The 56,119-nt window shown below is 61.0% G+C and carries 56 protein-coding genes and 1 tRNA gene (2 of these 57 running past the window's edge); 41 read left to right on the top strand and 16 right to left on the bottom strand.

Annotated features, from left to right (window positions below):
• A protein-coding gene (gene coxB / locus GRI38_RS02290; protein WP_160681368.1) for a cytochrome c oxidase subunit II crosses the window boundary here: on the bottom strand, positions 1-625 show its 5' portion. The gene continues 455 nt to the left of window position 1, outside the view; the window shows 625 of its 1,080 coding nt (coding positions 1-625); its start codon is at positions 623-625; its stop codon lies off the left edge, out of view.
• A 237-nt stretch (positions 626-862) separates the two neighbouring features.
• Between coxB and pyrE the strand changes: the two genes are divergently transcribed.
• From pyrE to GRI38_RS02235, 11 genes are read left to right on the top strand one after another with little or no spacing between them, the layout of a single operon-like run.
• On the top strand, positions 863-1,441 hold the full coding sequence (gene pyrE / locus GRI38_RS02285; RefSeq protein ID WP_160681367.1) for an orotate phosphoribosyltransferase: 579 nt from the start codon (positions 863-865) through the stop codon (positions 1,439-1,441).
• Positions 1,438-2,514: a serine hydrolase gene (locus GRI38_RS02280; protein WP_160681366.1), complete on the top strand. Its 1,077-nt coding sequence runs from the start codon at positions 1,438-1,440 to the stop codon at positions 2,512-2,514. The genes pyrE and GRI38_RS02280 overlap by 4 nt, the downstream gene beginning before the upstream one ends.
• Entirely contained in the window at positions 2,511-3,251 is a 741-nt protein-coding gene (locus tag GRI38_RS02275) for a pyridoxine 5'-phosphate synthase (RefSeq protein ID WP_160681365.1), read from the top strand. Before GRI38_RS02280 ends, GRI38_RS02275 begins: the two co-directional genes overlap by 4 nt.
• Positions 3,251-3,520, top strand: coding sequence for a pyridoxal phosphate biosynthetic protein (locus tag GRI38_RS02270; RefSeq protein WP_160681364.1), 270 nt, complete (start codon positions 3,251-3,253; stop codon positions 3,518-3,520). Before GRI38_RS02275 ends, GRI38_RS02270 begins: the two co-directional genes overlap by 1 nt.
• The gene (acpS, locus tag GRI38_RS02265) at positions 3,517-3,921 is read left to right on the top strand and encodes a holo-ACP synthase (RefSeq protein ID WP_160681363.1); all 405 of its coding nucleotides are present in this window, start codon (positions 3,517-3,519) and stop codon (positions 3,919-3,921) included. Before GRI38_RS02270 ends, acpS begins: the two co-directional genes overlap by 4 nt.
• 6 nt (positions 3,922-3,927) lie before the next feature.
• Positions 3,928-4,860 carry a signal peptidase I gene (lepB, locus tag GRI38_RS02260; protein ID WP_160681362.1) on the top strand — a complete coding sequence of 311 codons (933 nt, stop codon included), beginning with the start codon at positions 3,928-3,930 and terminating at the stop codon, positions 4,858-4,860.
• Entirely contained in the window at positions 4,861-5,961 is a 1,101-nt protein-coding gene (locus GRI38_RS02255; protein WP_160681361.1) for an AI-2E family transporter, read from the top strand.
• 17 nt (positions 5,962-5,978) lie between these two features.
• Positions 5,979-7,163, top strand: coding sequence for a DUF3089 domain-containing protein (locus GRI38_RS02250; protein ID WP_160681360.1), 1,185 nt, complete (start codon positions 5,979-5,981; stop codon positions 7,161-7,163).
• Positions 7,160-7,654 carry a Holliday junction resolvase RuvX gene (gene ruvX, locus GRI38_RS02245; RefSeq protein WP_237487313.1) on the top strand — a complete coding sequence of 165 codons (495 nt, stop codon included), beginning with the start codon at positions 7,160-7,162 and terminating at the stop codon, positions 7,652-7,654. Before GRI38_RS02250 ends, ruvX begins: the two co-directional genes overlap by 4 nt.
• 41 nt (positions 7,655-7,695) lie before the next feature.
• Positions 7,696-8,103 (top strand): PaaI family thioesterase, encoded by a 408-nt coding sequence (locus GRI38_RS02240; protein WP_160682421.1) that lies wholly within the window; start codon positions 7,696-7,698, stop codon positions 8,101-8,103.
• Positions 8,090-8,503, top strand: a complete 414-nt coding sequence (locus tag GRI38_RS02235) for a PaaI family thioesterase (RefSeq protein WP_160681358.1) — start codon at positions 8,090-8,092, stop codon at positions 8,501-8,503. Before GRI38_RS02240 ends, GRI38_RS02235 begins: the two co-directional genes overlap by 14 nt.
• Positions 8,504-8,521: 18 nt before the next feature.
• Here GRI38_RS02235 and GRI38_RS02230 read toward each other — a convergent pair whose 3' ends face one another.
• Positions 8,522-10,780, bottom strand: coding sequence for a transglycosylase domain-containing protein (locus GRI38_RS02230; RefSeq protein WP_160681357.1), 2,259 nt, complete (start codon positions 10,778-10,780; stop codon positions 8,522-8,524).
• A gap of 94 nt (positions 10,781-10,874) precedes the next feature.
• The gene (locus GRI38_RS02225) at positions 10,875-11,867 is read right to left on the bottom strand and encodes an AAA family ATPase (RefSeq protein WP_160681356.1); all 993 of its coding nucleotides are present in this window, start codon (positions 11,865-11,867) and stop codon (positions 10,875-10,877) included.
• Positions 11,868-12,004: 137 nt separating this feature from the next.
• Between GRI38_RS02225 and GRI38_RS02220 the strand changes: the two genes are divergently transcribed.
• The gene (locus tag GRI38_RS02220) at positions 12,005-12,850 is read left to right on the top strand and encodes an oxygenase MpaB family protein (RefSeq protein ID WP_160681355.1); all 846 of its coding nucleotides are present in this window, start codon (positions 12,005-12,007) and stop codon (positions 12,848-12,850) included.
• Here GRI38_RS02220 and GRI38_RS02215 read toward each other — a convergent pair.
• On the bottom strand, positions 12,847-13,539 hold the full coding sequence (locus GRI38_RS02215; protein ID WP_160681354.1) for a winged helix-turn-helix transcriptional regulator: 693 nt from the start codon (positions 13,537-13,539) through the stop codon (positions 12,847-12,849). The genes GRI38_RS02220 and GRI38_RS02215 overlap by 4 nt on opposite strands.
• Before the next feature lie 66 nt (positions 13,540-13,605).
• On the opposite strand from GRI38_RS02215, the gene GRI38_RS02210 reads away from it, so the two are divergent.
• From GRI38_RS02210 to GRI38_RS02200, 3 genes are read left to right on the top strand one after another with little or no spacing between them, the layout of a single operon-like run.
• Positions 13,606-13,965 carry a DUF1428 domain-containing protein gene (locus GRI38_RS02210; protein ID WP_160681353.1) on the top strand — a complete coding sequence of 120 codons (360 nt, stop codon included), beginning with the start codon at positions 13,606-13,608 and terminating at the stop codon, positions 13,963-13,965.
• Positions 13,965-14,762, top strand: coding sequence for a VOC family protein (locus GRI38_RS02205; protein WP_160681352.1), 798 nt, complete (start codon positions 13,965-13,967; stop codon positions 14,760-14,762). The genes GRI38_RS02210 and GRI38_RS02205 overlap by 1 nt, the downstream gene beginning before the upstream one ends.
• A 1-nt stretch (position 14,763) precedes the next feature.
• Positions 14,764-15,210: an SRPBCC domain-containing protein gene (locus tag GRI38_RS02200; protein ID WP_160681351.1), complete on the top strand. Its 447-nt coding sequence runs from the start codon at positions 14,764-14,766 to the stop codon at positions 15,208-15,210.
• Here the strand turns inward: GRI38_RS02200 and GRI38_RS02195 are convergent.
• Entirely contained in the window at positions 15,207-15,800 is a 594-nt protein-coding gene (locus GRI38_RS02195; protein WP_160681350.1) for a J domain-containing protein, read from the bottom strand. The genes GRI38_RS02200 and GRI38_RS02195 overlap by 4 nt on opposite strands.
• 63 nt (positions 15,801-15,863) lie before the next feature.
• On the opposite strand from GRI38_RS02195, the gene GRI38_RS02190 reads away from it, so the two are divergent.
• The 5 genes from GRI38_RS02190 to GRI38_RS02170 are packed head-to-tail and all read left to right on the top strand — an operon-like array spanning position 15,864 to position 19,557.
• On the top strand, positions 15,864-16,166 hold the full coding sequence (locus GRI38_RS02190) for a BolA family protein (RefSeq protein WP_160681349.1): 303 nt from the start codon (positions 15,864-15,866) through the stop codon (positions 16,164-16,166).
• A complete protein-coding gene (locus tag GRI38_RS02185) occupies positions 16,163-16,879 on the top strand; it encodes a glutathione S-transferase (protein WP_160681348.1) in 717 nt (238 codons plus the stop codon). The genes GRI38_RS02190 and GRI38_RS02185 overlap by 4 nt, the downstream gene beginning before the upstream one ends.
• Positions 16,876-17,772 carry a pirin family protein gene (locus GRI38_RS02180; protein WP_160681347.1) on the top strand — a complete coding sequence of 299 codons (897 nt, stop codon included), beginning with the start codon at positions 16,876-16,878 and terminating at the stop codon, positions 17,770-17,772. The genes GRI38_RS02185 and GRI38_RS02180 overlap by 4 nt, the downstream gene beginning before the upstream one ends.
• A 46-nt stretch (positions 17,773-17,818) precedes the next feature.
• Entirely contained in the window at positions 17,819-18,646 is an 828-nt protein-coding gene (locus tag GRI38_RS02175; RefSeq protein ID WP_202389823.1) for an SDR family NAD(P)-dependent oxidoreductase, read from the top strand.
• Positions 18,643-19,557, top strand: a complete 915-nt coding sequence (locus GRI38_RS02170) for an alpha/beta fold hydrolase (RefSeq protein ID WP_160681346.1) — start codon at positions 18,643-18,645, stop codon at positions 19,555-19,557. Before GRI38_RS02175 ends, GRI38_RS02170 begins: the two co-directional genes overlap by 4 nt.
• Here the strand turns inward: GRI38_RS02170 and GRI38_RS02165 are convergent.
• Entirely contained in the window at positions 19,554-20,693 is a 1,140-nt protein-coding gene (locus GRI38_RS02165; RefSeq protein ID WP_237487312.1) for a DUF2332 domain-containing protein, read from the bottom strand. The genes GRI38_RS02170 and GRI38_RS02165 overlap by 4 nt on opposite strands.
• A gap of 45 nt (positions 20,694-20,738) precedes the next feature.
• On the opposite strand from GRI38_RS02165, the gene hisG reads away from it, so the two are divergent.
• From hisG to GRI38_RS02140, 5 genes are all read left to right on the top strand, one after another.
• On the top strand, positions 20,739-21,398 hold the full coding sequence (gene hisG, locus GRI38_RS02160; protein WP_160681345.1) for an ATP phosphoribosyltransferase: 660 nt from the start codon (positions 20,739-20,741) through the stop codon (positions 21,396-21,398).
• Entirely contained in the window at positions 21,398-22,687 is a 1,290-nt protein-coding gene (gene hisD, locus GRI38_RS02155; RefSeq protein WP_160681344.1) for a histidinol dehydrogenase, read from the top strand. The genes hisG and hisD overlap by 1 nt, the downstream gene beginning before the upstream one ends.
• A 7-nt stretch (positions 22,688-22,694) precedes the next feature.
• Positions 22,695-23,156, top strand: coding sequence for a transcription antitermination factor NusB (gene nusB, locus GRI38_RS02150; protein ID WP_160681343.1), 462 nt, complete (start codon positions 22,695-22,697; stop codon positions 23,154-23,156).
• Positions 23,157-23,232: 76 nt separating this feature from the next.
• A complete protein-coding gene (locus GRI38_RS02145) occupies positions 23,233-24,324 on the top strand; it encodes a hypothetical protein (RefSeq protein WP_160681342.1) in 1,092 nt (363 codons plus the stop codon).
• An 11-nt stretch (positions 24,325-24,335) separates the two neighbouring features.
• Entirely contained in the window at positions 24,336-24,902 is a 567-nt protein-coding gene (locus GRI38_RS02140; protein ID WP_160681341.1) for a fasciclin domain-containing protein, read from the top strand.
• A gap of 13 nt (positions 24,903-24,915) precedes the next feature.
• Here the strand turns inward: GRI38_RS02140 and GRI38_RS02135 are convergent, their stop codons facing one another.
• From GRI38_RS02135 to GRI38_RS02125, 3 genes are all read right to left on the bottom strand, one after another.
• A complete protein-coding gene (locus GRI38_RS02135; protein ID WP_160681340.1) occupies positions 24,916-26,157 on the bottom strand; it encodes an APC family permease in 1,242 nt (413 codons plus the stop codon).
• A gap of 113 nt (positions 26,158-26,270) precedes the next feature.
• Complete coding sequence (locus GRI38_RS02130; protein ID WP_160681339.1) at positions 26,271-26,930, bottom strand: potassium channel family protein; 660 nt, start codon at positions 26,928-26,930, stop codon at positions 26,271-26,273.
• Positions 26,920-28,248 (bottom strand): TrkH family potassium uptake protein, encoded by a 1,329-nt coding sequence (locus GRI38_RS02125; RefSeq protein ID WP_160681338.1) that lies wholly within the window; start codon positions 28,246-28,248, stop codon positions 26,920-26,922. The genes GRI38_RS02130 and GRI38_RS02125 overlap by 11 nt, the downstream gene beginning before the upstream one ends.
• A 76-nt stretch (positions 28,249-28,324) precedes the next feature.
• Between GRI38_RS02125 and GRI38_RS02120 the strand changes: the two genes are divergently transcribed.
• Positions 28,325-28,834: a hypothetical protein gene (locus GRI38_RS02120; protein ID WP_160681337.1), complete on the top strand. Its 510-nt coding sequence runs from the start codon at positions 28,325-28,327 to the stop codon at positions 28,832-28,834.
• Positions 28,835-29,456: 622 nt separating this feature from the next.
• Here GRI38_RS02120 and GRI38_RS02115 read toward each other — a convergent pair.
• Positions 29,457-30,242: an alpha/beta fold hydrolase gene (locus GRI38_RS02115; protein WP_237487411.1), complete on the bottom strand. Its 786-nt coding sequence runs from the start codon at positions 30,240-30,242 to the stop codon at positions 29,457-29,459.
• Between the two features lie 895 nt (positions 30,243-31,137).
• Here GRI38_RS02115 and GRI38_RS02110 point away from each other — a divergent pair.
• The 3 genes from GRI38_RS02110 to GRI38_RS02100 all read left to right on the top strand — a co-directional run bounded on the left by GRI38_RS02110 (position 31,138) and on the right by GRI38_RS02100 (position 35,014).
• The gene (locus tag GRI38_RS02110; RefSeq protein ID WP_272916418.1) at positions 31,138-31,602 is read left to right on the top strand and encodes a YybH family protein; all 465 of its coding nucleotides are present in this window, start codon (positions 31,138-31,140) and stop codon (positions 31,600-31,602) included.
• A gap of 175 nt (positions 31,603-31,777) precedes the next feature.
• Positions 31,778-32,665: a thiamine-phosphate kinase gene (thiL, locus tag GRI38_RS02105; protein ID WP_160681334.1), complete on the top strand. Its 888-nt coding sequence runs from the start codon at positions 31,778-31,780 to the stop codon at positions 32,663-32,665.
• Between the two features lie 165 nt (positions 32,666-32,830).
• A complete protein-coding gene (locus tag GRI38_RS02100) occupies positions 32,831-35,014 on the top strand; it encodes a sodium-translocating pyrophosphatase (RefSeq protein ID WP_202389822.1) in 2,184 nt (727 codons plus the stop codon).
• A gap of 74 nt (positions 35,015-35,088) precedes the next feature.
• Here the strand turns inward: GRI38_RS02100 and uvrC are convergent, their stop codons facing one another.
• Positions 35,089-37,017 carry an excinuclease ABC subunit UvrC gene (gene uvrC, locus GRI38_RS02095; protein ID WP_160682418.1) on the bottom strand — a complete coding sequence of 643 codons (1,929 nt, stop codon included), beginning with the start codon at positions 37,015-37,017 and terminating at the stop codon, positions 35,089-35,091.
• A gap of 282 nt (positions 37,018-37,299) precedes the next feature.
• On the opposite strand from uvrC, the gene GRI38_RS02090 reads away from it, so the two are divergent.
• A complete protein-coding gene (locus GRI38_RS02090) occupies positions 37,300-38,280 on the top strand; it encodes a division plane positioning ATPase MipZ (RefSeq protein ID WP_160681332.1) in 981 nt (326 codons plus the stop codon).
• Here GRI38_RS02090 and GRI38_RS02085 read toward each other — a convergent pair whose 3' ends face one another.
• Positions 38,281-40,695 carry a TonB-dependent receptor gene (locus GRI38_RS02085; RefSeq protein WP_160681331.1) on the bottom strand — a complete coding sequence of 805 codons (2,415 nt, stop codon included), beginning with the start codon at positions 40,693-40,695 and terminating at the stop codon, positions 38,281-38,283. It abuts the gene before it with no gap.
• A 161-nt stretch (positions 40,696-40,856) separates the two neighbouring features.
• Between GRI38_RS02085 and infA the strand changes: the two genes are divergently transcribed.
• From infA to GRI38_RS02060, 5 genes are all read left to right on the top strand, one after another.
• Complete coding sequence (gene infA, locus GRI38_RS02080; RefSeq protein WP_047806247.1) at positions 40,857-41,102, top strand: translation initiation factor IF-1; 246 nt, start codon at positions 40,857-40,859, stop codon at positions 41,100-41,102.
• Between the two features lie 5 nt (positions 41,103-41,107).
• Complete coding sequence (locus GRI38_RS02075; protein ID WP_160681330.1) at positions 41,108-41,683, top strand: Maf family nucleotide pyrophosphatase; 576 nt, start codon at positions 41,108-41,110, stop codon at positions 41,681-41,683.
• A 598-nt stretch (positions 41,684-42,281) separates the two neighbouring features.
• The gene (locus tag GRI38_RS02070; protein WP_160681329.1) at positions 42,282-42,650 is read left to right on the top strand and encodes a hypothetical protein; all 369 of its coding nucleotides are present in this window, start codon (positions 42,282-42,284) and stop codon (positions 42,648-42,650) included.
• Entirely contained in the window at positions 42,647-42,811 is a 165-nt protein-coding gene (locus GRI38_RS02065; RefSeq protein ID WP_160681328.1) for a DNA gyrase inhibitor YacG, read from the top strand. The genes GRI38_RS02070 and GRI38_RS02065 overlap by 4 nt, the downstream gene beginning before the upstream one ends.
• 81 nt (positions 42,812-42,892) lie before the next feature.
• Positions 42,893-42,967 (top strand) — tRNA-Phe (locus GRI38_RS02060).
• Positions 42,968-42,971: 4 nt separating this feature from the next.
• On the opposite strand, the gene GRI38_RS02055 is transcribed toward GRI38_RS02060, so the two are convergent.
• Positions 42,972-43,892 carry a phosphoenolpyruvate carboxykinase (ATP) gene (locus GRI38_RS02055; RefSeq protein ID WP_160681327.1) on the bottom strand — a complete coding sequence of 307 codons (921 nt, stop codon included), beginning with the start codon at positions 43,890-43,892 and terminating at the stop codon, positions 42,972-42,974.
• Between the two features lie 157 nt (positions 43,893-44,049).
• On the opposite strand from GRI38_RS02055, the gene purC reads away from it, so the two are divergent.
• The 4 genes from purC (at position 44,050) to purQ (ending at position 48,794) form a co-directional block, all read left to right on the top strand.
• Complete coding sequence (purC, locus tag GRI38_RS02050) at positions 44,050-44,859, top strand: phosphoribosylaminoimidazolesuccinocarboxamide synthase (RefSeq protein ID WP_160681326.1); 810 nt, start codon at positions 44,050-44,052, stop codon at positions 44,857-44,859.
• Between the two features lie 143 nt (positions 44,860-45,002).
• A complete protein-coding gene (locus tag GRI38_RS02045; RefSeq protein WP_337191226.1) occupies positions 45,003-47,798 on the top strand; it encodes a M16 family metallopeptidase in 2,796 nt (931 codons plus the stop codon).
• Positions 47,799-47,883: 85 nt separating this feature from the next.
• Positions 47,884-48,120 (top strand): phosphoribosylformylglycinamidine synthase subunit PurS, encoded by a 237-nt coding sequence (gene purS, locus GRI38_RS14020; protein WP_160681324.1) that lies wholly within the window; start codon positions 47,884-47,886, stop codon positions 48,118-48,120.
• A 2-nt stretch (positions 48,121-48,122) separates the two neighbouring features.
• Positions 48,123-48,794 carry a phosphoribosylformylglycinamidine synthase subunit PurQ gene (gene purQ, locus GRI38_RS02035; protein WP_202389883.1) on the top strand — a complete coding sequence of 224 codons (672 nt, stop codon included), beginning with the start codon at positions 48,123-48,125 and terminating at the stop codon, positions 48,792-48,794.
• A gap of 27 nt (positions 48,795-48,821) precedes the next feature.
• Here purQ and GRI38_RS02030 read toward each other — a convergent pair whose 3' ends face one another.
• Positions 48,822-51,113, bottom strand: a complete 2,292-nt coding sequence (locus GRI38_RS02030) for a putative bifunctional diguanylate cyclase/phosphodiesterase (RefSeq protein ID WP_237487311.1) — start codon at positions 51,111-51,113, stop codon at positions 48,822-48,824.
• Between the two features lie 179 nt (positions 51,114-51,292).
• The gene (glmS, locus tag GRI38_RS02025; RefSeq protein ID WP_160681322.1) at positions 51,293-53,128 is read right to left on the bottom strand and encodes a glutamine--fructose-6-phosphate transaminase (isomerizing); all 1,836 of its coding nucleotides are present in this window, start codon (positions 53,126-53,128) and stop codon (positions 51,293-51,295) included.
• A gap of 175 nt (positions 53,129-53,303) precedes the next feature.
• Between glmS and GRI38_RS02020 the strand changes: the two genes are divergently transcribed.
• The gene (locus GRI38_RS02020; protein ID WP_160681321.1) at positions 53,304-54,320 is read left to right on the top strand and encodes a phosphatase PAP2 family protein; all 1,017 of its coding nucleotides are present in this window, start codon (positions 53,304-53,306) and stop codon (positions 54,318-54,320) included.
• 95 nt (positions 54,321-54,415) lie between these two features.
• Complete coding sequence (locus GRI38_RS02015) at positions 54,416-55,945, top strand: TadA family conjugal transfer-associated ATPase (protein WP_160681320.1); 1,530 nt, start codon at positions 54,416-54,418, stop codon at positions 55,943-55,945.
• 1 nt (position 55,946) lies between these two features.
• Here the strand turns inward: GRI38_RS02015 and GRI38_RS02010 are convergent, their stop codons facing one another.
• Positions 55,947-56,119, bottom strand: partial view of a hypothetical protein gene (locus tag GRI38_RS02010; protein ID WP_160681319.1) — the 3' portion only. 109 nt of this gene lie beyond the right edge of the window; the window shows 173 of its 282 coding nt (coding positions 110-282); its start codon lies beyond the right edge, outside the window; it ends in the stop codon at positions 55,947-55,949.

Raw genomic sequence — 56,119 nt, 5'->3', positions numbered from 1 at the left:
TCATGTTCGAAATGATTTCGAACTCGCCGTGATCGGGGAAGCTGTAGGTCCAGTACCACTGATAACCCGTCGCCTTGACCGTAATCGCGTCTTCGGGCGGCGTCTCGTACTGGCTTGCGAGCAGACGGATCGACGGCACTGCAATCACTAGCAGGATAAGCGCCGGGACGACCGTCCAGACAACCTCGATCAGCGTATTATGCGTCGTGCGCGAAGGGGTCGGATTGGACTTCTTGTTGTAGCGCACGATGACCCAAAGAAGCAGGGCCAGCACGAACAGACTGATAATAGTTATAATCGGCAGCAAAATCGCGTTGTGCATCCACAAAGCGTACTCGCCGTCTTCAGAATATTGCTCCTGAAAGCCGAAAGCACCCGCTTCGGGCTGACCCTTGATCCATTCCGGACCGAGCGGCGTATAGCCGCTGGCATCGCTGCCTTCGGCGGCGTCGCCGCGCTCTCCTGCACCGACGAGCGGCGAGGTGTCATTGGTCGGGGTTTGGGCCTCCGGTGCCAGCGGCTGCGTCTGCTGCGGCTCGATATCGGCCTGCGCCGACGCCGCGTAGGGGGCGGTGGCCAGCAGGGTCGCTGCCATCATGCTCGCGAGAATCTTACCCGATTTCATGTACCCGAAACTTCCCATCTGATCGTGCAACGGGTGCGAAAGACCCGTAAAATTCGAACATCTGCGGCACGAGGCCGCAATCTGTTCGTAGCTTATATCTGGATTTACCGCGCGGCCTATACCGTCGCTTGCCCCGCGCCTCAAGCGGTTCTAGGAGAAAAATCCGCAACCGGGGTTGCAAGGGTTTCAATTGGATACCGAATTATCCGACCGGGCACAGGGGAGCAATCTGCCGCAATGACCGACGATGAGGTGATCGAAGAGTTTCGCGCAAGCGAGGCTCTGCTCGAAGGGCACTTCAAGCTGTCGAGCGGGCGGCACAGCGGCCATTATCTGCAATGCGCCCGCGTCCTGATGAACCCGGCGCGCGCCGCCCGGCTGGCCGAGGCACTCGCAGAAAAATTACCTGAAGACCTCCGCCAGCAGATCGACAAGGTCGTTTCTCCCGCCATGGGAGGTCTCATCATCGGTCACGAGATGGGCCGCGCTCTCGGGAAAGATGCGATCTTCCTCGAACGCCCGAGCGGCACGTTCGAATTGCGCCGCGGGTTTCGGATCGAACCCGGCGAAAAGCTGCTGATGGTGGAGGACGTCGTCACGACGGGACTGTCCAGCCGCGAGGCCATCGCCGCAGCGCATGAGGCCGGCGGCGAGGTCATCGCCGAATGCGCGCTGATCGATCGCACTTCGGGTTCCGTCGATCTCGGCGTGCCGTTCTACGCTCTGTTGGGCATCGATTTTCCAAGCTACGCCGAGGATGAAGTGCCAGAGGAACTCGCCGCGATTTCAGTAACGAAACCGGGCAGCCGGAAGTGAAGCGGTTCGCGGCCCTCGCACTGCTCTTCGCGGCCATTTCGGCGCCCTCCCCGGCTCACGAGATAGACCGGGACGGATTGACGGTTGCTGCCGAGGAAGCCGGTTTCGACGGGACGCTTCTGGTTGCACGGGGCGACGAGATCCTCTTTGAGCGCGCCTTCGGGACTGTCGCGCCCGATGGCGACGCGCCGCACGAACTCGGCCAAGTCTGGCGCTGGCACTCGATCTCGAAGCAGATTGCCGCAACGATTGCGATGATGGCCGTCGCGGAAGGCAGGCTGGATATCGACGCGCCGATCGCGCGCTACCTCCCCGATACGCGGCAGCCTTTCGCCGACCGCCTCACCACGGCGCAGCTGATGCAGCATCTCTCGGGCCTTCGCCACGCGGATGACGGACCGTTTGCGGATAACGGCTATCCCCGCTTCTATATTGTGGCGCCTGACAGCGAAGAAACGGGTGTGTCCTTTTGCGAAGGGCCGACCGAAGTCGAGCCGGGTGAAACCTTTCGCTACGGCGATTGCGACTACGTCATGGTCGCGGCCATCCTCGAAGCTATTTATGGCAAACCCTATGCGGAAATTCTGGACGAGAAGATATTGACCCCTCTCGGCATGACGAATGCCGGTCTCGCCAGGGACGCCGCCATCGGCGTCGAAGGCTACGAGAACGGCGAGCCGGAACGCAAGCTGCGTCTGGGGGCAGCGTCTGCTGCGGCGGCGAATTACGGAACGGCGCATGACCTTCTGAAGTTCTCTCGCGCGCTCATGAGCGGCAGCCTTATTCCGAGCGACTTGCGCGAAAGAATGTGGCTCGGCGATGGACGCTATGGTTTCGCGGCGCTGGGACAATGGGCGTATGAAGCGCCCGTTGCCGGGTGCGAAAGACCCTTGCGGATCATCGAGCGGCGGGGCGCCGGAATGGGAACGCAGGCGCGCAACATCATCCTGCCGGATCAGGACATGGTCATCATCGCGTTCACCAATCGCTCCGAAGCCGACTTCAATTTCGGCGAGGTCTGGACCGGCGACGCATTTACCCTCGACCTCCTTGAAGCTGCCGCATGCCGATGAGCGATCGTCTCCGCCTCGGCGTCAATATCGACCATGTCGCGACCATCCGAAATGCGCGAGGCGGCGACCATCCCGATCCGGTGCGGGCGGCCCAGATCGTCGCAAGCGTCGGCGGCGACGGGATCACGGCGCATCTTCGCGAGGATCGCAGGCATATTCGCGATGACGACTTGAAGCGCATCCAGCAGGCGACCGACTTGCCGCTGAATCTCGAAATGGCTGCGACCGAAGAGATGCTCGCGATTGCGCTCGCGCATAAGCCCCATGCCGCCTGCATCGTCCCCGAAAAGCGCGAGGAGCGCACGACCGAGGGCGGCCTCGATGCCGCCGGTCTTCACAATTCGCTCGTGCCGCTGGTCGATCGACTGAGAGAGGCGAGCATTCGCGTTTCGTTGTTCATCGAAGCGAACGAGGCACAGCTCGATGCCGCGATCCGGCTTGGCGTACCGGTCGTCGAGTTTCATACGGGGGAATATGCCCATGCCTGTCTCGACGGAGATGGCGAGCGGGTCGAACGCGAACTCAAACGCATCAGTGACATGGCTGCGCTTGCCGTGAAGAACGGGATCGAACCCCATGCGGGTCATGGCCTTACCTACGAGAACGTGCAGCCGATCGCCGCCATTCCGCAACTTGCCGAACTCAATATCGGGCATTACCTCGTTGGGGAAGCGGTGTTCGTCGGTCTGGAGGAAGCCGTGCGGCGAATGCGCGAATTGATGGACGACGCGCGCTAGTGGCGGATCCCCTGACCCTGAAGCAGAAAGTGCTGTTCTTCGCCGCGGCGCTGCCGTTTCTCATTAGTCTCGGTGTAGCGGGCTACGCGATCAATTCAGGCGTCTTGCTGGGCTTCGGCATCGCGTGGCCGATACTTCAGGTATTCGGCTATTATTCGACGCTCAAGATGGCGAAAGGCGACGTTGCCCATCCTCTCTTCACGACGCAGATCGCACTGCACTACATTGTCCTCGTACTGTTCGTCGCCATCATGTCGCGTGTCGTATGATTATCGGTCTCGGCTCCGACCTGTGCAATATCGAGCGAATCCAGAACTCTCTCGACCGCTTCGGCGAACGGTTCGAGATGCGCGTATTCACCGAGATCGAGCGGGCCAAGGCCCGCCGCCGCCCCTTCACCATTGCCGGCACCTATGCGAAGCGATTCGCCGCGAAGGAAGCCTTCTCGAAAGCCGTGGGCACCGGGTTCAAACGCGGCGTGTTCATGAAGGACATCGGCGTCGTGAATGCACCGTCGGGTGCCCCCACGCTCGCGCTGGAAGGCGGCGCTGCAAAGCGGCTTGCGGAATTGACGCCGCAGGGCCATGAGGTTGCCATTCATCTTACCCTCACCGACGATCATCCATGGGCGCAGGCCTTTGTGATCATCGAAGCGTATCCGAAACGATAAGACAGCATGGTTACCGGCAATCCATCAGTGACAGAAAAGCGCGCCAACAAAGACGCCAAGAGCGACACCGACCACGGGACTGGCGAACCGGAAAGCATCAACTGGTGGGTCGAATTGCGCGGCCTTGCCTTGATGCTTCTCGCTGTGCTGGGCTTTCACAGCTTCATTGCCAAACCGTTCTATATTCCCAGCGAGTCGATGCTGCCTTCGCTCATGACGGGCGACCGCCTGATCGTCAGCAAATATCCTTACGGCTGGAGCTGGGCCTCGATTTCCTTCCACCTCGCGCCGCGCAGCGACTGGCACCTGTTCGCTTCGACGCCCGAATATGGCGATATCGTCATACCGACCCATCCCGAGCGCGACGAGGACTACATCAAGCGCGTCGTCGCTTTGCCCGGAGACACGATTGCTGTTGAGAACGGCCAGATCGTGCTGAATGGCGAAACCATCGAGCAAAGCGTCGAGCCGCCGATCCGCCTGCCGGTCGATCTCAATTCGCCCTGCGATCCGATGCAATATCCTGGTATGCGCAAACGTCTGGAGACGGGCGAACTGGTTTGCGAGATGCCGGTACTGCGCGAGACGCTACCGAACGGGGCGACGTATCTGGTGATCGACCATTTGCAGGACCAAGGGCTCGACAATTTCGGACCAATCACCGTTCCCGAAGGCAGCGTGTTCGTGATGGGCGACAACCGCGATCATTCGGCGGATAGCCGCGCCCCGCTTTCCGCGGTCGGTGGCGGCCTAGGCGGCCCTATCCCGCTGGAAAATATCGGTGGCCGGGCCGAATTCATCACCTTCTCGCTCGACGGGACGACCAACCTCAATCCGATCAGTTGGTTCACTTCGCTGCGACCGGATCGTGCTTGGACGACGCTAAGGCCAACGCAAGTCGAGACGCGGCCTACGGAAACGCGCGCGGCGAGCCGTTAATTGGCCAAGACACCGACCGACAAGGACACGGACGAACGGCGTAGTCCGACCCGCATCGCCAATCCTGAACTGCGCTACGAAGCCGCACGGGCGCTCGTCTGGGCGGCGGTCGTCGGGCTGATCGTTCTGGCGATCTACGTTTCGAGCGCGCTGCTCGTCCTGTTCGGTGCAATGGTTTTTGCAGCCATGCTGGACGGCGGGGCGCGCCTCCTAGACCGCGTGTTGCCGATCGGTCGGCGCTGGCGCGTCGGGATCGTCCTGCTCCTCGCGATCGCTTTCCTCTACTGGCTGGTGACATTCGCCGGACAACAGATCTCGCAGGAAGCCGCGCTTTTCCCCGAAGTTCTGATGCGGCAGGGGCAATTGCTGCTCGAATGGCTGAGGAGTCGCGGTTTCGCGGTCGATCAGGCACAATTGCAAGACATGACGGGCGCGATCATGTCGGGCGTCGAGACGGTCACGATGATGATCGGCGGAGCGTTCGGAGTAGTTACGACCGTCGTTCTCATCCTCATCATCGGCATCTATGTCGCCATGGAACCCAAGCTTTACGAGCGGGGCGTTGCCTGGATGCTACCGCGCGCCAAACGCGACGAATTCCACGTTACCGCCGACCGCATGGCCTATACGATGCGCCGCCTGATGGCAGGCCGCCTTATCGGAATGTTCGTCGAGGGCGTCTTCACCTACATTCTGCTGGCCTGGTACGGAGTGCCGATGGCGGCTTTGCTCGCCATTCTTACCGGCCTGCTGGCCTTCGTCCCGAATATCGGCGCCTTCGTATCGGGCGTGCTGATGGTGCTGGTTGGTTTCTCCGGCGGAGTGGAGATGGGCCTCTACACGATCTTCGTCTACATCTTCGTCCAGTCTTTCGATGGCTACATCGTCATCCCCTACATCGCGCGCAAGACCGTCGATCTCGCGCCGGCACTAGTTCTCGGGATGCAGCTGATAATGGGACTGCTATTCGGTATCCTCGGGCTGTTCCTCGCCGATCCGCTGCTCGCGATGATCAAGGTGCTGCTCGAACGGCGCAGCGAGACCGTCGCTGCCCACGAAGGCGACCCCGCCCTTCCCGCTAACGTTCATACCGGTCACTGAAACCGTCCTGTCCCGTAATGGCCCGTAAATTCCTCTACATCTTCGCCGCGATCATCGTCCTGGTCATCGCCGGCCTCGTAGTCCTGCGCATCTGGTCGCAGGAGCTGACCCAGCTCGCCTTCGTTCCGACAAGCGACTTTACCGAGCAGACGCCGATGGACGAAAGCCGCTATGCCGATGCGGCGATGTGGTTCGAGCGACCGGGCAAGGGAACGACGCTCGCGCGTTGGGAGCCGCAGCCTGCCGCACAGGAGGGCGCTGAGGACGCCGTCGAAGCAGACGCCGACACCGCAGAAGCCGATACAGACAGAGCGCCTCGTATCGAAGACCGGCTCGATTATGCCGTCTTCTTCGTTCATCCGACGAGCTATCTGGACCGGAGCAACTGGAACGCGCCGCTCGACGATGCCGAATCGCAGCGTATCGCGAAGATCTACGTTCGCGGAATGGCGAGCCCGTTCAATCGCGCGCAGCAGATCTGGGCGCCGCGCTACCGCCAGGCGACCTTCGGCGCTTTCCTTGCGAACAGCGAGAATGCCAATGCGGCCATAGAAGCCGCCTATGACGACGTTGCACGAGCGTTCCGAGTGTTCGCTCGCGAAGTTCCAGACGACATGCCGATCGTCCTTGCAGGTCATAGTCAAGGTGCGCTGCATCTCATCACGCTTATGCGGCGGGAGATTGCCGACACGCCGCTCGCGGAGCGTGTCGTCGCAGTCTATCCCATCGGCTGGCCGATCTCCGTTACGCAGGATTTGCCTTTCTTGCCCTTCCCGGCCTGCGGCGATGCGTCGCAAGCTGGCTGCATCGTCAGCTGGTCGAGCTATGCCGAACCTGCAGACCCGAGCGCAGTCCTCGAGACTTATCGTAATTCGATCGGCTTCGACGGAAACGCGCGCGGCGACAGTCCGATCCTGTGTTCGAATCCGCTCACCGGCGGACGCGGAGGTTCGGCCCCGGCGAGCGCGAATAAGGGCACGCTCGTTCCCGAGGAAAGCCTTAGCAACGGGACGCTCGTCACCGGCATGGTCCCGGCCCGCTGCGACGAACGCGGATTGTTGTTGATCGGAGAGCCGCCGGAGATGGGCAGCGCAGTCCTGCCCGGCAACAATTACCACGTCTACGACATTCCCCTGTTCTGGGAGAACTTGCGCCAGGATGTGGCGGCACGCCTCGCTGCATGGCAGGACGGTCAGCGATGACCTCCTCCATCCACGAAAACGCGCTCTCCTTCGCCGACGCCCTGCCCGATGGCGGGTCCCTCATGGGCCTCGATCTCGGTACGAAGACCCTCGGGGTGGCCGTCTGCGATGCCGGCTGGCGCTTCGCCAATGCGGACAAGACGATCACACGCGGGAAATTCGGCAAGGATTGCGAAGCGTTGCGCGCCATTGTGGAGGCGCGGCGCATCGCTGGCTTTGTCCTCGGCCTGCCGCGCAACATGAATGGCAGCGAGGGACCGCGTGCCCAGGCGACGCGCGCCTATGCAGCGAACCTCGCGCGCAGTTTTGACCTGCCCATTTTACTGTGGGACGAACGCTGGTCCACGACCAGTGCGACGCGCGACATGATCGGTCAAGATATGAGCCGCGCCAAGCAAAAGGCGCGGGTCGATTCGCACGCCGCCGCCGTGATCCTGCAAGGCGCAATCGACGCGATGACCGGCCACTCACTGCCCGGACTGGCTTCGTGAGCGAGCTGCAGGATTTCGACCCCGCCAAGGCGGCACCCTTCATGCTGCAGCACGGCCATAGCGGCTGGCTTGGCCTGCGCTATCGTGATCATGGGACGGATTGGGTCGAACTCGAACTGCCGTGGCGCGAGGATCTGATTGGCGAAACCGACCGTATGGTGCTTGCCTCCGGCCCGATCATCAGCCTGCTGGACATGGCTTCGGGCCTTGCCATCTGGACGATGGTGCGCAAGTTCGTGCCCATCGCAACGCTCGATTTGAGGGTCGATTACCAGCGACCGGCGCGCGATCATGCCTCGGTCATCGGCCGGGTCGAATGTTACCGCAACACCCGCTCGGCCGCATTCGTGCGCGGCATCGCCCATGACGGCGACCCGGACAATCCCGTCGCGCACATGGCTGGCTGTTTCATGGCGATCAACGGCGAGGTGCGCCATGTCCCCGGCTGAACATCACCCCCTGCCCGCCTATGCCCGGTCGCTCGGCATACGCTACGACCGGGAAGAGGACGGCATCCCTGTTCTCGCAGTGGATTTCGGTGCCTCGGTCGAAGGACGACCGCAGCACTATCACGGGGGCGCGACCAGCGGCCTCCTCGAAAATGCGGGCTATGCGGCTCTGCGGGTCACGCTCGAAGGGATCGGCCGCGAACACCAGCTGAAGCCGATCAACATCACCGTTCAGTTCCTGTCGGCTGGCAAGAGCAAGCCGATGTATGCAAAAGGCCGGATCACCAAACTAGGCCGGCGCAACGCCAATCTTGTCGTCGAAGCATGGCAGGACGATCGCGAAAGACCCGTCGCGACCGCAGTCATGAACATCCTGATGGGCGCTCCCGCCGAGAAATAGCGCGGCGTTACCCGAACGTTACTGTTCGAGTTGCTCCATCTCTCTCTCGAAAGCTTCCTCGAATCTGCGCGATTGCGCCTCGGCGCGGTCCTCGAGCTGCTGCGCTCGCTGTTCGGCCCGGCGCCGCGCGGCCTCGATGCGGTCCCGGTCCACGCGCAATCCTTCCTCGCCGAGCGATACGTCCACGGGAACGCCATCGACCTCGGTCGTCAGGACCACTTCGCCATCGACGATGCGAACCCTTGTATTGCCGCTTTCGCCCAGGGGAATGTCGTCTAGACCCGGGACATCGAACGGTTCGACCGGCCCGCCAGGATCTTCCTGTACTTCGGGCGTGCGCGACCCGGCGGGCGCTGCCACCCCGGCCTGCGCCATGAAGTCGCGCCAGATGCGCGCAGGCAAGCCGCCGCCGGTGACCCCCTGGAGGGGCGAATTGTCGTCGTTTCCGACCCAAACGCCTACCACCAAGTCGCCGGCATAGCCCACGAACAGCGCATCGCGATTGTCCTGCGTCGTGCCGGTCTTGCCATAGGCGGGGGCGGACAGGCGCGCTGCGCTTCCCGTACCCGCTTCAACCGCGCGCCGAAGCAAGCGCTCCATGTCGCGATGGGTTGAACGTGACAGGCTGCGCCGGCCACTCATCATCCGGTCGAGCCAGCCACTTTCCTCGAGCGCAAAGGCGTGAGGCACGACGGGAAAATCGTTCGCCGCAATACCGGCATAGGCGGCGGTGAGATCGAGCAGGCTGGTCGTCGTCGTGCCCAGCGCAACGCTCGGGTCACCGGTCGCGAAATCGCCTTCGAGGCCGAAAGCGCGCGCCATGTCGATCACTGCCCGGCTGCCGACCTCGTTGTAGAGGCGCACCGTCGCGACATTGCTCGACCGGGCGAAGGCCTGTTCCAGCGTCAGCGTGTCGCTGTAGCGACCATCATTGTTCTTCGGACGATAACCGCCTTCGGTAATCGCCGCCCCGGAAATAGTGTCGTCCGGGTCCCACCCTTCCGCGAGCGCCGTCAGATAGACGAAGGTCTTGAACGTCGAGCCGGGCTGACGCTGCGCCTGCGTCACGCGATTGAACGGCGTCTTCGCGTAATCGGTGCCGCCGATCATGGCGACCACTTCACCGTTGCGCCGCATCGCGACGAGCGCGACCTGAGCGCCGTTCAACGGCGCGCGCTGCGTCACACGCCGCGCGATATTCTGGAGGCGCGAATCGAGCGTTGTCGTGATCGTGCGCGATTCGTAGCCGCTCTCGATCAGCTTGCGCGCCTCGGGCAGCGCCCAGTCGGCGAAATAGGTGCCGGTCGGAATATCGCTCTTCAGCCTTACGTCTAGCGCGGGGGGACGGATGGCTGCCGCCTCCGCTTCGGTCAGCTTGCCGTTGGCGACCATCGCACCGAGCACCGTTCGCATGCGCTCCTCGGCGCGATCGTAATGATGCGTCGGGGCATAGCGCGAGGGCGCCTGAACCAGCCCGGCCAGCATGACCGCTTGCGGCAGCGTCAGGTTCTCCGGCTGGCGGTAGAAATAGTGCAGGCTCGCGGCGCGCAGCCCGTAGACATTGTCGCCGAAATAGGCGTTCGAAAGATAGCGCGAGAGGATCTCGTCCTTCGTCAGCCACCCCTCGAGCCAAAAAGCGATCAGCATTTCGCGCGCCTTGCGAGTCATGCTGCGTTCTGGCGTGAGAAAGGTGAACTTGGCGAGCTGCTGCGTGATGGTGCTGCCCCCGCCATAGCCCGTCCAGGCTGCGCGTGCGATCCCGCGCGGATCGATCCCCCAATGGCTGTAGAAGCGGCGATCTTCGATCGACAGGAAGGCATCGACCACATGGTCGGGCAATTCGGTCGCGTCGACCGGAGCCTCGACCACCGCACCGTTGCGCGCGATCGGTGTCCCGTCAGCGGCAAGCAGAGTGATTTGCGGCGGCGCTATGGGTTCCAGCGACTTCGACAACGGTGCGGTCAAGGCGAGCCATGCGACGAGCGCAACGAACAGTGCCGCGATCAGCAGCAGGCCACGCTTGATCCATTTCCAGCTAAGCCACCAGCGGCGTCGCGGTCGCTCACGTTCCGATCGGTGATGGAACGGCTCTTCGTCGTCGGCGTCGAGATGATCGCCGCGATAGCCCGTCAGCGCATCGAAGCGGTCTAGCCGATCGTCCCAGTCATTGCCGTAGGCGTCCTGCACGGAATAATAGCGAGAACCACGCGGCGCATCGTAATCGTCGTCGTCGCCCGACGGCGAAGAACCCTTGCGAAAGACGTCGAAGATGCTCATGGCCGGGCTGTATTAAACGACTAACACAGCTTTACGCAAGCTGAACCGGTGGTCATTGCCATTCGATCCTCTGGCATGTCGCCGCGCGCCGGACCTATTTCCTGAACGCGGCACTTTCCGGCAAATCCTCGCCGAATACGCGCTGGTAATATTCCGCGATAAGGGTGCGCTCTTCCTCGTCGCACTTATTAAGGAAGGACAAACGGAAGGACATCGGCAGATTGTCGAAGATCGCGTTGTTCTGCGCCCAGGTGATGACCGTACGTGGGCTCATGACCGTCGAGATGTCGCCATTGATGAATCCCTGCCGCGTCAGATCGGCAAGCTGGATCATCTTCTTGAGAACCTCGTCGGAGGTGTCCGGGTTCTTGGTCTTGACGATGTCGAGTTCGGTCTCTTCTGGAAGGTAGTTGAGGCCGACCACGATGTTCCAGCGGTCCATCTGGCCCTGATTGATCGCCTGCGTCCCGTGATAAAGGCCGCTCGTATCGCCCAGTCCGACCGTATTGGCGGTCGCGAACAGGCGAAAGTTCGGATCGGGGCGGATGACGCGGTTCTGGTCGAGCAATGTGAGCTTGCCCTGCTGTTCGAGGACGCGCTGAATGACGAACATGACGTCGGGACGCCCGGCATCATATTCGTCGAAGACGAGCGCGACGGGGTGCTGCAATGCCCAGGGCAGCAGCCCTTCCTTGAACTCGGTCTTCTGCAATCCGTTCTTCAGTACGATGGCATCGCGCCCGATAAGGTCGATCCGGCTGATATGCGCATCGAGGTTGATGCGGATGCACGGCCAGTTGAGGCGCGCAGCGACCTGCTCAATATGCGTGGACTTGCCCGTCCCGTGATAGCCTTGGACCATGACGCGCCGGTCATGGGCGAAGCCGGCGAGAATGGCGGCAGTCGTGTCGGGATCGAAGACGTAGCCCTCGTCCAGATCGGGTACGCGGTCGTCCTTGAGCGAGAAGGCCGGTATCTGCCAGTCGCGATCGATGCCGAAGACCTCGCGGGCATCGACGGTGGTATCGGGGGCGGAAATGACGGGCGCGGAATGCTCGTCGAAGCTCTTTTCGATATAATCGTTCATTGCGCCGTTCGGTTAGCGAGCGCAGCCCCGCCCCGCAAGGCAAGAGATTGCGCGCGAGCGGAACGAATGGCCAGCGCCCGGCATTTTGTATCGGGGGCGGCGTGCCTGCCATACCTCATCTCGCGAAAGCCTCGACAATGCCTGCCCCAAGACCATCGGACTTTATCAGAAAGCGCGTCGTCGAAGGCGTGCGGGGGATTTTCAACGATAGTTCGCAAGGACAAAAGCCCGTGCCGCCCTCGGACGAGGCTGTGTTCGAGAAGGACAGTCCGATCCGCATGGTCCATGCCGACATCGTCGCGATGATGGTCGGCGGCATTCGCTCGCTTCTGCTGCAGATGCTTCATCCCCACGCTCTGCAAGGCGTTCTCGATCACTCCAACTTTCGCGCCGACATGCACGGACGTCTGCGCCGCACGGCCCGGTTCATCGCGGTGACGACCTACGGCCATCGGGACGACGCTCTCGCGGCGATCGACAGGGTCAACCGGATCCACGAGCAGGTCAAGGGAACGCTGCCCGATGGAACCCCCTATTCCGCCCGCAACCCCCGCACGCTCGCTTATGTTCACGTTGCCGAAGCGCAGAGTTTTCTCGCCGCCTATCTGCGCTACGTCAGACCGGATATGCCGATGGCCGAGCAGGACACCTATTATCGCCAGTTCGCCGTCATCGCCCGCGCTCTCGATGCCGATCCCGCGCCCGTCACGCGGTCGGAGGGGGATGCGCTGATGCGCGAGTTCCGCAAGGAACTGTCAGGCTCGCCGGAGGCACGGGAAGTGGCGCGACTGGTGCTGGAGGAGCGACCGGAAGGCGCCCCGCCCGCCCTACAGCAATTGCTGGGGACCGAAGCGGTCGCGATGCTGCCCCCTTACGCAAGGGCATTGCTCGGGCTCGATCGACCCGGCTTGGCCGCAATTCCCGCCCGCGCTGCGACATGGGGCATGGGTAAGACGCTGCGCTGGGCCTTCCAGCAGACCTAGGCGATCTTCGGGGGCAATGAGAACAGAGCGGTAAAGCGCCCCGCGAGTTCGCGATCCCCTTCGACAGCGACACTGAGCTCGGCTTCGGCCGTATCGAGCGGGAGATCGCGGTAAAACATGCCAGCAAGCGGAGAGGCCGCCGGGGCGCGGAAAATCGTATCGCATTTGCGGGTCGCACCACGGCGGATGGGCAAGTCGCCTTCCAGCCTCGCGACGAAGCTCGCTTGGCCGATCTCGAAGCCAACCGATCCGGACAATTTTTCAAGTTTCTGCCGGTCGACCATCGTGCGAAGCGACATCATGAACGCCGCGGGAGATAGCGGTAGCGTCGGATTGTGCATGGTCGATCGTGCTGCCCAGCGACCAAGCTCCTGAATGACCGGCTCAGCGGCATGACCCCATTCGGTCAATTCGTAGAGCTTCGCCGGAACCGGGTCGGTGAGATGGGCACGTTGCAGGACACCCGCGCTTTCCAGAGTAGCGAGACGTTCCGTCAGAACCTTCGCGCTAATCCCGGGCAGTGCGCTGCGCAGATCGGAAAACCGGCGCGGTCCGAGCATCAGTTCCCTTACGATCAGAAGCGACCAGCGCTCCCCGAGCAGTTCCAGTCCGAAAGCGGTTCCGCAGGCGTCGTCGTACCAGCGCCCATGCGTCGCCTTATCTGCGTTAGTTTCTTTTTGTAACTTCATTGTTGATTTATGTAAGTAACAGGCGCATCCAATGCAAGTAGCGATTCGCTGCTCGAGGAGATCGAGATGTACGTTCAGGGATTTCTGATTGCCGTGCCGCAGGAGAAGAAAGAGGCTTATCGTGCGCTCGCGGAGAAAGCCGCCGACAAGTTCCGCGAATATGGCGTCACCGAAATAGTCGAAACTTGGGAAGAGAACGTGACCGACGGCAAGGTCACCGACTTTCGCATGGCGACCAAGGCCGAACCGGGCGAAAAGATCGTGTTCTCGTGGATGATCTGGCCAGACCGCGAAACCTGCGAGGCCGCAGGCCCGAAGATGGAAAGCGATCCCTTCTGGGCCGAAATGAGCGAAATGCCGTTCGACGGCAAGCGCATGATGTGGGGCGGTTTCGCTCCGATCTTCACAATGGGCAGGAACGACTGATGGCCGGTATTCCACTCTGGTATGAGCTTATGACCACCGACGCTGCAAAGGTTGCCCCTTTCTACAGCGAAGTCCTCGGTTGGAGCGTTGCGACCAGCGGCGATCGTCTTCCCAACGGAGCGCGATACGGAATGATCGACCGGGCGGACGGCAGCCAGGCCGGAGGTGTGCTCACAATGTCGGAGGATATGCGCGAACATGGCGCGCGGCCTTCCTGGCTCATCTATTTCAACGTCGACGATACCGACGAAGCCTGCGCAATGGCTCAGCAACTGGGCGCAACCATCCAGATGCAGCCGGTAACGATGGAAAACGTAGGCCAAATGGCGATGCTAACCGATCCGCAAGGTACGCTTTTCTACGTCATGACCCCGACCCCGCCCGAAGGCAGCGAGCCGGAAGGTGAAAGCTCCGTATTCGGTCCGGAAACGGTTGGATACTGCGCATGGAACGAGCTCAACACGCAGAACGCCGACGAGCAGGAAGCGTTCTATTCGCAGCTGTTTAGCTGGGAGGTCACTGGCGAGATGCCGATGCCCGACGGCCATACGTACAAGTTCGTAAACATTGGCGACGTGCCGCTCGGCGCGATTTCCTCGATGAAGCCCGAGAGTATGCCAAGCCAGTGGCTGCCTTATTTCCGCGTCGCCGATATCGATGCGGCAAAGGGCGCGGTCGAGGCGAACGGAGGCAAGGTGGAATTGGGACCGCACGAAGTTCCGGGCGGCGATCACATTCTCGTTGGATTTGACCCGGACGGTGCCGCGCTCGGCCTCGTCGGTAAGAAGGCAGATTGAGATGCGCGAACTATCCGTGACGACCTTCATCGACGCCGCGCCCGAAAAGGTGTGGGACGTCATGGCGAACCGGCAAGAAGAATGGGCCTGCCCTGCTCCTTGGCGCTGCGAAGTCGTTAAGCAGGAAAAGCGCGCGGGAGGCCGCGATGCCACAGTTTTTCGCGGTCCGAACGGCGAAGAAATGCCGCAGGAAGGTATCTACCTTGCGTGGGACGAGGGTCGGCGGATCGTCAGCACCGACGCAGTGACAGGAGACTTTCAGCCAACCGGTCCCTTTATGATCGGCATTTGGGAAATCGAGCCTGAACGTGACGGCACGCGCTATACCGCGAAGGCTCGGCACTGGCGGGAGGAAGACCGCAAGAAGCATGAGGAAATGGGCTTCGTGCAGGGCTGGGAAGCCTGCGCCGCGCAGCTGAAAGCCATCTGCGAAAGCGAAGCTGACTAGCTGAAAGCGTTGGACTTTCTCAGAAGCTGATAGGCTTCGACCACCCGCGACAATCGCCGTTCGTGCCTGCGGTCGCCGCCATTGCGGTCGGGGTGATAGCGTCGCACGAGTTCGGAATAGCGCCGCCTCAGACGTTGTCGGTCCGCACCCGTACCGAGGCCTAACGTTTCGAGCGCTTGCGCTTCCTGACGGCTGAATCGCCCGTCCATCGCCATCTCCGCCTCGCGCTGCGTGCGGTTCCTGATCCCGCTAGCGCGCGCACCGATCGCATCCAGCGGATCGGCGAAATCGGCCCAGCGGGGCATTCCGTCGACGCCCGCAGTCGGTTTGAAGGCGGGGGTTTCGGTCTGCCACCCGGACGAAGGGGATTGCGCGGACAATATCTCCTCGGCGCTCATCCCCTCGAACCAGTCGTAGCCGGCGTTGAACTCGCGCACGTGGTCGAGGCAGAACCAGCGCCATGCGCCCGGCCCGTCGAAACTGTTGCCGCGGCCGCCCGGCGCGCGGAATTCTCCCGGTTCCCGGCAGGAAGGATGCTGACACAACTGCCCCTTCGTATCGAACCTTCCGTGGAACCTGTCCCGCCGCATAAGCCTTTAGTTTGGGAAGAGGGGCACGCAATTCCAAGTGGAAACCGATATGGAAAGGAACCCATGAACACTGGTGTGGGACAGGAAATGGAGCGATTGCTGCGCGAAGCATTCGATCCGCAGGAGCTCGACGTCATCAATGACAGCGCAATGCATCACGGCCATGCGGGCGATGACGGATCGGGCGAATCGCATTTCACCGTCAGGATCGTGGCGGAAGCCTTCGTCGGAAAGTCGCGGCTCGAACGACAGCGGATGGTGAACCAGGCGCTCGGAGACATTCCCGGCGAGCGGGTTCACGCATTGGCGATCAAGGCGGAACCTCCCGCGCCGCCCGCCGTGACCGCCGGAGGGACGGGACAATGAGTTACGATCTGTGGTACTGGCCGTCCATTCAGGGGCGCGGCGAATTCGTCAGGCTGTTCATGGCGGCTGCCGGGATCGAATGGCGAGACTGTGCGCGCGAGAAGGACGCCGAAGCATTGCTCGACGACATGGATGAGCGCAAGGAAAAGGGGTTTGCACCTTACGCCCCACCCTATCTGGTGGACGGAGATTTCGCCATCGCGCAGGTCGCGCATATCGTGACGTGGTTAAGCGAGAAACATGACATCGGCGCCGCGGATGAAGCCGACAAGCTGCACCTCATCCAGCTACAGCTCGACATCACCGACATCGTCGAAGAAGTGCACAGCGTCCATCACCCCGTCGCTTCGAGTCTCTACTACGACGACCAGAAGGATGCCGCCGAACAGGCGGCTGAGAAGTTTCGCGAAGAGCGCATTCCGAAATATTTCGACCATTTCGAACAGGCTCTCGGAGTGAAGGATGGCGGCCCGTTCAGCCTCGGCTCTACCTGGAGTCATTTCGACACCTCGCTGTTCCAGCTGGTCGAAGGACTGGAATACGCCTTTCCGAGGCGCATGGCGGCGATAAAGGACGATTACCCAATGATATTCGCTTGCCGCGATGCGGTTGCCCTGATCGACGGTCTGGCAGCTTACGTCGCTTCCGAGGACCGCATCCCCTTCAACGAGGACGGCATCTTTCGCCACTATCCGGAACTGGACGCGGCATGACCGGCGATCCTTTCGAAATCGTCGTCGAGCCGATTACGCACGATCTCGGCCAATTCGAGGTGCATCGCGCCCTTCCGTCCAAGGCGCGAACGATGGTCGGACCCTTCATCTTCGTCGATCAGTTCGGCCCGGCCCAGCTCGACATCGGCGGCGGCATGGACGTGCGCCCTCACCCGCACATCAATCTCGCCACCGTGACCTGGCTATTCACAGGTGCGATCGAGCATCGTGACAGTCTCGGCACCTTTTCGACCATTCGTCCCGGCACGGTCAATCTGATGACGGCGGGAACGGGCATCGTGCATTCGGAGCGCAGTCCGCAGGCGGAACGCCGCGAAGGACCGAAACTCTATGGAATGCAAACCTGGCTTGCGCTGCCCGACGGACGGGAAGAGATTGCTCCGGCGTTCGAGGCGATCGACGACCTTCCCGTCATCGAGGACGGCAAGGCTAAAGCGACGGTCATCATGGGTGAGTTATGGGGCGAACGCGCACCGACACAGACCTATGCCGACACGATCTATGCGGAGATCGTGTTGCAACCTGGCGGCCGCCTGCCGGTTGCCGCTTTGGCCGACGAACGCGCTGTAATGCTCGTGGGCGGCGAAGCGAGCATCGCTGGCCGAGCCCTCAACCTCTACGATTTGGCTGTCCTGAAGCCAGGAGAGGAAATGACCCTTTCCTCGCAATCGGGCGGGCGCGTCATCCTGCTGGGCGGCGAAGCATTCGCGACGAAGCGCCATGTCTGGTGGAATTTCGTCAGCAGCGAGCGGGAGCGGATCGAGCAGGCGAAAGAGGACTGGCGCGCTGGCCGCTTCGCCAACGTGCCGGGTGACAGCGAGGAACATATTCCGCTACCCGATGGCGAACCCAAGACGGTCAGCTACCCCTGACGATAGCGGTTGCGCAGTCGCAACCGGGAAAGGAAGCACGAGGACGATGGCACTGGATTTCGACGGCAAGACGGTCTGGATAACGGGCGCATCCTCCGGCATCGGCGCGGCACTCGCCCGCGAATGGGCGCAACGCGGAGCCTCGCTCGTCCTGTCGGGCCGCGACGAGGCTCGCTTGTCGCAAGTGGCTGATGGTCTGGAATGCGAGACGCTCGTCCTGCCTTTCGACGTACGTGACGAAGCAGCGATGCGTGAGGCTACGGAAAAGGCTACCGCATGGAAGGAAGGCGGCGTCGATGTGTTCGTCGCCAATGCCGGCGTTTCGCAACGCAGCCTCGCCGTCGATACCAACATGGCGGTCTATCGAGAGATTATCGACATCGACCTCACCGCCCAAATCGCCGCGACACAGGCGCTGCTGCCGCATATGGTCGGGCGTGGATCGGGGCGGTTCGTCTTCATCTCCTCGGTTGCGGGCAAGGTCGGCGTGCCGATGCGGACCGCCTATTGCGCGGCCAAACACGGACTTATCGGCTATGCCGATGCCCTGCGCGCCGAACTCGTCATGAGCGGGATCGACGTCCATGTCGTGACGCCCGGTTCGGTTGCGACGAATGTCTCGCGCAATGCACTGGAAGCCGACGGTTCGGCACGAGGACGCAGCGACAAGGCGATCGACGAGGGGATACCGGCGGACGAGGCGGCCACAGCGATCATCGACGCGGTTGCTCTCAATCAGCGTGAGATCGTCGTGGCGCGCGGCATGGAACAGGCGATGGCAGAAGCACGGCGCACCCCGGACCAGCTTCTCGATCAGGTCGCCCGGATGGTCGAGAACGGCTATGTCGAGAAAATGCAGCGGAGCGATACATGATGGAACAGACCCGCATCACCCTGCCGAGCGGCATCGAACTCGATACCGTCGATACCGGCAATCCCGAAGGAACGGATGGTGAAGCACCCGTCCTTATCTTCCTTCACGGCTTTCCCGAAAGCCACCGCACATGGCGTCATCAGATCGCGCATTTCCGGGATCGCTATCGCTGCATTGCGCCCGACCAGCGTGGCTATCGCAACTCGTCGAAGCCGCAGGACGTCGCAGCCTATACGGTCGACAAGCTCATCGGCGACATCTTCCAGCTTGCCGATGCGCTAGGCATCGCGAAGTTCACCATTGTCGGCCACGACTGGGGTGGCGCGATCGCCTGGGCGGTCGCCTATGCCGGGCAGGCGAGCGGACGGGTCGAGCGCTGCATTATCGCCAACGCGCCCCACCCGGTCGTCTTCCAGAAACTGCTTTACACGAACCGCCAGCAGCGCGAGGCGAGCCAGTACATGCGCGAATTCCGCGATCCGGCGAATGACGCGCTGGTGAAGGAGCATGGCCTCGTCGGCATCCTTCAGAAAGCAGTCAAGTGGGACCGCCCGAGTGCCATGGAAGCGGAGGAACGCGATGCCCTGATGGCGGAATGGCAGGATCGCGACGCAGCCTTCGGAATGCTTAACTGGTACCGCGCCTCGCCGATCGACGTGCCGCCGCTCGATGCAGCCTATGAACTTCCAGAGGGCTACATGCCCCCGCCGCTACCCACCCTGACGATGCCCACGCTAGTAATCTGGGCAATGGACGATCTTGCCCTGCCGCCCGCAAATCTCGAGGGACTGGACGAGGAAATAGCCGACCTGACGGTGAAGGAAGTCAGCGGTTGCGGGCATTTCGTACCGTGGGAAGCCCCGGACAAGGTCAATGCCGCGATGGACAGTTTCCTCGAACGTACCGGCTAGGTGCCACGCCATTCGACCCATGCGCCGTGCGGATGAGCGGTCGCCAGCAGATGCGGCGTCCCGTCGCCCTCGCCGGCTTTTTCCGCCGCATCCCAATAACGCAAGGTCAGTTCATGGGCGAAGGTCGCACGGTTCGTCTCCAGCGCCAGCCATGCAAGCGGCTTCTCGCGCGTGGCCTGCGCACCTGCCTCTTCCATCGCCGATGAAATGCGAGAGCGTTCCGCCTCGGGCAGATATTGCCACAGGATCGAATGGAAGATCGTCCGGCAGATGCCTGCGTCTTGCTCCTCCTGCAGCAGTTCCGCGACGAATTGACCTGCACCCTGCCGCGCGACGAGCGGCGGTTCCTCGCGGGCGAGTGCGATAGCGGCGTCGATCCGCGCCATGCGCTCGACCGCTTCCGGCCAGACATAGCTCTTGAGGCGAAGTGCCTCGGCCTCGTTCGTCAGGTCGATCGGCTTCAAGTCGCAGCCGAAGACGGATTCGATCCGCACATCGCTGACAGGGGGCGGCGCGCCCCGCCATTCCGGCTCTATCTTGAGGGGCGAGGCGTTCGCTCCGAAACGGATGCCGCCGAGATCGAAGCGGAAGCGGTGCATCATCGTGTTGATGCCTGCACTCGCGCCCAGTTCGTAAAGGCGAAACGGCATGTCTATCCGGTCAGCCAGCCATGCAAGCCCGGCCATGATCGCAGCCGACCTACCCGCTTCGTTGGTCTGCGGCGGCGTATCGAGCCAGGGCAGAAGCAGCGTGTCGTAGGTTCGGGCCAGGTCGCACACGATCTCGTCCACTTGTCCCTGATCGTTCGTCAGCCCGGCATAGACCGGCTCCAGCGCACGATCGGTTCCGGTCAGCAGGAGGTTGTGAAAACCGCCCGCGACGCGCAGCGGCACGGCATCCTCGAGCATCAGGCCGTGCCAATTGGCAAGCCGTCGGGCGGTTGCCGTTTCCTCGCGCGCGATGAGCGCCAGTTGCGCGCGAATGACGCGCGCCGTGTTGGGCGCACCGTTCTTCTCCGCGTGGTCGGCCTGCCACTCGATGGCTTCTGCCACCGACTTGGTTTCCATCACCGCGCGCTTGCTTGAAGTCTTCTCGTCCTGGCTCATCGCATGTCCTCGTGCCTTTCGCGAACCCATTACCGATTGCCCTTTGCGCAGGCTCCCCCTATCTCGCGCTGCATCATGCCGAGCCCGCTGACCTTCGCCGTCCCCAAGGGGCGGATTCTCGACGAGGCGCTGCCCGTAATGGCGGCCGCCGGCGTCGTGCCGGAAGATGCCTTCCACGACAAGTCCAACCGATCACTGACCTTCGCGACGACGCGCGAGGACATGGCCCTTATCAGGGTGCGCGCATTCGACGTCGCAACCTTCGTCGCGCATGGTGCCGCGCAGATCGGCATCGTAGGGTCCGACGTGGTGGAGGAATTCGCCTATTCCGATCTCTACGCCCCGGTCGATCTGCAAATCGGTCACTGCCACCTCGCGGTTGCCGAACCCGCGGACGGCATCGCGGTGACCGACCGGGTGAGCCACCTGCGCATCGCGACGAAATACCCCAACATCACCCGCCGTCATTTCGAGGCGCGCGGCATCCAGGCCGAATGCGTCAAGCTGAACGGAGCGATGGAGATTGCTCCCTCCCTAGGGCTCGCTTCGCGGATCGTCGATCTCGTCTCCACCGGGCAGACGCTGAAGACCAACGGCCTCGTCGAAACCGCGCATATCATGGACATCACCGCGCGCCTGATCGTCAACCGCGCGGCGCTCAAGACCGATGCGCGCATCGCCGAACTGGTGGAAGCTTTCCGGGCGACGCGCGCAGCGGCGGACAAGGCCGCCTGATGCAGCGGCTGGCGACGAGCGAGGCCGATTTCGAACGGCGGTTCGCAGCGATCGTGGACGATCGCCGGACGAGCGATGTCGATGTCTCCCGCGATGTCGCCGCCATCCTCGACGACGTCCGCAACCGCGGCGACAGGGCGCTGGTCGAATATACGATGCGCTTCGACAAGCACCGGCTGAGTGACGAGGCCGACTGGCGGATTTCGCGCAAAGAGTGCGAAGCAGCCTATCGCGACCTCGATCCCGAACTGCGCGACGCACTCGAACTCGCGGCGGATCGCATCCGCTCCTACCACGGAGCACAATTGCCCGAGGATCGCGACTATACCGATGCCGCGGGAATGCGCCTCGGCGCGCGCTGGAACGCGGTGGAGGCGGCGGGTCTCTATGTACCGGGAGGCCGCGCAGCCTACCCCTCTTCCCTGCTGATGAACGCTATCCCGGCAAAGGTCGCGGGCGTCGAGCGCCTTGCCGTCGTCACTCCGACCCCGAATGGCGAGGCTAATCCGCTGGTTCTTGCTGCCGCGCATATCGCCAAGGTCGACGAGATCTGGCGGGTCGGCGGCGCGCAGGCGATCGGTGCGCTCGCCTATGGAACGGACCGGATTGCGCGGGTCGATGTCGTCACAGGGCCGGGCAACGCCTGGGTCGCGGAAGCGAAGCGACAAATGTTCGGTGTCGTCGGGATCGACATGGTTGCCGGGCCTTCCGAGATACTCGTCATCGCCGATGCCGACAACGACCCGAGATGGATCGCCGCCGACCTGCTCAGCCAGGCAGAGCACGACCCGACCTCGCAATCCATCCTCATCACCGATGACGCTCCTTTCGCGCTGCAGGTGACGGATGCGGTCGAACTGCAACTGCGCGATCTCGCGACCCGCGAGGCTGCGGCGCAGAGCTGGAACGATAATGGCGTCGTCATCGTGGTCGACACGCTGGAGGAAGCCGCCGCCCTCGCCGACCGGCTCGCCGCCGAACACGTCGAACTGGCGGTTGCCGAGCCCGATCCTCTCTTCGCCAAGCTGCGCCATGCCGGCAGCGTCTTTCTCGGCCGCATGACACCCGAAGCGGTCGGCGACTACGTAGCCGGGCCCAATCACGTCCTGCCGACCGGACGGCGCGCGCGCTTCGCCAGCGGGCTGTCGGTCCTCGATTTCATGAAGCGCACGAGTTTCCTGTCCGCTTCGCCGGACGGCCTTGCCGCCATCGGCCCTGCCGCCGTCGCTCTTGCCGAAGCGGAAGGGCTTCCCGCCCACGCCCGCTCCGTCGCCCTGAGACTGAAGTAACGCCCCTATGAACCGACCCGCCAATCCCCGCTCGACCGCCCGTTCCGCCGCGCGCCTCGCCGCCGTGCAAGCGCTTTACCAGCACCAGATGGAGGGAACGCCACAAGCTCGGCTGCTCGACGAATTTCATCAGCACCGCCTCGGAAAGGAAATCGAGGACGAGCAATATGCCGACGCCGAGGTCGATTTCTTCGACGATCTGGTCGCGGGCGGGCTTGCCCGGCGGGAGGAGATCGACGAGGCGCTGATGGCGCGCCTGCGCGAGGGCTGGACGCTGGCGCGGCTCGACAAGACGATGCTGCAGATCCTGCGCGCGGGGACCTACGAACTGATTGCCCGCGCCGATGTGCCGAAGGCCGCCGTCATCAGCGAGTATGTCGACGTCGCCAAGGCATTCTTCGACGACCGCGAGGCGAAATTCGTCAACGGCGTCCTCGACGGAGTCGCCAAGGACGTGCGCAAGGACTGACGACCAGCATTCGCGAGCCGCTTGCAGGAACGCGATGCCAGATACGCCGTTTCTCCCGCCAAAGAGGGAGAGTTCGATGCCGCAACGTATCAGAAATGTTCTCGCCGCGAGCGCGGCCATGCTTGCGCTGGTCGCCGTTCCGCCAGCCTTCGCGCAAGGTCAGGGCAACGGCAACGGTAACGGCAGGAGCGGCGGTGGAGGCTCAGCTGAAAGCGCCGCACGTGGCAATCCGGGGAACGGCAGTGCTGGCGAGCGTGGTAACGCAAACGGCAATGCCGATCGCGGCAATCGCGGCGGCTCGGAGACGAATCTCCGGGGTAACGGAAACGGAAACGGCGCGAACGACCGGGGCGGACCGCCCGCACGGGTCGAACGCGGCAACGGGTCCGCAAATGCCGGGCGCTCGAACGGGAATGGAAACGGCAACTCCGGCGTCGGCGGCAACGGCCGCAATGCCGGCAACGGTGCGAACGGCAATTTCTCGAACGGCAATTCCGGCAATCGTAACGCAGGGCTGAGAGGCAATGGCTCTCGCAACGGATCGGGCAACTATTCGAGCGGTGGCACATATTTCGGCCTGAGCGAACTCTACGACACCGGCCCGCGGCTGATCGACGGGTGCCCGCCGGGCCTTGCTCAAAAACGAAATGGCTGCCTGCCGCCGGGTCAGGCGAAGCAGCGCTATCGCAGCTACGAACCCGATTTTTTCGGCCTGTGGGGCGCGGACCGGGGGGATTACTATTATAATGACGGCTATCTGCTGCGCTATCGCGGCGACTCGCTGCTTGGCTATCTCCCGCTGCTCGGCGGGGCGCTCGGTATCGGCAACATCTGGCCGTCCTATTATGAGCCGCGGCCCGTCCCGGACTATTATTCAAGCTATTACGGATTGGGCGATCCGCGCGGCTATCGCTATGCCGACAACGTCCTTTATCGCGTCGATCCCCAAACCTCGGCCATTGGCGGCATCGCCGCCCTTCTGACCGGTGACCAGTTCGAGGTTGGCCGTCCGATGCCGGCGGGATACGACGTCTACAACGTCCCCTACGGCTATCGCGACCGCTATTATGATACGCCCGATGCGCGTTATCGCTATGCCGACGGGCGCATCTACCAGGTCGATCCGACGACCTCGCTGATCGCCGCCGTCATCGATCTGGTCCTTTGAGGAGCGCTGCGATGACGAAAACTGTCGCGAAGGCCGCGCTGGCGGCCGTTCTTGCCCTTGGCCTTGTATCCTGCGGTAACGACGCCGGAGAAGCGACCGCCGCAGGCGCGGAGCCAGGCGACGAAACACTCGCCGAAGTTCTCGCCGATGCCGGCACGCTCTCCACCACCGCCGGCGCGTTCGAAGAGACCGGGCTGGTCGGCGTGCTGGAAGGCGAAGCGAGCTATACGGTGCTCGCCCCGTCCGACGCCGCCTTCGAGGCGCTGGGGACGGATGCGCGCGACGCGCTGCAAGGCGAGGAGCAAGGCGCGCTGATGGCCGCAATCCTGCGCGAACACATGCTGCCGGGCGCACTGACGCCCGAGGCCATTCGCGAGGCGCTCAACGCCAATGACGGCACGGTCGAGGTCGCCAGCTTCGGCGCTGGAACGCTCTCCTTCCGCTCGGAAGGCAATGACATAGTCGTCAGCAACGAAGCGGGCCAGAGCGCACGGCTGGCGGGCGAAGCGGTCGCCGGAAGCAACGGCGTCGTCATCCCGATCGACGGCGTGCTCGTCGATCCCGCCGCCCTTCCCTGACGCAGGTCCAGCCCTACAGCATGATCTCGCCCAGGATGAGACCGAGGGAAACGATCACCCCTGCGACCGGAACGAAGAGCGGCACTTCATAGGCGGGCTCTCCGCCCTCCTCCGCGAGTTTCAGGCGCACGAGTGCGAGGTTTGCCGCAGCGAAGACGGCAAGGATGATGTAACTCGTCCAGCTTGCCAGCTGCTCGGTCGGGAAGAACAGCGCGAGGCCGGTCACGATCAGGCCGCACAGCAGGGTCGCTGCAACCGGCGTGCCGGTCTTGGAATTGACTTTGGCGAGCCAGCTCGGCGCTGCGTCCCTCCGTCGCCCGAGATCGTGAAGGACCCGCGGCGCCATCACGATCTGCGCCATTGCGCCGTTGACGATCATCGCGAGGCTGACCGCTCCGAGGACATAGCCGCTCGACCCCTTTTCGCGAACCAGATCGACGAGCGGCGCACGGCTTTGCGCCACTGTGTCCATCGACAAAACGCTCACCGTCACGGCGGATACGACGAGGTAAAGAAGCAGCGAAGCGATCAGGGTGAACCAGATCGCGCGCGGCATCGCGGTGTCCTGATCCTTCGCTTCCTCGGAAAGAGTCACGAGGTCCTCGAACCCGATATAGGCGTAGAATGCGAGGAAACCAGCGGGGATCACGGCGCCCGCTAAGCTCGTCTCCGGCGCATTCCAGGCAGCGAGAAACTGATCGGGATAGCTGCCCAGATCGCTCCAGCCGTGGCCGATGACCCATAGCAGACCCGCGACGCCTGCGATCGTCGTCAAGGCCATGAACCAGGACGACTGCCGGATGCCCACGACTGCGAAGAACGTCAACATTGCGGTTAGGATCGGGACCGACCACCATTTCGAGATGGTCACGAATACATTGGAATAGCCGACGAAACCCGTGACGATGGTCGCAGCGGAGACGACGCCCGTCGCGACGATGCCCCAGCCTGCGAGCCCCGTCAGCGCCCGCGACCCGAAACCTGCCGAAACGAAGGAGGCGCTTCCCCCGCTTTCGGGAACGCGGGTAGCGAGTTCGGCATAGGATAGCGCGGTGAACGCCGCCGCCAGTGCCGCCATCAGGAATGCGAGCGGCGCGAGCGCCCCGGCAAGACCAATGATCTCCCCGATGACGACGTAAATTCCGGCTCCCACGACCGTCCCGAGACCATAAAGCTTCAGGACCGAGGGACCTATGGTGCGTTTCAGTTCGGCTTGGGACGGAGAGGAGGACTGCGTAATCTGATTGGTCGCCATACCGTTCCCAAAGAACGACAAGGCTGAAAGTTCAAAATTCTCTGCCTATGGCCTTGCGCATGACGAGCGGGCGGTACCCTTCATTGCAGGACCGAACGCGAACGGAACTCGTATCAGATCGAGGAGAACCGCTCGATGTCGGCGATCTTCCCTGACACGACGAGCTCGTCCTTGGGAAAGATGATCGTATCCGGGATCGCATGGAGAAAATCCTGCCCTTCCCGTTTCACGCCCACGACGGTCACGCCGTATTTTTCCCGGCATCGGCTGGTGACGAGGGGAAGACCCAGGATCGCTTCGGGCGCCTCAAGACGCGCGATGGCGAACTCGTTGCCGAAGGAGATGAAGTCGAGCAGCCGCTCGTTCAAAAGATGCGCCACGCGTTCGCCCATGCGCTGCTCGGGAAAGACGACGTGCCCTGCCCCCGTCCGCTCGAGTATACGCGCGTGGCTCTGGGTCGTCGCCTTGGCCCAGATATTGTTTAGGCCGAGATCCGACAGCGCGAGGACGGTCAGCACGCTCGCTTCTATGTCGGTTCCGATGGCAACCACCGCCGCATCGAAATCGGTCGCGCCGAGCCTTTGCAGGGTGGTCGCCTCGGTGCAGTCGGCTTCGACCGTCTTGGTCAGTTGCGGCGCAAATTCCTGGACCAGCCGGGCATCGACGTCCACCCCGAGCACGTCATGTCCCATCCGTTCCAGCGTCAGCGCGACGGCCGCTCCGAACCTTCCCAGTCCGATAACGAGAATGGGTTTGCGCTTTCTATCCGACAATCGGGCTCTCCTCGGGATAACGGTAGGGCCGCTCGCGCCCGCCCAGAGCAAGCGCGGTAGCCACGGTGATGGTTCCGACCCTGCCGATGAACATGAGGGCCGCGATGACGAGCTGCGCGCTCGGCGGCAGGTCCGCGGTGATCCCCGTCGAAAGCCCGACGGTCGAGAATGCCGAGATGCATTCGAACAGGATATCGTCGAGCGGAAGCGGACTGATCGACGCGATGTAAGTGGTCGCCACGAAAATCAGGCTTGCGGACAGGACGGTCACCGATAGCGCCTGCCGCTCGATCTCCTTGCCGAACCGGCGCCCGAACAGACCGGCATCGCGCCGCCCGAGCACTTCGGACAACACGATCGCGAACAAGACGAAGAAGGTCGTCACCTTGATGCCGCCCGCGGTCCCGGCGCTCCCGCCGCCGACGAACATCAGAATGAAGTTTACCATCAGCGTTTCGTCGTGAAATGCGCTGACATCGAGGCTGTTGAAGCCGGCAGTGCGCGGCATGACGGAGTGGAAGGACGCATTCAGCACCTTGCCGCCGACATCCATGGGACCGAGCGTGCCCGGATTGTACCACTCCGACGCGAGGATCGAGAGGAATCCCACCAGCAGCAGTGCGACGGTTCCCGCAACGGTGACCTTCGTGTGAAGCGTCCAGCGGCGCCAACGCAGCCTCGTGGTCCGAATGTCCTGCAGGACCGGGAAACCGAGCGCCGTGAGGACAACTGTGAACATGATCGGACCGAGGATGTAGACATCGGTCTGGTAGCCGATAAGGCTGTCGGAATTGACCGAAAAGCCCGCATTGTTGAAAGCGCTAACGGAATGGAAGACGCCGTGCCACAAGGCGTTGCCTGCCGGCATATCGTAAGCGAGCATTAAACGCGCCGCGAGGATGATCGCGACGAGCGCTTCGACCGTGAGCGTGACCGCGAAGATCAGGCGCAGGACGGAGGCGGCATCGCCTGTTTCCAGCCGATTTCGCTCTACCTGAGTCGCCATTCGTTCGCGCAGACCCACGCCTCGGCCAACCATGAGACCGAAGAGCGTTGCGGCCGTCATTATTCCAAAGCCGCCGATCTGGAACATCAGCAGGATCGATACCTGCCCGAAAACGGACCAGTAGGTCGGCGTGTCGACCACGATGAGGCCGGTCACCGCGACCGCCGAAGTGGCCGTGAACAGGGCTGTCAGAAACGGCGCATGGACGCCGGAGGTCGTGGCGAAGGGCAGGCTGAGAAGGATCGTACCCACGACGATCGCGCACAGGAAGAGCACGGGAATGAGGCGGATCGGATCGCGGAGCCCTCGCATTTCGCTCCATTGCTACCGTTGCGGCGACATAGCAAGATGACAAGAAGATGCGACGGACAGATGAGGTTTACACGTCATGCGAAAACTCAAGGTGAAACGGCTGCTGGCGAGCACGCTGGCTGGGTTAGCCGCGTTCTACGCGATCCTGGTGCTGATCTTCGCAACCTACTTTCCCGCCTTGGCTCTTCAATACGCGAAGTCCCCTTCGGATTGGCGGGAAGCTGTTCAGTTTATTCCCGGCTACGCCTACCGGGCCGTGCAGGCGGACTTCTTCACACCGAGCGACGGTCCTATTTACCGCATTACAGGTGTCACCTCGAATGCCAGCGAGCTTTATGTAATTTTCCGGGATAATGGTGAAGAATGTTTGATCTGGATTGAAGACTTCAATGAATTTACAAGGTCATGTTTCAGTGAGGGCAGAAGGGTAGGTTTCTATCCTGCTCGGTATGAAATACAAAAATACTTTAATTCCAATGGTAAAATTTGCTTCTTTGAAGGGCAAGGCTTGTTTGAGCTATCCCGTCAAGTAAGCTGTCGTGACATTCAATCTGAGCTGGTGCCATGGAGGAATTTGGGGCAATGACTACTTTGACTTTCGCGCAAGTGAAGGAGAGGATTAACTATCGCGATTTAGAGGGTGGGATTGCTAATAAACGGACCGAGGGACGAGCGATAATTCAGATTTCTGAGGGACACTGCTCTCGTGAACCGGCTGGCGACTAGCCCGATGGCCAATGCAACGCGTCGCGGGCAAGTTCCAGCGCCTTTCCCAGCGCCTCCTCCGCCGGCACCCGAACGTCGGACTGCACGCCGACATTCTGCCGGTTCGTACCGGTGATCGGATTGACCGAACGCCCTTCGGGGCAGATCGAGGGCGAAATGTTCGTAGACGCGGCGATATTCGAACGGATGCGCCCCGCCGCCAGTTACCTTCCGACGGTCGCGTACGGGTGGCGGCCTAAAAAGGCTGCCGAACTAGAAGAGTATGAGCGTCTTCTTGCGGCTGAGTTCGACGGCAGCTAGACGACCGCTTTCCATCCCATAGTCCAACGTTCGCAAGCTTCGCGGCATCGGCCCTAACGCGGACCGACTGCTATCGCGGTTTGTGTGGCGAACCCGACCGTTAGCTAACGACCCGACAAAGGACCTTGCAATGGGACTGTCCCCTGCTTTCGCCTCACTTTGCGAGCCGGCCAATCGCAGTATTATCCCGATGCCGAGGTGCTCATTGCATGCAAAATCACGCGAATGGTCTCCTCTGGCTGATCCCACATGGGAAAGTGTCCGCTACGTTCGAACCAGTGCAGCGTCGCTTCGGGAAATGCTTTGATCGCGCGATCCGCCTGCTGCGGTAGACACAGCCGATCCTTGCGTCCCCAGCCGATCACAACGGGCTCAGCTGTTTTCGCAGGTCCCTCTTGCATTGCGCCGTCGGCGAGGTCCTTCACGAGCGAATTGACGGTCCGCGTATTAGCCAATGACCTGAGTTCACGCGCGACGAAGGCCGGGTCGAGTTCCCAAGGCCTTGCAGAAAGCTGGGCCATCAGCGCGGTCCGGCCTGCGACATTTCCGGTAATGGCAGAAAGCGCCGGTCGCAGCGCGCGAACCAGGGCAACCGATGGCGTTATGGTCGCTTTGAAGAAGTTACGCTCCCACCCCTGCCAGAAGCCGCCCGGATCCAACGCGACAACCGCGCCCGCTCGGCCGCGCCGCGCCATCTCGAGCACCAGGCGAGCGCCCAACGAACTGCCAACCATATCAATATCTGTGAGATTCTTCGCGCCGAGCCAGTCGTCCAGACTCCGCGCGAGACCGTCGAACGTTCCGCTGTCGGCCTCTTCGGGTGTCTCCCCATGGCCGGGTAGGTCTATGGCGATCACCTCCCTGACTTGAGAAAGCGCAGGCGAGATCGTGTCCCACGAGCCGGAAGTAGCCCCTAGTCCGTGGACAAGGAGAAGGGGTTTTCCGCGCCCTGCGCGGGTAAAGTGCATGGTCATGTAATGGTAACGTCTCGCACCGACTTATGGCCCCGTAGATGTCGTCATCGCCCGAGGTGAGACCAAGAACGGACAGTCCGGTATCGGCCCAGTTGGGGTCGCTCAATCTCGTATCTTCGACGTCCGCTTTCCACCCCTGATCGGTCAGTTGCCACCTGTGCGGCGTCTACCAATAGCGGACGGGGCGATGTGGCAACCATCTGGCCAGATGCGTACCTGTAGCTAACTGCCGAATTGCGGACGAACGCTCGCCGCTTCATGGATGCAACATGACTGACGAACCGTACCGTTTTTCGGACGAGGGATGCTTCCCGCTCTCAATCCTCGGCGTCATATTCCTCCTGACCTTACTTCTAGACAGCTGCGTTTCGCGTGAAGTGGTAGCTCGCGCATATTCGCCAGACGGCAAGGTCGTGGCGAGGCTATACGAGATCAACGGCGGAGCATCGACCGACTTGGCTTACACGGTCCAACTCAGTAGGCCATGGCCACGATGGGATCATCAGGTTGCGGACTTTTATGGCGTGGTCCGTAATGACTGCGCTTACGGACTGGACATGAAATGGACGGACAAGGCCACGTTAGAACTCCGCTATCTTGAAGCTAAGTCCTCGTACGTCGAACAATCGGCCCAGGTAGGAGGAGAAGCGATACGGATTGTGCCCAAGCCTCATACGACTAGCCCCGATGCGCTCTGCGGCAGTATGCTTTACAACTTGCAAGGCAGGCCGCACGACGCTCGCTAAAGTTCGCTTTCCACCCCATGCCCGACATTCGCTGCCTGTCGGATAACAACCAAAGACCGGCCTGTCTGCCGCCCTCCTTTTCGGGCAGTCCGATACGCGGTAGTCTCTACCATCCCTTGCCCTAGCCGGAGTGGTAGGTCCGTATGAGAGTGTCGTTGACGATCCTGGCAGCAGCCCTTTTATCCAGCGCCTGCGCTCCCAATTCTCTGACGACCACGACGGCAACGAGTTCGGCAAGGGACGACGTCCGGTCATTCGAAGCAGAAGTCATGCAGTCCTACAATGCCGGAGACGCCGAAGCGGCCGCGCGACACTACGCGCCCGATGCATTCGTCTTCATACCCGGTCAGGAGCTGCGCACTGGTCGCGATGAAATAAGGGCGAATATTAGCCGGTTCATGGCCGATCCGAACTTTGCGCTGGCGTATGAGAACGAGAGGCTGGACGTGGCTGCGAGCAATGATCTCGCATATAGCCGTGGCCTGCTGACGGTTTCCTATACGGACCCTGCGACCGACGCGGTGCGCACCATCCAAAGCCACTATCTGTTAGTGATGCGGCGTGATCCGAACGACGGGTGGCAGGTTGTCCAGGATATCTCGTTTTAGTTAAAGGCGCAGCCGCTGTTCACTCGATAAACGGATATCCGCTGGAACATTCGGAAGTTCGAAATTCGCGGACCCAGTGCGAAGAACGGATACTTTGGGAGGCCGCCCTCCTTTCGGAACAGCGCAAACCGCCTGACGGCAGACAGGACGGCCTGCACTTGCTAGTCGTCCTCGGATGAACGAGTTCGACTTCATCGCGGCGCTGCGCAAGCTGGCGCATCACCCGGCGGCGCGTGGGCTGGCGGACGATTGCGCGGTGCTGGAAGTCGGCAACGAAACGCTCGTGCTGACGCATGACGCGCTGGTCGAGGGCGTCCACTACCTCCCCTCGCAGGATCTTGCCGACGTCGCCTGGAAACTGGTCTCGGCGAACCTGTCGGATCTCGCGGCAAAGGGCGCGGAACCGGTCGGCGTGCTGCTCGGCGCGATGCTGGGCGATGGGGATGCGCGCTTCCTTGCCGGGCTTGAGGAAGTGCTGGCGGAATATGATGTGCCGCTGCTCGGCGGGGATACGGTCGCTGCGCCTGAGGGGGCGGCGCGCGCCTTCGGCTTGACGGCGATCGGGCGCGCGAGCGCGACGCCGGTGCCTTCGCGCAGCGGTGCGCGCCCGGGGGACGGCGTCTATCTGTGCGGCAGCGTCGGTGCGGCGATGATCGGGCTCGAGGACATACGCGGCGGTGCGGGGGACAGCAGTGCGTCCCTCGCCTATCGCCGACCACGCCCGCTCCTTGCCGAGGGACGCGCGCTCGCACCGCTGGTCAGCGCGATGATGGACGTCTCGGACGGGTTGCTGCTCGATGCGCGGCGCATGGCCGAGGCGAGCGGCGTGACCTTCCAGATCGACAGCGACGCCGTGCCGCTCTCCGCGCCCGAAGAACGACGCGAGGAAGCGCTGCGCTGGGGCGACGACTACGCCCTTCTCTTCACCGCCGAGCCGCGCTCCGAATGGCCGGTCGCGATTGCTCGGATCGGGACGGTAGGAGAAGCGAATTGGACGCCGCTGTTAATTGATGGCGAGGCTCCCTCGCCCGACGATGCGCTCGGCTATCGGCACGAGGGCTGAAACGACGCTTACCCCGCGCCCGACGACGCTAGGCCCCCTCTCGACATCATTGTGGATGCGCATTTCGACAATTCGTCGCGCGGATGGCTCTTGCCAGCGTCCGGCGATGACCTATACCTTCGCCCGGTCACCCGAACAATAAGCGGGGACTTGGGAAAAAAGGGGATGTTCGTGGAACTTGTAATAATTTCCATCGCGCTGGGGCTCGTCGCCGTAATCTACGGAATTATCACGTCGCGTCAGGTACTTAAGGCCGGCGACGGCAATGACCGGATGCGCGAGATCGCGGGCGCGGTGCAGGAAGGGGCGCAGGCCTATCTGAAGCGGCAATACACGACGATCGCGATCGTCGGCGTGGTAGTGGCTGTAATCGTTGCATATTTCCTCGGAGTGATCTCCGCTGCCGGCTTCGTGGTGGGAGCCTTGCTGTCCGGCGTCGCCGGTTTCATCGGCATGAACATCTCGGTGCGCGCGAATGTCCGCACCGCCGCCGCTGCACAAAGCGGCCTGCAACAAGGACTTACGGTCGCTTTCAGGGCCGGTGCGGTGACGGGAATGCTCGTGGCTGGCCTCGCGTTGCTGGCGATTGCGGTCTTCTTCTGGGTGCTCACCGGACCGATGGCGCTCGACCTCACGGTTCAGGCGGAAAAGCGGGAAGTCATCGACGCGCTCGTCGGGCTCGCCTTCGGCGCTTCGCTCATTTCGATCTTCGCCCGGCTGGGCGGCGGCATCTTCACCAAGGCTGCCGATGTCGGTGCCGATCTCGTCGGCAAGGTCGAGGCCGGCATTCCGGAGGACGATCCACGCAATCCCGCCACTATCGCGGACAATGTGGGCGACAATGTCGGCGACTGTGCAGGAATGGCTGCCGATCTGTTCGAGACCTACGTCGTGACCGTCGGCGCGACCATGGTTCTCACCGCCCTGCTCATCACCAATCTCGCGAGTGACGAGCTGTTCGCCCTGATGAGCCTGCCGCTGCTGGTCGGCGGCGTCTGCATCGTCACTTCGATCATCGGCACCTACCTCGTGCGGCTGGGCAAGTCGAACAACATCATGGGAGCGCTTTACAAGGGCTTCATCACCACCGCCGTCCTGTCGGTTCCGGCCATCTATCTCGCAACCACCATGGCGCTGGGCGACATGAACGCGGTGATCGGAGGGGTCGGCATCGCCGCCGAAACCGCCGTCGAGGTAGGCGTCGATCCTGCTTCCGTCGAAGCGGTCGAAGGTGTCGCGGGCGGCTTTACCGGCATGGATCTGTTCTGGTCGATGATGGTGGGTCTCATCGTGACCGGCCTCATCATCTGGATCACGGAGTACTATACAGGCACCGGCTATCGCCCCGTCCGGTCCATCGCGAAGTCGTCGGAAACCGGACATGGCACGAATGTCATCCAGGGCCTCGCCATCAGCCTTGAGTCGACCGCCCTGCCGACGCTCGTCATCGTGATCGGCATCATCGTTACCTATCAACTGGCAGGCCTGATGGGGATCGCCTTCGCGGCGACCGCGATGCTCGCCCTGGCCGGAATGGTCGTGGCGCTCGATGCCTATGGCCCGGTAACCGACAATGCCGGCGGGATCGCGGAGATGGCGGAACTCGACGAAACGGTTCGCGAGAAGACCGATGCGCTCGATGCCGTAGGCAACACGACGAAGGCCGTGACCAAGGGTTACGCCATTGGGTCCGCGGGTCTTGCGGCTCTGGTTCTGTTTTCTGCCTACACCGCCGACCTCGTCGAGTTCTTCCCGGCGCTGGATGTAAGTTTCAGCCTCGAGAACCCTTACGTCATCGTCGGCCTGCTGCTGGGCGCACTCCTGCCTTACCTCTTCGGAGCTATGGGCATGACCGCGGTGGGCCGTGCGGCGGGCGACGTCGTGAAGGACGTTCGCGCACAGTTCGCCGCCGATAGCGGCATCATGGCAGGAACAAGCCGGCCCGATTACGCGCGCACCGTCGATCTCGTCACGAAGGCGGCCATCAAGGAGATGATTCTGCCTTCAATGTTGCCCGTCCTGGCTCCGATCGTGGTGTACTTCGTCATCACGCTCGTCGCGGGGCAGGCCAACGGGTTCGCGGCGCTCGGCGCCCTCCTGCTCGGCGTCATCATCTCGGGCATCTTCGTTGCCCTGTCGATGACCGCAGGCGGCGGTGCGTGGGACAATGCGAAGAAATACATCGAGGACGGCAATCACGGCGGCAAGGGTTCGGAAGCGCACAAAGCGGCGGTGACGGGCGATACGGTAGGCGATCCGTACAAGGACACTGCCGGACCGGCGGTCAATCCGATGATCAAAATCACGAACATCGTTGCGCTGCTGCTTCTGGCCGCCCTCGCGTCCTGACGACTTAGCCCAAAAATGAAAGGCCGTCCGGTTCGCACCGGGCGGCCTTTTCTTCGCCTGAGTTTCCGCGCGTACTAATCGCCGGCGTGATAATAGTCCCAGATCGACTGCGCGACCGCTTCGCTGACGCCCGGAGCACGTTTCAGATCGTCTAGCGCCGCAGCCCTGACCTTGCTCGCCGTCCCGAAATGCAGGAGCAAAGCGCGTTTGCGCGTCGGCCCGATGCCAGGAATGTCGTCGAGCGGCGATGTCACGATGCTCTTGCTGCGTTTGGCACGGTGCGCGCCGATGACGTAGCGATGTACCTCGTCGCGCAGGTTCTGCAGATAGAACAGGACCGGCGAATTAGTCGGCAACGTCTTTTCCCGGCCATCGGGAAAGTGAAACACCTCGCGCCCCTCGCGCCCGTGATGCGGCCCCTTCGCGATGGCGATAAGCGGCACGTCCTCGATGCCCATCTCGGCGAGCGTGTCGCGAACGGACGACATCTGGCCCTTCCCGCCATCGATCAGAACGAGGTCCGGCCAGACCGCCTTTTCACCCTCGGTCTGGCGATCGGGATCGTCCTTGAGGGCGCGTGCGAAGCGACGCTCCATAACTTCGCGCATCATGCCGAAATCGTCGTTCGTCTGCGCGCTCTTGATGTTGAACTTGCGGTACTGCCCCTTCTGGAAACCTTCGGGACCTGCAACCACCATAGCTGCGACCGCTTTCGCGCCCTGAATGTGGCTGTTATCGTAAACCTCGATACGTTGCGGTACATCATCGAGTTCGAGAAACTCGGCCATCTCACACAGGGTTTTCGCTTTCGTGCCCGATTCCGCATGGCGGCGATCAAGCGCCTCCTTCGCGTTGCGCGCTGCCTGCTCCATCAGGTTGCGGCGCTGCCCGCGCTGAGGGACAGATATTTCGACCTTGTGGTCGGCAATTTGCGCAAACGCGCTTTCGAGAAGTTCGCGCTCGGACAATTCGCGATCGACCAAAATCGTGCGGGGCGGCGGTACTTCCTCGTAGAACTGAGCGATTACGCGTGCCAGGATGTCGTCTTCCTCCACCTCCTGCGTATGCGTCGGGAAGAACGAGCGATGGCCCCAGTTCTGACCGCCGCGAATGAAGAAAGCCTGCACGACGGTCGTTCCGCCTTTCGCCGCCAGCGCGAACACGTCCGCATTGCCGACGCCGCCCGGATTGATCGCCTGCGTTCCCTGGATGAAGGTCGCGGCGCGCAAACGATCGCGCAGCATGGCTGCACGCTCGAAGTCGAGATCGGCGGCAGCTTGCGCCATCTGTCCTTCGAGCTCTTCCTGCACCCTGCCCGACTTTCCGGCGAGGAAGGACTTGGCTTGACTGACGAGTTCGTCATAGCCGCCTTTGTCGATCCGCCCGACACAGGGCGCGCTGCATCGCTTGATCTGGTAGAGCAGGCAGGGCCGATCGCGATTTGAGAAAAAGCTATCGGTGCAGCTGCGAAGCAAGAACAACTTCTGAAGCGCGTTCAGCGTCGTGTTGACCGATCCCGCGCTGGCGAACGGGCCGTAATATTCGCCTTTCGCGCGCCTTGCGCCGCGATGCTTCTGGATGCGCGGAAAATCGTGGCCTGCGCGCAGAAGGATGAACGGAAAACTCTTGTCGTCGCGGAGAAGCACGTTGAACGGCGGACGATAGCGCTTGATAAGCTGCGCTTCGAGAAGCAGCGCCTCGGCTTCCGAATTGGTGACGACGATTTCCATCGAGCGACACTGGCTGACCATTCGTTTGAGACGATTGGTGAGACCGGCCAGCTGAGCATAGTTGGCGACCCGGCTTTTAAGCGAGCGGGCCTTCCCGACGTAGAGCACATCACCGCGCGCATCGAGCATCCGATAGACACCGGGCTGATGCTTCAGGGTACGCACGGTATCCTTGATGGTGGCGACGCCAGCTTCGAGGTCGGGCTGGGCGGACGCGATCGTACTGCGCGCCTTGTCCTCGTTGAACCGCTCCGCCCCGTGCGGATTGGTCATCCTGCCCGACCGGGCGCTTTCCCCGTTTCGCCGGTCTGTCTTGGAATTGCTGCTCGTCGTCGGCTTGGCCATGCCGGTTAGATAGCGATGCACGATTTCACTTAAAGCGAAACCCGTACGGCTCGATCAAAATTCGCTCCGTGTCTGACGATTCGGTAGAGTCGAAAACGCTTCTCGATGAGCGGCAAAGCCATGGAAGTGAGTTTCCTGTGGAAAAACTTTCCAAAAACTGCTTATGGTTAACGCGGGAACGGTCGAAAATTACGGGAAACAGGAAAATTTATGGACAATAGGACTGATGAACAGGGCGAATTCATCAATCGAGTGACTTTGCCCGAAATGGCGGAACGCGTCGTTGCCGATGTCCGATCCCGACAGTTGCCGCCCGGCCACGTCATCACGTTTGCGAACGAAAAGGGCGGCGTCGGCAAGTCCACCCTTGCCTTTCACTGCGCCGTCGCGCTCTCCAATGCCGGAGCGGAAGTGCTGGCACTCGATCTCGATTACCGGCAACGCACGCTCGCAACGGCGCTCGAAAACCGGCGCGGGACGGCGACCTGCCTATCCGTTGATATTGCCTGTCCCAATTACGCCGTCGTCGAGAAACAGACGGGCTCTGCACTCGTGCAGGAGATCAACCGGCTCGGCAGCAAGGCGCGCTTTGTCATTATCGACGCACCGGGGAGCGACACGCCGCTGGGACGGCGTGCGATCGCTCTTGCCAATACGCTGGTCACGCCGCTCAACGCCTCGTTCCTCGACCTGCAACAGCTCGGCAGGTTCAATCCTGTTTCCATGCAACTATCGGCGCCCGGCCCGTTCGCGGGTCTCGTCGGTGCAATCCAGGCTGAGCGGGTCAAAGTGGGGCAGGCGCCGGCAGACTGGGTGCTACTGAAGAACCGCGTCAGATCGAGCGAACAGCGCCAGCAGAAGCGGATCGACGAAGCGCTCGATCGCCTTGCCGATGTCTGGCAGGCGCGAACGGCGAGCGGGTTGAGCGAGCGCGTCGCTTATCGCGAATTGTTTCTTTTCGGGCTGCTACATGGTGACCTCAAGAAGATCCCGCAACTGCGGGCCTCTGCTCGCAAGGAACCGCAGGACATCGGACGGTTGCTTGCCGAGTTGCGGCTACCTCCGATGGGCATCGGCAGCTGCAACCGCAGGACTTCGCAAGCCCGTGTGCTCGAACGTACGCGCGAGAATTACCTCAAGTCCTTGCAGACGCATCTCGCCAGCGATCGCGTCGCCGGACGCGGGAACTGATCAGAACAGCTTGCGCAGCTCCACTCCGACGTAGCGACCGGTGGGATCGATAAAGAAGGGTTGATAGCGCAGCGGTGTCACGCCTGTTTCGTCACGCACGCGTTGGCGCTTATCGAAGACATTGTCGATATTCAGCGAAAGACGCGTTCCGTCGAGCGCTTCGGTGTCCTCGAACAAGCGTTCCAGATCGAAGAACGCGCGTAAATCGACCGTCGCCAGCGACCCGAACAGCAGATCGGGACTATCCGTCACGGCGTTGCCGTTGATGCGTGTCGGCGAGCGGTAATCGAAGCTAAGGATGGCCCCGTAACCCTTGTGAAAAGCGAAGGCATTGGCGGAAACGGAATGACGCGAGACGCCTCCCGTGTTCCCGATCGCGTCTCCTTCCAGAAGGTCAAGGCGTGGTCCGCCGGGCGATACGAGGATTTCACTCGCAATTTCGTAGGTATGATCGAGCGAAACGCGCCAGCGCCCCTGTCCGCCGGGCCGCTCCCCGCCCAATTGCGGCCCGCGTTGCCGCTCTTCTCCCTCGGGCGGTTCCTGATAGCGACCGATATCGCCCGAGACGTTGAAGGAAGTCCGCAAACGGCTCGCATTGCGCTCCGTGAAGGTGACCGGGCGCTGGTCGATCGCGACCAGTGTCCCGTCGGCAGCGCGGGTCACGCGGTTCGGAAAGGCCGCTTCGATAGCAGGCGTCAGTGTCGGAAAACCGACGGAGACGTCGTCGGAGCCCTCGTCGATATAGTCGAAATTCAGACGGGCATCGTCGAACAGATCGAAGCGATAGCTCGCCGAGACTTTCCAGTCGCGTTGCCGTTCCGCCTGAAGGTTAGGATTTCCGCCTGTCGTGATGTCGGCCAGGACTGTTTCGCCAGTAACGAAATCGAACACGGGGACGTTGGGTCGCAGGATTGTAGCCGCGCCGAGCTGCGTCAGACTGGGGGCGGTATCGCGCAACGTGTAATTGAGCGATAGGGTCAGCCGCTCCGCGGGGCTCCACGTCATGCCACTCTCGATTTCGGACAGAGTGCCGAAGTCGGAGAGATAATCGAGCCCGGCCCCGAGATTGACCGAAAGTTCGCCGATACCCTTCAACAAACCACGCGAACCGCGACCGAGCGGCACGCCCAAATTGAATCCAGCTTCGAAGCGGCTTCGTGACAAAGCCACGTCGTTCGACACGTCGAGCGTGCTGCTGCTTTCGATCCTGTTCCACTTGTATCCGGCATCGAGCGTCAGCGATACGTCCAGACCCGCAAGGTTCAGGGGCGTTCCACTCGCTGTCACAAGCGAGTCCAGGGTGTAGGTGCTGGTCGAGGCTCGCTCGATGTCCGGGCCGTTATAGGTCGGTAATGGCCCATCAATCGCAATGAGGTCGGCCAGAGCCGCTTGCCTTAGCGCTTCGGTCGGCGCAGCCAGGTCGGAGTCCGTCGATCCGTCCGTTGCAATCGCGTCGAGGGTTCCGGTGACCTGCCATCCCGATAGCGGCAAATCGAGGCTCGAGCCTAGCGAATAGGTATCTGTTCGCCCTACCGTCGTCAGGGGATAGGCGCGCCCAAAACTGCGAAATGCCTCGTTTCCATCTCCGTCGACCAAGAGGACCGTGTTCAATCCATCGAGCGATCGATTGTCCTCTCTCTCGAACGTGCCGTTCAGGCTGAACGAGCCGCCCGCCCCGCTCTCCCCCAGCCCTCTCGACCAGTTTGCGGTCAGTTCCAGCCCTGCGCTGTCGCCAATGAGCGTGCGATACCGGGACGGATCAGGATCGCCGGCCAAGACGGGAAGAGAGACGCCGATGCCGCGCTCGCTTTCGAAAAGCGGCGTCGTGTCGTTCAATTCCGCATTGATGTTCAATCGGTCCCGACCGTCGATCCGCAAATAGGTGCCTTCCATCTCGGTTCTGCGAAAACCGCCTGCCGTGGGCTGTTCGTATTCGAGTTCGAGTTCCTTGCTGTTGAAGTTGTCCTTCAGGATGAAATTCACGACCCGGCGATCGGCCGAAAAGCCGAACTGAAGCGCTACCTGTTCAGGCAGTATCTCGACTTTCTGAAGCGCCTCCGGGGGATAGGACCGCAATTCGCGGAAACTGGAAATACGCCGACCGTTTACGAGAAACACGGGGCGACCGCCACGCCCGGAACCCGAACGCGTTTGCGATTCGATCCGCTCGATAACTTCCTCGATCGAACCGGCGCCCAGTGCCTCGATATCGGCCTCGTCGAGCTCGGCGATCGGCGGCGCATCCGTTTGCACCTGCCCGCGAACGCGTTCGGCGACAACGACGATGGTATTGGCGGGAAGCTGCCCGTCATCATCGACGGCCTCAGGAACAATATCCTGCGAATGAGCGGTCGCCGGTAGCAGAAGGAAGCATAGCGCCGCGAGGCTCGACGCCGACAGGTTCAGTTTGGTCATGGAAGCCGATTGAGAAGTTTCGTTGTGAATGCACGCTGAGGGAATTTGTTTCGGTCCTGGTCGCCAATCGTCCATCCCGGATCCTCGACGCTTCCTTTTTCGCGAACCCATCGCTATGTGCTGCAAAGAATTCTCAATTGCTTACAGGAAAACCGAGTTACATGGCCAAAGAAGAACTTCTCGAAATGCGCGGTAAGGTAGTCGAATTGCTGCCCAATGCGATGTTCCGGGTAGAATTGGAAAACGGCCACGAGGTCCTCGGTCACACGGCAGGCAAGATGAGGAAGAACCGCATTCGCGTGCTGGTCGGCGATGAGGTGCTGTGCGAACTGACGCCTTACGATTTGACGAAGGCGCGCATAACCTATCGCTTCATGCCGGGTCGCGGCGGTCCCGGCCCGCAGTAATCTTCGTGACTGCGCCGACGCTCGTTCTGGCCTCTGCCAGTCCGCGGAGGCTCGAACTTCTGGCACAGATCGGCATCACGCCAGATCGCGTGGTTCCTGCCGATATCGATGAAACTCCGCACTCGAAGGAATTGCCGCGGGTCTATGCCGAACGCATGGCCTTGGAAAAGGCGAGCGCGGTTGATGCCCCTTATTGCCACGTCCTTGCCGGGGATACGGTCGTGGCTGTTGGCCGGCGCATCTTGCCGAAAGCAGAAAACGAGGATCAAGCGAGGGCTTGCCTCGACTTGTTGTCAGGACGGCGGCATCGGGTGTTTTCCGCCATCGCCCTGAGCGCGCCGGATGGCGATGTTCGTCTCAAACTCTCGGTCTCTGCGGTGAAGTTCAAGCGGCTCTCCGCCGAGGAGCAAGATGCCTATATCCGCTCGCAGGAATGGCGCGGAAAGGCGGGTGGCTATGCGATACAAGGGGAGGCTGCCGGTTTGATCAGTTGGTTGCAGGGCAGCCATTCGGGCGTCGTGGGCCTTCCCCTCTACGAGACAAGAACGCTCTTGCGTTCCGCAGGATTTGCCATTGCCTGACTGGCAAGTCGAACAAGGCATTGGCGAGGAGCGCGCAATTCTTTTCAGACGCGGCAAGCCGGTCGCCGCTCGCATTCACGTTCCCGGTAATCTCACGCCCGGATCGGTCGTTGAGTGCAAACTGGTTTCGAAGCGATCCGGCTCGAATCGCGGAACTGTCGCGCTTCCCGACGGTCGAAAGAGCCTCGTCGATCGACTGCCGAAACATGTTACCGCGGGAATGGCGCTAAGTTGCGAAGTTCGCCGTACGGCTATTCGGGAGGCAAACCGAACGAAACTTCCCTTGCTGCGCCCGACTGACCGCCTTCCTCAGGAAACAGCTGGTTTGCTCGATCAATTGCGCCAGGAAGGGGAGAGGGCTCAACTGGTCCGACGGTTCGAAACGGGCTTATGGGAAACATTCTGGCAAGACGCTTGGTCGGGCGAACTTCGTGTCGCGAATTGTACTCTGTTCATCAGCGAAACGCCTGCGATGACCCTCATCGATGTCGATGGCCCGGGTCCTCCTCGACAGCTTGCTATAAATGCTGTTTCAACCATCGGCCGCTGCATTGCGCGGTTCGATTTGTCCGGATCGATAGGAATTGACTTTCCGACCTTGCCCGCGAGATCCGAGCGCAAGCAAGTCGATCAGGCGCTCGATAAAGCGCTAAGCGATATTGCTCATGAGCGGACGGCGATGAACGGTTTCGGTTTCGTGCAAGTCGTCACACGCAAAATACGTCCCTCGCTCATCGCTACAATTCAAGCCGATCCGGAAGCTGCAGCAGCGCGCCTGCTCCTTCGCCGCGCAGAGCATGTCGAAGGTGCCGGAACGACGTTTATCGAAGCGCATCCTGCGGTCGTTGCCGCCTTGCGTTCGAGCTGGCTTGACGAATTACAAAAGAGGTCTGGTCGGCCGGTCCGCTTATCCGAAAACCCGTCACTTGCGCTTTCCGCCGGCAATGCACAGATTGTCGAGCGATGACTTCAAGACCCTGCCCCATCTGTAAGAAACCGCGTGACGAGAAATATCGCCCCTTTTGTTCTTCGCGTTGCCGCGACCGCGATCTCAACCAATGGTTTGGGGAAGGCTACGGCGTTCCGGGTCGTCCTGCCACGCCGGAAGAAATGAACGACGCTTCCTGAAAACGGGCTTGCCAAGCCCGGACTGGTTCGTCATAGGCGCTGCTTCCAACGCTCCCCGGTATGCACCGGACGAGTAGATGGGCCTGGGTAGCTCAGTGGTAGAGCAGACGACTGAAAATCGTCGTGTCGGTGGTTCGACTCCGCCCCCGGGCACCACATCTCATGATATTGCAGCGACCAGAGTAGCATAAGCGGCTTCGATCTGATTGAAGTCCCGCGGCCTCCTGAGCCGATATACGGGAACGCGCGCAATGACGGGTAAAGCCGCGCGGGTATCCTGTTCTAGCAGCGACATGGCTTCGAGAAACGGACGCCGATAGGACGTCTGCGCAAGGACGGCGCTGACTGCCTCGCTGCCCCTTAAACGACTTAAAGAGACAGATTCTCCCCATTCAAGGATGACTATCGCATGCAGCGGAAGCTCGTTTTGGCCGGACAACGATGCCGGCGCGCAGTGGAACTTCGTGCTGCGCGACAGATCGCGCTCAATGATATCGGCCTGCCGCCCAAGATGCTCGATCGCGGGTTCCCATAGCTTGACTTGCCCGGTGGAACGATAAATGCGCGGCTCCGATCGAGGTCCTGCATGCCAGGCTATGCGGCTGAGGTCGTCCGCGACGAGGGCATGCCCCCGATCGGAAGCGAACGCGGCGAACGTAGATTTACCCGCCCCCTGCCCGCCGCAGAAAAGCACCGCGCCGCTCGCCCACGTGACGGCGCTGCCGTGCCACATCAGCCACCTTCTCTGATAGCCGAGGACGCTCCACGCGCTGCCGAGTGTGTAGAGCCGCAATGCCCGAAGATCGGCGTTCTGCTCGGGCAAGATGACGATTTGCCTGCCTGCTTCGATATTCCAACGCGCGACGCCCCGCACGAAGAATGAGAAAGCGTCTCCGTCGGAACGATAACCGTAAGGAGCAAGTCCAGCCCCGATATCGAGCGGCGCGCATGGTGAACGGACTTCGATTGAGACGTCCGGATGGACCGACCCTTCCATACGGAAGGTCTCCCACTCGTGAAATTCCGTCTGTGAAGCGACGACGATGCCCGAATGGCTATAGTTGTATCCCCGGGCGTCCATTCGATCCCATCTTTGCTCTCAGGAGGCAATGCAAATGCTTCGTGCAATTGCATCGACACGCTGCGAGGTGTAAGAGCCTGTCATTGCCCCGGCAAGCGTAGCAGCGTCAGGCTCCGCGGACCGGGGTTTAGCTTTTTCGTCCTCGGAGTAATCGACCATGTCCCGTCGCCGCCAAATCTACGAAGGCAAGGCCAAAATCCTGTATGAAGGCCCGGAACCCGGGACCATCATCCAGTACTTCAAGGACGATGCCACGGCCTTCAATGCGCAGAAGAAGGGAACGATCAATGGCAAGGGCGTCATAAACAACCGCATCAGCGAGTTCGTCTTCACGCGCCTTGCCAATATCGGAATACCGACGCATTTCATTCGCCGCCTCAACATGCGCGAACAGCTTATCAGGCAGGTCGAGATCGTCCCCATCGAGGTAGTCGTTCGCAATGTCGCAGCCGGTTCTATCTGTCAGCGCCTCGGACTGACGGAAGGCGATCCGTTGCCGCACACATTGATCGAATATTGCTACAAGGACGATGCGCTGGGCGACCCATTGGTCGGCGAAGAGCATATCGCATGCTTCGGCTGGGCCGGGCATGAGGAAATGCAGGATATCGCCTCGATGGCCATTCGAGTGAACGACTTCCTCGTCGGCATGTTCGCGGCGATCGACATACGCCTCGTCGATTTCAAGCTCGAGTTCGGGCGGCTTTATGACGGCGACTATTCCCGGATTATCCTGGCGGACGAGATCAGCCCGGACGGTTGTCGCCTGTGGGACATGAAGACCGGCGAAAAGCTCGACAAGGATCGCTTTCGGCGCGATCTGGGCGGCGAGGAAGAAGCCTATAACGAGGTCGCGAGACGTCTTGGCATCCTGCAGAACGACGACAACGTGCCCGGCGAAGTCCTCGACATGTCGATCGCACGCAACCGCCTGCGCGGTGGCGGAAAGCCGACAAAGGGTAAATAGATAGACCGCCGGGGTAATTGCCGGTTAAGTCGGACGAAGCGATAAGGCTTTCGATGTACTCGAAATTTGCCGTCGCGACGCTCGCCCTTCTCTTCAGTTCTATAGGGGTTTCTGCTCAGGAAACCGTTAGCCAATCGACAACGGTGGCAACATCGCAGTCCGGTTGGAACGCGAGCGACTGGAACCTCGAAGACAGTGAGTTCGAGCCGGAAGAGGGTTGGCATTTCGGACAGCTCGACAATGGGCTGCGCTATGTCATTCGCCCGAACGAGCGACCGGAAGGGACTGCACTCGTCCGGATGTACATAGCAACCGGTTCGCTCGACGAGACAGAAGAAGAGCGCGGTTTCGCGCATTTCGTCGAGCACATGGCGTTCAACGGATCAACGAACGTTCCCGAAGGCGAAATGGTGAAGCTGCTCGAACGCGAGGGGCTCGCTTTCGGCGCCGACACGAATGCGTCGACCGGGTTCGACCAGACCCAATACAAGCTGGACTTGCCTCGCGCGGACTCCGAACTTCTCGATACCGCTCTCATGCTCATGCGTGAGACAGTGAGCGAACTGACCTTCGACCCCGCCGCGGTCGAGCGGGAGCGCGGCGTCATCCTTTCGGAACGGCGAAGCCGCAACAATTACAGCTTCAAGAATACGCTGGACAGCTTCGACTTTCTCTATCCCGAAGGGCGGATTTCTACACGCATCCCCATCGGAACCGTCGACACGCTGAATGCAGCAACCGCCGCTGGATTGCGCGCATTCTGGGAGCGCGAGTATCTGCCGAGCGATACGGTCGTTGTCGTGGTCGGCGATTTTACAGTTGAGGAAGCCGAAGAGCGGATCATTCGCCATTTCGCCGACTGGCAAAGGTCCGGAACGAGCAAGAAGGTGGACGCCGGTACAATCGATCCCATGCGAACCGGAGAGACCGACATCTATGTCGATCCAGCCCTTACCGAAACGCTGACGCTTGCTCGCCATGGCAGCTTCATCGATCGTCCCGATACGCTCGATGAGCGCCACAAAGCGTTGCTTCGTTCGATCGGCGCACGCATTCTCAACCGCCGGTTGCAGACCCTCGTGCGCTCGGAAGACGCCCCGTTCAGAGGCGTGCAGATAGGCGTCTCCGATTTCTTCGAAGCCGGCAGAACAGCGGAATTGTCGGTTGCCAGCGAAGACGGACAATGGCGCCCGGCCATCATGGCAGCCGTTAGAGAGTACCGAACAGCCCTGCAATACGGCTTCTCCGAAGCTGAAGTAGCGGAGCAGATGGCAAACCTCCGGACTGCTTACGAGAATGCTGAGCGGAACGCAGCGACGCGTCGCAATGCGGCTTTTCTGCGGGATGTCGAACTGATCGTTGAAGGGGATCGCGTACCGGCTGGACCGACCGTTAATTTGGCGAACTTCGAACGGTTCGCTGCCGGCGTCACCCCTGAAGCGGTCTTGGCTGCATTTCGCGAGGATGCGATACCGCTCGATGAACCCCTTATCCGCTTTGCCGGCAAATCGGCACCCGAAGGCGGCGAAGCCGAATTGCGAGAAGCGGTTCAATCCGCCTTCGCCCAGCCTATTTCGCCTTACGACCAGTCCGAGCAGCAAAATTTTGCCTATACGGATTTTGGACCATCAGGCGAAGTGATCGAGGATCGACGGATTGAATCGATTGGTGCCCGAGCGATTACCTTTGCCAATAGGGTCAGGCTGAATTTGAAGCCGACCGATCTGGCCGACAACAACGTTCTCATATCCGTGGCAATCGATGGTGGTCAGGCACTGGAAACACGCGACAACCCGAATGCGGTCGCTCTCGCCTCCTTGTTGCCGGCAGGCGGACTGGGCGAACACAGCCGAGACGAACTGCAAAGCATCCTTGCCGGAAGGGCTGTCCGCGCAGCTTTCAGCGCCGGCGATGACGCGTTCCAGGCTTCTGCAAGCACGACACCGGATGACCTGGAACTACAGCTTCAATTGCTGACCGCATACATTGTCGATCCCGGTTATCGAGCGGAAGGTCTCGGTCCTTGGCGCAAGAGCCTGCCGGACTTCTATGCGAAGCTCGGCAAGACCCCCGCCTCTGCGCTTAACGAGGCCCGCTATCCTCTGCTGACCGATAACGACCCGCGTTTCGTTCGCCAACCGATCGAAGAATATTCGCAGCTCGATTACGATCAGTTGTCGCGCAATATCTCCGATCGATTGCAGAACGGAGCCATCGAAATTGGCGTTGTCGGGGATATCGACGAAGCGCGCGTGATCGAACTGGTGAGCCGGACGTTCGGCGCCTTGCCGCAACGCGAAACCGACTGGCGCGATTACGACGATGGCAGACGTCAACTCCCTTTCACTACCGACCGAGGTGTTCACGTCGTCACTCACGAAGGCGAAGCTGATCAGGCTATGGTGCGACTGATCTGGCCGACCGTTGACGACGATGACTGGCGCGAAGTTTCGGCACTGAACTTGTTGGCGCGGGTCGTACAGCTCGAACTTACCGAAAAACTGCGCGAGGAACTTGGCCAGACCTATTCGGCGAGTGTCAGCAGCAGTCCCTCGAGCCGTTTCGATGACTTCGGGACGTTTGAAATGGGTGTGTCGGTCGATGTCGATCAGGTTTCGGCGGCACGCGCGGCCATGGGCGAGGTGCTCCGTCGTTTAAGGAAGCAACCGGTGAGCGACGACGTCCTGCAGAGAGCGCGCCAACCCGTCCTGCAATCCCTCGACAACCGTTTCAAATCCAATTCCGGTTGGCTCCAGGTCGTGGCTCGCGCACAAAGCCAGCCGAAGGAAGTCGAACGCATCTTGCAAGCTCGAACGCGCTACGAAAGCTATACGGCAGAAGATCTTCAGGAACTTGCCATGCGTTTTCTCGATCCGGCGGGGGCGGTCGATATTCGCGTCCTTCCTCGCGACGCACCGGAGGCCGCGACCGAAAGGTGAAAACCACCCACAGCGCCTTGCACGGTCCAATACCAAAAGGCATAGCGGGCGTCGTTCCTTTCAGAGCAAGCGAAGGCGTCAACCTGTGAAAATCCGAATTCATGTCAGCCTCAAGCCCGGCGTTCTCGATCCGCAGGGCCGCGCCGTGCATCACGCATTGGAAGGGCTTGGGTTCGAAGGCGTCAAAGATGTCAGGATCGGACGGATCATCGAACTGGACGTCGCTTCCGATACGAGCGACGAACGCATCGACGAGATGTGCCGCACCCTGCTCGCCAATACGGTCATCGAAAACTACCGCATCGAGAAAGGCGACGAATGACCATGCGCTCAGCGGTCATTACCTTCCCGGGATCCAATTGCGACAGGGACATGGTGGTCGCACTCGAACAGCTGTCGCGTACATCGGTCGCCAGGGTCTGGCATCGCGATACGAGCCTGCCTGAGGGGCTCGATCTTATCGCCCTTCCCGGCGGTTTTTCCTACGGCGACTATCTGCGCGCTGGCGCCATGGCTGCCAACAGCCCGATCATGCGGGAAGTCGTTCGGGCAGCAGAACGTGGCGTCCCGGTTCTCGGTGTTTGCAATGGCTTTCAGGTGCTCGCCGAAAGCGGTCTCCTGCCGGGAGCATTAATGCGCAATGCCAGTCAGAACTATATTTGCCGGACCGTCGGCCTACGCGTCGAGAACAACCGAACGCGCTTCACCTCGGCCATGGCCGAAGGGCAGGAAATTCGCATTCCGATCGCGCATCATGATGGCAATTACTTCGCCGATCCCGAAACACTGGAGCAGCTCGAAGGGGACGGTCGTATCGTCTTCCGCTACACGGAAAACCCAAATGGATCGCGCAACGACATCGCCGGCGTGATCAGCGAAAAGGGCAATGTGTTGGGGATGATGCCACACCCCGAACGGGCCATCGATCAGGCGCATGGCGGAACCGATGGCCGGGCTATTTTTGAAAGCTTGCTCGAGAGCCTCGAACCGGCCTGACAGCAGCTGACGTGATCGTAAGACGCCTTATGCCCGCCGCAACGTCTCGCGGCGTAACAAATCGCTTGCCTCGATCGCCTGCATGGGTCGCCCGAAATAATACCCCTGAATTTTCGTGCAGCCCAAGCTTCGGATGAGGGCTGCTTCGTCGGCGTTCTCGACACCCTCAGCCGTTGTCGTCATGCCGAGACTATCTGACATGGCGACGACCGCGCGAATGATCGCGAGGCTCTCTCGATTGCCCTGTGCAGCCCCCTGGACGAAAAGACGATCCACCTTGATCGTCGAAAATCGAAGAGTTCTAAGGTATCCGAGCGACGAGTAACCGGTGCCGAAATCGTCGAGCGCAACACTGCAGCCGAGATTGAGAACTTTTTCGAGCGCTGCGCGGGCAACGCCTGCATCGCTCAGAAAAACGCTTTCGGTGACTTCGATTTCGAGCCGATGCGGAGCCAAATTGGCCTTGTCCAATGTTGCCGCGACCATGTCCGCGAAGTCGGGTTCGAGTAGCTGGGCAGCAGCGACGTTTACGTTCACCATGACGTGCGAAGGCCATTGTGTTGCCTTGCGACAAGCCTGCTCCATCACCCATTTGCCGATCGGCAGGATCATGCGAGTTTCCTCGGCCATGGGAATGAATTTCGCGGGACTGATGACCCCATGCAATTTGCTGTTCCACCGAAGAAGCGCTTCGAAACTCACCACTTTCTCGAAGTTCGCATCGACGACCGGTTGATAGAGCAGTTCAAGTTCATCATTACCGATCGCATTGCGCAGCGATGCTTCGAGTTGCCGCTGCTCTTCGGCTAAAGCATGCAGCGAAGCCTCGAACGAGCAATGTTCCCCGCCCCCGAGGTCTTTAGCCTGATAGAGAGCGAGGTCTGCGCTGCGCATCAGTTCCTCGACTGTCTTGCCATCGCGTGGCCCTACAGCGGAGCCGACACTTGTGCCGACATGCAGCGTATGATCATCGACGATGTAAGGGGCTGAAATGCTTTCGATGATGCTCTTCGCGAGCTTCTTGACGTATTGCGTATTCGCATTTTCGAGAATGACGACCCCGAACTCGTCTCCACCCAAGCGGCCGCACATGTCGCGCTCGCCCATTAAGGCGTTCAGACGTTCCGCGACTTGCGCCAGCAACTTGTCACCCACTTGGTGTCCGAGCGTATCGTTGACGGCCTTGAACCGATCGAGGTCGAGCATCAGGAACGCACAGCGTGACTTCCATTGCTCTGCGAATTTCAAGGCGTCTGCCAGCGTCTCGTTGACCAGCAGACGGTTCGGAAGACTTGTCAGCGTATCGTACCGAGCGAGGTAGGCGATCTTTTCGGACGATTCCCGCTCTTCGGTGACGTCCGAACCGACACCGCGGAACCCCGTGAAGTTGCCGCGATCATCGAGGATCGGGGTGCCCGATAGTTCCCACCACCGCTTGCGGCCCTGCACGTCGACCTGAACGACCAGTTCGGCGAAACTCTCCCGACGTTTCAGCTTGTCGGCCAGTTCAGCCAAGCTCTTGCATAGATTGTCCTTGCCCCAATTCTTCCCCGCAAGCGTTTCGATGAAGGCCAGACCGTTCGCTTCTGCCGGATCGCGTCCGATCGCATAGGCAAACCTCGGCGAAACGCTCCGCAATCGGCGCGAGCTGTCGATTTGCCAAAGCCAGTCGGCCCCATGTTCTTCAAATTCGCGCAGAAGGAGCGAGACGACCTGATCCTTCTCGGCGACTCCTGCTTCCGCAATCTTGGATGCAAGGTGCAAGCGCGACTTCGCGATCGTGCCGCTACATACGATTACGACGTAAGCCGCGGTAATCGTCGCATAAAGGAATTGGTCTAGAACCAGGAAGCCGAAAATTACGCCAGCACAACTGAAGAGCGTGAAAACGATCGTAGAAAGGGGTGAATTACCGAGGCCTAAACAGGAAACCGTCACGGCAAGAATGATGATCGACCATGTCGCATAAAGACCGATCAGATCGGCTTGAAGCGAGAAATAAACGGCGGGCAATGCCCATAGGCTACCGATAAGCGCGAGCATTCCCGCAAATTGAAACAGTTCAGTTCGAAGCATCGGACGGCGGTCGACATCTCCGAGCGAACGTTCGAACCTGATGCTTGCACAAACCGCGCCTGCCAGAGCGGCGAGCCATCCTGCGTAGCTGACGAATGAAACCGATGGCCAGATCAGCACGAGCAAAAGGGTTGCGGCAAACGCATGACCGGCAAGTCTTCTATACGAAAAGGTCTTGGCGTCGGCGTATTGGAACGCCCGTAATTGCCGCCACTGCTCCGATCCGGCGCGATCGAAGCCCAATATCGCCCTTACGGAGAGGGCTTTACCTTTGTCAGAAGTGGAGGCACTTTCGCTTTTCACCCGCGCGGGGATAAAGACCAAATGTTACGTAGCCGTAAACCATCGGTCGCAATGAAAGTAAAAATGCAGTTAATTACTCATTTTGTTGAAAAGGTAATCGTCTTTATTTCGTTCGCCTTTCACTCGACTGTTACGGACTTCGCCAAATTGCGCGGTTGGTCGACGTCGGTGCCTTTCAGGCAAGCAGTATGATACGCCAGCAGCTGGACCGGAATGGCGTAGACGATAGGCGCAATCAAAGGATGGACGCGGGGCATCTCGATAGTCGCCATGCATCCTTCACCCGCTTCTGCAATGCCTTCGCGATCGGAGATAAGCACGATCTTTCCTCCTCGTGCTCGCACCTCTTCCATGTTGGAGACCGTCTTCTCGAAAAGCGGTCCCGAAGGTGCCAAAACGACCACGGGCACGTGCTCGTCGATCAAAGCGATCGGCCCATGCTTCATCTCTCCGCTGGCATAGCCCTCGGCATGGATGTAGCTGATCTCCTTCAGCTTCAATGCCCCTTCCATCGCGAGGGGGAAGTCCGGCCCCCGGCCCAGATAGAGCACATCCCTCGCTGGTGCGATAAGGTGAGCCATACCGGCAATCTCTTCGTCTCTATCAAGCGCGGAGTTCAAACAAGCGGGGACTTCGAGAAGATGCTCGACGACGCGCTGTTCCTCTTCTGGCGACATGAGGCCCTTCAGCACCGCCATATGCGCGGCGAGCGCAGACAGAACTGCAAGCTGACAGGTGAACGCCTTGGTCGACGCTACACCGATTTCCGGGCCGGCATGCGTCGGCAGAAGGAGGTCGGCCTCGCGTGCCATCGTGCTGGTCGGAACGTTTACGACGACGCCGATCGTCTGACCCTGTTCCTTGCAGTGGCGGAGGGCAGCCAGTGTATCTGCCGTTTCCCCGCTCTGCGAGATGAAGAGTGCGAGCCCTCCGTCCTCCAGCACGGGCTCGCGATAGCGGAATTCGCTCGCGACATCGAGATCGACCGGGATGCGTGCAAACTGTTCGAACCAGTATTTCGCGACCATCGCGGCATAATACGATGTCCCGCATGCCACGATCGTGACGCGGCGGACACGCGACAAATCGAAGTCAAACTGGGGAAGCGCGATGGAATTGTCTGCCTGGCGCAAATAGCTCTGCAGGGTTTGCGCAACGACCGTCGGCTGTTCGAATATCTCCTTCTGCATGAAGTGCCGGTAGTTGCCTTTCTCGATGGCGGTCGCCGAAGCGCCAGAAGGGCGGACTTCGCGCGTCACTTCATTGTTATTTTCATCGAAGATTTGCGCGCCATCACGGGAGATGATCGTCCAGTCGCCCTCTTCGAGATAGCTGATCTGCTGGGTAAGCGGGGCAAGCGCGAGTGCATCCGATCCGAGATACATTTCGCCATCTGCGCTCGATGTTCCGTAGCCGATAACGAGCGGCGAGCCCCGACGTGCACCGATAAGCATATCCGGGTAGTCCTTGAATGCGATGGCTATCGCGAAAGCACCACGAAGGCGCGGCAAGGTGGCGGTGACCGCTTCGACCGGGCTTGCCCCGTTTTCGATCTCACGAGATACGAGATGAGCGACTACCTCGCTATCCGTTTCGCTTTCGAGAGTTCTCCCGTCGGCGGTCAGTTCCGCTCGCAGTTCCCTGAAATTTTCGATAATCCCGTTGTGGACGAGCGCGAGATGTTCCGTAGCGTGTGGATGGGCGTTGCGTGCTGTCGGAGCACCATGCGTCGCCCACCGCGTATGAGCGATACCGATGTCGCCCTCCGCCGGATTTTGTCGCAGTTCCTCGACGAGGTTGGCTAGCTTGCCTTCAGCGCGCCGCCGAACGAGTTGGCCGTCGTTTATCGTGCAAATGCCCGCACTGTCATAACCTCGGTATTCCATGCGCTTGAGACCGTCGACGAGGCGATCTGCGACCGGCGCCATTCCGACAATACCGATAATTCCGCACATATGCGTAAGGGTCCTTCTGGTTTGCGGGAGCGAATCCGGCACGATGAGGGAATGCGAATGTCCTAGGCGCTAATTCCCGGCAATCAATCGTTGTTCCGTATCTCCGTTGCGTTATCGCAATGTTAACCAAAAGTGCCCATTCCCGTGTCATCAGGGGATTGGGAACCTTATAAGCATGACACAGTCGCAGAAGCCGACATGGTTGCGGTTCGAACTGCCCGTCGAGGTCGTTCTGGCCTTGGCGTTTCTGACGGTCACCTTGGCAGTCGGCCTGCTGTCCGGCTTACCGTTCAGCTTGCCGAACAGCGAACGCGCCTCTTTCGTGGGAATCCATTATCTATACCCGTTGATCGCAATTGCGATCTGGGGCGTGACCATCATGTTTTCTCCCGAGCGCAAGGTAAGCAGCGTCTTTTTCACTGCTCTTCCTGCATACGCGCTCGTTCTCGTCTGCCATTTTAATCTCAAGCTTTGGATTCCCCACCTCAACGGGGCTTTATGGGACGATTTCTTCTGGCGGACCGACGAGGCTGTCAGACCCGTGGTCGATGCAGCGATGGCGATCAGATCGGCCCTCGACAGCGTGATAGCTCTCGACGGCAACTTCTACATGATCGGCTTCATTGCCATGTTCTATCTCGTCTTCATCTTCGTCTCGTTTCGCCGCTCCGAAGACTTCCGCGAGTTGATGGTCGCGATTATCTGCCTCCAAATTCTAGGATCGATCGGATATTTGCTGACGCCCGCTCTCGGACCGTTTCTGTACGAAGTCGGCGTCGAACCGCTATCTACCGATGCACAGCGCGGAATGCTCGGCTCGTGGGAAGCGAACGTCGCAGGGGGCGCTGCCTGGCTGGCTGACCAGGGCGGTCGCCAACTGACGGTTGGCTTGGCCGCCATGCCCTCGTTACATACGGGGGCGTCGTTTCTCTTCCTCATGTTCGCGGCAAAGCGTTCTCCGGTTCTCACGGGCCTCCTTACGCCGTTGTTCCTCTTCATCACCATCGATGCGGTCGCCAATCGATGGCATTATGTGATCGATTTGCCGGTCGGCATCGGTTGCGCGCTGCTGGCGCTTTATCTGGCCCGTAGATTCGCCGGCGAGGAAGCTTCCGCCAGCACGTCGACTCTCATCGAACAGAATGACGTAGGCCAGCCCGCTCCCGTCCCCGAGAACGCCGGGGCCGCATAGGGAAAATTTAAGGTTTCCAAATTATTCACCACATTCGCCGCCGGGCCGGCTGACGATCGGAACGAGGCAAGAAATAATATGAGGGATTTTTCGGCATGAGTGCATTCGGACGGAAAAACGGGGCTGGCGGGATGAAGCCTGGCGCACGCCCTACTTTCGGTGTCGCGAAGGCCATGCATGGCGGCGATGCGCCGCATCCTGGAAAGCGTGCCGACAGTCAGTTTCCGCCCCTGCCCGATGACGAGGCTAAGGAACGTGCACCTGCGGCTCCATCAAGTTCCACGAGCGATCCGCTCGATCCGATGGCGCGTCTGACCGATCGCGCAAACGCGGTCGTCGAAGGTCCTGCCGAAGCGACCGGGTTCGAGGCCAGCGTTCACAACATCAAGGAACAAGTTCTTCCTCGCCTTCTCGAACGCGTCGATCCCGAAGCAGCTGCGACGCTCACTAAGGACGAACTGTCCGAGGAATTTCGCCCGATCATTATGGAAGTTCTGGCGGAATTGAAAGTCACGCTGAACCGGCGCGAACAGTTCGCTCTTGAGAAGGTTCTGATCGACGAGTTGCTCGGCTTTGGTCCGTTGGAAGAATTGCTGAACGATGCCGACGTGTCGGACATCATGATCAACGGTCCTGAGCAAACCTACATCGAGAAGAAGGGCAAGCTGCAACTTGCGCCGATCCGGTTTCGCGACGAGCAGCATCTCTTTCAGATCGCTCAGCGGATCGTCAATCAGGTCGGCCGCCGCGTCGACCAGACCACACCGCTCGCCGACGCCCGCCTGAAGGACGGTTCGCGCGTCAACGTCATCGTTCCGCCGCTGAGCCTAAAAGGCACGGCGATCTCGATCCGTAAGTTCTCGGAAAAGCCGATTACCATCGACATGCTCAAGAATTTTGGTTCGATGAGTGAGAAGATGGCGACCGCCCTGAAGATTGCTGGCGCGTGCCGGATGAATATCGTGATCTCCGGCGGTACGGGTTCGGGCAAAACGACGATGCTGAACGCTTTGTCTAAGATGATCGATCCTGGCGAGCGCGTCCTGACGATCGAGGACGCGGCCGAACTTCGCTTGCAACAGCCGCACTGGCTGCCCTTGGAAACGCGCCCGCCTAACCTCGAAGGCCAAGGCGCCATCACCATCGGCGATCTCGTCAAGAACGCGCTGCGTATGCGTCCTGACCGTATCATTCTTGGCGAAATTCGTGGCGCAGAATGCTTCGACCTTCTCGCCGCAATGAACACCGGCCACGATGGCTCGATGTGTACGCTCCACGCCAACAGCCCGCGCGAATGTCTGGGCCGTATGGAAAACATGATTTTGATGGGCGACATCAAGATCCCGAAGGAAGCCATCAGCCGCCAAATCGCGGAATCGGTCGATCTCATCGTTCAGGTGAAGCGCCTGCGTGATGGTTCACGCCGGACGACCAACATCACCGAAGTTATCGGGATGGAGGGCGATGTCATCGTGACGCAAGAACTGTTCAAGTTCGAATATCTCGACGAAAGCGAAGACGGAAAGATCCTCGGCGAATTCCGTGCTTCCGGCTTGCGCCCCTACACGCTCGAAAAGGCACGCCAGTTCGGCTTCGATCAAACCTACCTGGAAGCTTGCCTCTAGCCTAGCCGGCCAGCACCCCCTTGACGCCCATTACGAACAGGCCGGCACCGATGAAGGCGCTGGCGAAGAATATGCCTATCCAAGGCATGAACCCGACGGCGTCGGCCGTCTTCCGTTTCGCTCGCTTGCGTTCGGCGATCGCAGCCACGCCAGCCAGAGCGAAACAGAACATGG

This window comes from Parapontixanthobacter aurantiacus, from assembly GCF_009827635.1.
Lineage (GTDB): Bacteria > Pseudomonadota > Alphaproteobacteria > Sphingomonadales > Sphingomonadaceae > Parapontixanthobacter > Parapontixanthobacter aurantiacus.
This window is presented reverse-complemented; position numbering and strand designations above follow the sequence as displayed.

What these genes read in the sequence shown, in the direction of transcription:
- pyrE (WP_160681367.1), top strand. Translation starts at nt 863, where the DNA reads ATGACCGACGATGAGGTGATCGAAGAGTTTCGCGCAAGCGAGGCTCTG.
- GRI38_RS02275 (WP_160681365.1), top strand. Translation starts at nt 2,511, where the DNA reads ATGAGCGATCGTCTCCGCCTCGGCGTCAATATCGACCATGTCGCGACC.
- acpS (WP_160681363.1), top strand. Translation starts at nt 3,517, where the DNA reads ATGATTATCGGTCTCGGCTCCGACCTGTGCAATATCGAGCGAATCCAG.
- lepB (WP_160681362.1), top strand. Translation starts at nt 3,928, where the DNA reads ATGGTTACCGGCAATCCATCAGTGACAGAAAAGCGCGCCAACAAAGAC.
- GRI38_RS02250 (WP_160681360.1), top strand. Translation starts at nt 5,979, where the DNA reads ATGGCCCGTAAATTCCTCTACATCTTCGCCGCGATCATCGTCCTGGTC.
- ruvX (WP_237487313.1), top strand. Translation starts at nt 7,160, where the DNA reads ATGACCTCCTCCATCCACGAAAACGCGCTCTCCTTCGCCGACGCCCTG.
- GRI38_RS02240 (WP_160682421.1), top strand. Translation starts at nt 7,696, where the DNA reads ATGCTGCAGCACGGCCATAGCGGCTGGCTTGGCCTGCGCTATCGTGAT.
- GRI38_RS02235 (WP_160681358.1), top strand. Translation starts at nt 8,090, where the DNA reads ATGTCCCCGGCTGAACATCACCCCCTGCCCGCCTATGCCCGGTCGCTC.
- GRI38_RS02230 (WP_160681357.1), bottom strand. Translation starts at nt 10,780, where the DNA reads ATGAGCATCTTCGACGTCTTTCGCAAGGGTTCTTCGCCGTCGGGCGAC.
- GRI38_RS02225 (WP_160681356.1), bottom strand. Translation starts at nt 11,867, where the DNA reads ATGAACGATTATATCGAAAAGAGCTTCGACGAGCATTCCGCGCCCGTC.
- GRI38_RS02220 (WP_160681355.1), top strand. Translation starts at nt 12,005, where the DNA reads ATGCCTGCCCCAAGACCATCGGACTTTATCAGAAAGCGCGTCGTCGAA.
- GRI38_RS02215 (WP_160681354.1), bottom strand. Translation starts at nt 13,539, where the DNA reads ATGAAGTTACAAAAAGAAACTAACGCAGATAAGGCGACGCATGGGCGC.
- GRI38_RS02210 (WP_160681353.1), top strand. Translation starts at nt 13,606, where the DNA reads ATGTACGTTCAGGGATTTCTGATTGCCGTGCCGCAGGAGAAGAAAGAG.
- GRI38_RS02205 (WP_160681352.1), top strand. Translation starts at nt 13,965, where the DNA reads ATGGCCGGTATTCCACTCTGGTATGAGCTTATGACCACCGACGCTGCA.
- GRI38_RS02200 (WP_160681351.1), top strand. Translation starts at nt 14,764, where the DNA reads ATGCGCGAACTATCCGTGACGACCTTCATCGACGCCGCGCCCGAAAAG.
- GRI38_RS02195 (WP_160681350.1), bottom strand. Translation starts at nt 15,800, where the DNA reads ATGCGGCGGGACAGGTTCCACGGAAGGTTCGATACGAAGGGGCAGTTG.
- GRI38_RS02190 (WP_160681349.1), top strand. Translation starts at nt 15,864, where the DNA reads ATGAACACTGGTGTGGGACAGGAAATGGAGCGATTGCTGCGCGAAGCA.
- GRI38_RS02185 (WP_160681348.1), top strand. Translation starts at nt 16,163, where the DNA reads ATGAGTTACGATCTGTGGTACTGGCCGTCCATTCAGGGGCGCGGCGAA.
- GRI38_RS02180 (WP_160681347.1), top strand. Translation starts at nt 16,876, where the DNA reads ATGACCGGCGATCCTTTCGAAATCGTCGTCGAGCCGATTACGCACGAT.
- GRI38_RS02175 (WP_202389823.1), top strand. Translation starts at nt 17,819, where the DNA reads ATGGCACTGGATTTCGACGGCAAGACGGTCTGGATAACGGGCGCATCC.
- GRI38_RS02170 (WP_160681346.1), top strand. Translation starts at nt 18,643, where the DNA reads ATGATGGAACAGACCCGCATCACCCTGCCGAGCGGCATCGAACTCGAT.
- GRI38_RS02165 (WP_237487312.1), bottom strand. Translation starts at nt 20,693, where the DNA reads ATGGGTTCGCGAAAGGCACGAGGACATGCGATGAGCCAGGACGAGAAG.
- hisG (WP_160681345.1), top strand. Translation starts at nt 20,739, where the DNA reads ATGCCGAGCCCGCTGACCTTCGCCGTCCCCAAGGGGCGGATTCTCGAC.
- hisD (WP_160681344.1), top strand. Translation starts at nt 21,398, where the DNA reads ATGCAGCGGCTGGCGACGAGCGAGGCCGATTTCGAACGGCGGTTCGCA.
- nusB (WP_160681343.1), top strand. Translation starts at nt 22,695, where the DNA reads ATGAACCGACCCGCCAATCCCCGCTCGACCGCCCGTTCCGCCGCGCGC.
- GRI38_RS02145 (WP_160681342.1), top strand. Translation starts at nt 23,233, where the DNA reads ATGCCGCAACGTATCAGAAATGTTCTCGCCGCGAGCGCGGCCATGCTT.
- GRI38_RS02140 (WP_160681341.1), top strand. Translation starts at nt 24,336, where the DNA reads ATGACGAAAACTGTCGCGAAGGCCGCGCTGGCGGCCGTTCTTGCCCTT.
- GRI38_RS02135 (WP_160681340.1), bottom strand. Translation starts at nt 26,157, where the DNA reads ATGGCGACCAATCAGATTACGCAGTCCTCCTCTCCGTCCCAAGCCGAA.
- GRI38_RS02125 (WP_160681338.1), bottom strand. Translation starts at nt 28,248, where the DNA reads ATGCGAGGGCTCCGCGATCCGATCCGCCTCATTCCCGTGCTCTTCCTG.
- GRI38_RS02120 (WP_160681337.1), top strand. Translation starts at nt 28,325, where the DNA reads ATGCGAAAACTCAAGGTGAAACGGCTGCTGGCGAGCACGCTGGCTGGG.
- GRI38_RS02115 (WP_237487411.1), bottom strand. Translation starts at nt 30,242, where the DNA reads ATGCACTTTACCCGCGCAGGGCGCGGAAAACCCCTTCTCCTTGTCCAC.
- GRI38_RS02110 (WP_272916418.1), top strand. Translation starts at nt 31,138, where the DNA reads ATGAGAGTGTCGTTGACGATCCTGGCAGCAGCCCTTTTATCCAGCGCC.
- thiL (WP_160681334.1), top strand. Translation starts at nt 31,778, where the DNA reads ATGAACGAGTTCGACTTCATCGCGGCGCTGCGCAAGCTGGCGCATCAC.
- GRI38_RS02100 (WP_202389822.1), top strand. Translation starts at nt 32,831, where the DNA reads ATGTTCGTGGAACTTGTAATAATTTCCATCGCGCTGGGGCTCGTCGCC.
- uvrC (WP_160682418.1), bottom strand. Translation starts at nt 37,017, where the DNA reads ATGACCAATCCGCACGGGGCGGAGCGGTTCAACGAGGACAAGGCGCGC.
- GRI38_RS02090 (WP_160681332.1), top strand. Translation starts at nt 37,300, where the DNA reads ATGGACAATAGGACTGATGAACAGGGCGAATTCATCAATCGAGTGACT.
- GRI38_RS02085 (WP_160681331.1), bottom strand. Translation starts at nt 40,695, where the DNA reads ATGACCAAACTGAACCTGTCGGCGTCGAGCCTCGCGGCGCTATGCTTC.
- infA (WP_047806247.1), top strand. Translation starts at nt 40,857, where the DNA reads ATGGCCAAAGAAGAACTTCTCGAAATGCGCGGTAAGGTAGTCGAATTG.
- GRI38_RS02065 (WP_160681328.1), top strand. Translation starts at nt 42,647, where the DNA reads ATGACTTCAAGACCCTGCCCCATCTGTAAGAAACCGCGTGACGAGAAA.
- GRI38_RS02055 (WP_160681327.1), bottom strand. Translation starts at nt 43,892, where the DNA reads ATGGACGCCCGGGGATACAACTATAGCCATTCGGGCATCGTCGTCGCT.
- purC (WP_160681326.1), top strand. Translation starts at nt 44,050, where the DNA reads ATGTCCCGTCGCCGCCAAATCTACGAAGGCAAGGCCAAAATCCTGTAT.
- purQ (WP_202389883.1), top strand. Translation starts at nt 48,123, where the DNA reads ATGCGCTCAGCGGTCATTACCTTCCCGGGATCCAATTGCGACAGGGAC.
- glmS (WP_160681322.1), bottom strand. Translation starts at nt 53,128, where the DNA reads ATGTGCGGAATTATCGGTATTGTCGGAATGGCGCCGGTCGCAGATCGC.
- GRI38_RS02020 (WP_160681321.1), top strand. Translation starts at nt 53,304, where the DNA reads ATGACACAGTCGCAGAAGCCGACATGGTTGCGGTTCGAACTGCCCGTC.
- GRI38_RS02015 (WP_160681320.1), top strand. Translation starts at nt 54,416, where the DNA reads ATGAGTGCATTCGGACGGAAAAACGGGGCTGGCGGGATGAAGCCTGGC.